Here is a 57230-nt window from a genome sequence, read left to right as displayed (position 1 = left end):
CCCCGGCCATCTCTTGCGTCCGCGCCTGAGCGAGGCACTGTTGAAGGGTGACTGCCGCTTGCGCCTGCTCTGTGCCCCGGTGGGAAGTGGCAAAAGCGCGATTCTCAGTGAGTGCGTCCAGCACCTTCCGGCCGGAACCCGGCTGGTGCATCTGAATCTGCGTGGCAAATCCTTGACCGTCGACGCGTTTGCCCAGCGACTGGCCGGGGCGCTGGGGCTGGCGGACACCGATCCGGCTGGCCTGCAGCGATACCTGGACAGCGTGTCGAGCGAGCTCTGGCTGGTCATCGACGATTACCCTAGGGTGCCCGATCAAGCCTTCGATGACGTGCTCAACGACCTTATCCAGACCTCATCGTCCCATGTGCAGTGGTGGCTGGCCGGTCGCCGTCGCCCGGGGTTGCAGTTGACGCGCTTGCTGCTCGACGGCGATCTGTTCGAGTTGGGAAGCACCGAGCTGAGCTTCAACGAGCACGAACTGGCGGAGCTGTTGCGGCAAAAAGAGTTGCATTGGCCGTGGTCGGACATCGGCAAACTGCACGGCGAGTCCCAGGGTTGGTGTGCGGGCGTTCGTCTTTATCTGCTTTCGCTGAAGGCCGACAGCGAGGCGCAGCCCTACGATTCGTCCGCTGCCCGGGTGTTCGAGTACCTGCGCCACGAAGCGCTCGACGAGTTGCCGCAGGAGTGGCGCCAGGCGCTGTACACACTGGCTCAACTGCCGTATTTCGACGCGGGCCTGTGCGAGCAGTTGCTGGGTGTCGGTGAGGGCGAGCAGTTGCTCAAGCAACTGCTGGTCTGTGGGTTGTTCATCGAAACGGTCGGTGTCGATGAGCAGGTTTACCGCGTGCAACCGTCGATGCTGGCGGCACTGGCCAGCCAGTTGCCCGCGACCTTGACCAAGGCGGTGTTTCGCAAGGCGTGTCAGTGGTATGTCAGCCAGGACGATGTGCGCCTGGCGCTGGAGTATGCGGTCAGGGCAGAGCAGACCGAAGTGGCGGCCACGCTGATGCAGCGCTTCACCGGTGATGTCATGTTGCAAGGGCGCAGACTTGGACAGTTGATGCAGTGGCGCCGAGAGGTGCCTATCGATTTGCTGACCGGTACACCACGCCTGCTGTTGCTCAATGCCTGGGCGCTGTTGCTCAGTGGTCGGCTGGTGGAGGCGCAGGCTTACACCGACCAGGTGGCCCGCTTCATGCCGCAGCCCACCGCCGAGCGGCAGTTCGAGTTGATCGCGCAGTGGAAGGCCTTGACCGGCAACCTGGCGTTTCATCGCGGGCAAAGCGAGGCGGCTCGTCTATGGCTGGCCGAAGCCATTGCCGAGTTGCCCGAGCGCGCCTGGGGGCAGCGCATGTTCTGCCTGGCCCTGCAAATCGAACAGGCACTGATCGATGGCCAGCTGGAGCAAGCACAGGAACTCAACCGGGATGCCACCAAACTGGCCCGGCAGCATGCCAGCCTGGCCATGGAAAGCGTGATGGTGTTGGGGCATGTGAAGCTGCTGGAAATACGCGGTGAACTGCTGCGTGCCGAGACCCTGCTCAAGCGCCTGTACACCGAATTGACCAACGCCTGGGGGGCCGAGCTCAGTCCGATGCGCGGCCGGGTGCAGTTGCGTCGCGCCACGTTGCTGGTGCAGCAAGGGCGATTTGAGGAAGCGGCGACGATTTATCTGTCCGGTATCAAGGAGAGCGAGGCCTGTGGCGATCCGGCGGCCTTCTGGGGATACGTGGGCCTGGCCGAAATCGATGCCCAGGAGGGCGAACTGGACAGTGCATTCCTGCGCATTGCCGATGCCGAACGTGCGATGCAGTACAACCATGTCAGCGAGTACTTGTATCAGGCGGTGGTATTGCGCGCCAGAGCACGGCTGTGGCTGGGGCAGGGACGTAGCGCACAGGCCGAAAAGGCCCTGCGCAACTTGCCCGGACACTGGCTGTCGACGTCGCCTTACGGTTTGCCGGATTTGCACCTGCGTCTGTATCTGTTGCAGTTGCAGGCCAGCCTCGCGACAGGTGAGGTGGACACTTCGCTGGCCAAACTGGCCGAGCTGCACGCCAAAACCGTGGCCGAGGGCCGGCGCGCGCTGGCCTGCGAGGTAGGCTTCAGCCTCGCCGAGGCGCTTTACGCCAGCAACAAACCGGCGCAGGCCAAGCAGGCGTTGCTCGATGCGATTGCCGAGGCCCGGCAAATGGGCATGGTCAGCGTCGAAAGGGCCTTTGCCCGGCGCAATCGGGCATTGAGTCGCTGGGTGGGTGAGTCCAGCCAGAATGACGAGGTGCCGGCCTCACTGTTGAGTCGACGTGAACTGGATGTGCTCAAGTTGATTGCCCAGGGTTTTTCCAACCAGCAAATTGCCGAAAGCCTTTACATCTCTCTGCACACGGTGAAAACCCATGCCCAGCGGATCAACTTCAAACTGGGCGTCGAGCGGCGCACCCAGGCAGTGGCCAGGGCCAAGGAGTTGGGTCTGAGCTGATCACTGCATCGCCAGCAGTTGCCGTCGGTGCTCCCGTGGTGTCCGGGCGAACCAGCGGCGGCACGCCCGGTTGAACACGCTCTGCTCGCTGTAGCCGAGCAAACCTGCCACCTGGGACATCGGCATGTTGCGTTCGGCCAGGTAATGCTCGGCGCGGTCCCGGCGAACCGCTTCGAGCACTTCATCGAAACCGCTGCCCAGTTCCGCCAGTCGTCGTTGCAGGACCCGCTCGTGCAAGCCCAATTGCTCGGCCACCAGGGTCAGACGGCAGCGCTGGGTCGGCAGCAAGCGCAGGATCAGGCGTTCGACTTCCTGCACCAGGTCGGCGGGTTGCACAGAGCCGAAGTGACTCAGGTAATGCACCAGTGTCTTGTGCATCAACGGGTCCTGGTGTTCGATCCGTTGGTTCAATTGATCGGTACTGAGGACCAATGCATTGCAAGACTGGCCGGTATAGGCCTGCGCCTTGAAAAAGCGCCGGTAGCGAGAAGCCGGCAATGACGATTGTCCACTCAACAGCACCGCCTGCGCGCTGAAGCGGGTGCCGCACAGCAGCTTCAAGGTGTTATGCCCCACGCCCAGCGCCAGTTCGACCATTTGCCGTTGCTGCAACAAGCCTGGCAGGCGGATGTCGATCACCAGCCTTGGCGCGTCGGGCTCGCGGGTGTCCAGTTCCAGATGAATACCCGGGCTGTGGTAACCGATGAAGCGCACGATGTCTGCCAGCGCCAGCCCGACAGTCGCCGAGCTGCGGGCGATCAACGCCACCGGACCCAGCACATGCAGGTCCTGATACTCGGCCATTCGCAGGCCGAAGTCCGGGCAATCGAGTGCTTGCGATGCAGACTCAAGCAGACCCACCAGAGCGCGCAATGGCATCCGCGCGTCCTCTTCCAGGCTCGAATCGGGGTCGATGCGAAAGTGCTGGAGGAATGTATCGGGATGGCCGCCCAATTGCGTGACCACCTCGCGGAAACCGGTCAGGGAGCTGCTGCGGATCAATGCGGTCATAGTCGTCGAAAGTCAAAAAATAGTCGGCAAAAATCAATTAATCTTGCGCCTCGGCAAGGAACAATGCCAGCTCGTTCCGCAACCGAGAACAAGAACAATGGAATTTGACTACATCATCATTGGCGCAGGGTCTGCCGGCTGTGTGCTAGCCAATCGTTTGAGCGCCGACCCGGCCAAACGCGTCTGCCTGCTCGAAGCCGGCCCGAAAGACACTTCACCCCTGATCCATGCGCCCATTGGCGTCGCCGCGATCCTGCCGACCAAACACGTCAACTGGGCGTTCCAGACCGTGCCACAAGCGGGCCTGGGTGGTCGCGTCGGTTATCAGCCTCGGGGCAAAGTGCTCGGCGGCAGCAGCTCGATCAACGGCATGATTTACATCCGTGGACACAAGAGCGATTTCGATGACTGGCAGGCGCTCGGCAATCCGGGCTGGTCCTACGCCGATGTGTTGCCGTATTTCCGCAAGAGCGAGAAGCACCACCGTGGCGGGTGCGAGCACCATGGTGGCATTGGCGAGTTGTATGTCGGCAAGGCCCAGGCGCACCCGGCCAGCGATGCATTCATTGCCGCCGCGCAAATGGCCGGGCACCGCTTCAATCCTGATTTCAATGGTGCTGACCAGGAAGGGGTGGGGCCGTATGAAGTGACCATCCGCGACGGTCGTCGCTGGAGCGCCGCCACGGCGTTTCTCACCCCGGTGCGTGAGCGGCGCAGCAACCTTACCGTTATCACCGATGCCCATGCCGAGCGGATTTTGCTGCAAGGCAAGCAGGCGGTGGGCGTGCTGGTGAAGGTCAAAGGCCAGCGTCTGGAGCTCAAGGCGCGCAAGGAGGTGTTGCTCAGCGCAGGGGCTTTCGGCAGCCCGCAGTTACTGATGCTGTCGGGGATCGGTGCCGAAGCCGAACTCAAGCCCCACGGGATCGCGGTACAGCATGAGTTGCCGGGTGTCGGCCAGAACCTGCGCGACCATCCCGACGTGGTGTTGTGCTATCGCAGCACCGACAAGACGCTGCCCGGATTCTCCCTGGCCGGTGGCGTGAACATGAGCAAGGCGTTCGTGGAATACACCCGGAAAAAAACCGGCCCGTTCGCCAGCAACTTCGCCGAAGCCGGTGCGTTCCTGAAAACCGATGCCGCGCTGGACCGCCCGGACATCCAGCTGCACTCGGTGATCAGCATGGTCGACAACCACAACCGTACCTTGCATTGGGGTCACGGTTTCAGCAGCCATGTGTGCGTGCTGCGTCCCAAGAGCATCGGCCATGTCGGACTGCAATCCGCCGATCCGTCCGCGCCACCGCGTATCGACCCGCGCCTGCTCAGCCATGACGATGACGTGCAGACCCTGCTCAAAGGCTATCGCATGACCCGCGACATCCTCGAACAGGAGCCCATGGCGCCGTTTGGCCTCAAGGACATGTACAGCCACGGGCTTTATCGCGATGAGCAGTTGATCGAGGTCCTGCGCCGGCGCACCGACACCATCTACCACCCGGTCGGGACCTGCAAAATGGGCATCGATGACAGTGCCGTGGTCGATTGCCAGTTGCGTGTGCACGGGATCGAGGGCTTGCGCGTGGTCGATGCCTCGATCATGCCGACGCTGGTCGGTGGCAACACCAACGCCGCGTCGATCATGATTGCCGAACGTGCGGCGCAGTGGGTAATGCGGGCCTGAAAGCCAACCTGATTTTGCAAGCATTCCCCTATCCCCTGCGGGAGCGAGCCTGCTCGCGAAGAGGCCGGCACATTCAACATTGATGTTGTTTGAAACACCGCCTTCGCGAGCAGGCTCGCTCCCACACCCTTGCTTCAATCTGACAACCGCTCGTCGCTGAACTACGCTGCGTTCTGTAACCCCAGTCCTCACCCCTGTGACCTAAGGAATAGACGCATGCGGAGCAGGTTGCCTGCCATTGTGATGGTTGTTTTCAGCGTGTTCTGGTCGATGCTCGTGTGGGCGGCGGACACGGCTAATCCGGTTGAGGATCCCGTCGAACTGAAAGTGGCCAACCGCAGCATCATGACGTTTCGCGCCACGCTGCTCGGCGAGGCACCGGCGACGCGGGTCAAGCGGGCGAAAGCGGTGATCAGCGAAACGCTGGATGAGTCCGACGATCTGGTGGTCACGGTGGATTCGATCCAGGACAGTTACCTGGTGCTGTTGGGCGCCAAGCGCGCGTTTATCGTGGCGCCCAAGGATGTCGACGACCTCGAGTACGCCTCTGTCCAGCAGGCCGCGGAGGGCGCGGCCGCGAAGTTGCGTCAGGTGGTGGCCGAAACACGGGAAGCACGCAGCCTGCACCTGATGCTTCGCGCGCTCATTGCGGTGGCCATTGCCACGACGGTTTATTTCGCGCTGCTCTGGGGCGTGGCTTACATACGACGTCGATTGCTCAAGCGCCTGCCCGAGTTGATGGACCGGCACACCCGGGCACTGACCGTGGGACGGGTGCAAGTCATCGAGGCCAACTACCTGTACCCGCTGGTCATTCGCCTGTTCTGGTTGCTGCGATGGCTGGTCTTGCTGCTACTCACCTATGAATGGCTGGGGTTTGTCCTGTCGCGGTTTCCCTACACCCGACCGTGGGGTGAGAGCCTCAACAATTATCTGTTTGAGGTGGCGAGCTATCTGTTTCAGGCCATCATCGGCGCCATCCCTGGACTGGGCGTGGCGCTGGCGATTTTCTTCATCGCCCGTGGGGCGACGGCCTTCAGCCGCCGCGTGCTGCGGCGCATGGCGACACCGGGAACCTTCAACTGGCTCAATCAGGAAACCCTTCAACCGACCCAGCGCCTGACGTCCCTGGCGATCTGGCTGTTTGCCCTGGCCATGGCCTATCCGTATCTGCCCGGGGCAGGCACCGACGCCTTCAAGGGTTTGTCGGTGTTGATCGGCCTGATGATATCGCTGGGCGCGACCAGCGTGGTCGGGCAGGCTGCCGCCGGTTTGATCCTGACCTACACCCGAACCCTGCGCCCCGGCGAGTTCGTGCGCATCGGTGAATATGAAGGCACCGTCACCGAACTGGGCATGTTCACCACCAGCATTCGCACGGGTCTTGGGGAAGTGCTGACCTTGCCCAATTCGATGATCACCGGCACGGTCACCAAGAACTATTCCCGTACAGTGCAAGGTCCGGGCTATGTGGTGGATACGGTGGTGACCATCGGCTACGACACGCCGTGGCGGCAGGTAGAAGGCATGTTGCTGGAAGCCGCCCGGCGTACCCCCGGCATTCTTGAGAACCCACCGGCACAAGTGTTCCAGACCGCGCTTTCCGATTTCTATCCTGAATACCGTTTGGTGGCGCAGGCCATCCCCAGCCAACCCCGGCCTCGCGCCGTGTTGCTGAGCATGCTGCACGCCAATATTCAGGATGTGTTCAACGAATACGGCGTACAGATCATGTCGCCACATTATTTGGGTGATCCGGAAGAGGAAAAGCGGGTGCCGAAAGACAAATGGTATGCCGCACCGGCGCAGGAACCGAAGGACCTGTAGGAGCGAGCTTGCTCGCGAAAAACGTCCGGTCAACGCGAGCATTCAGGCAGCCCGCGTTATCGTTGACGTCCATCGCGAGCAAGCTCGCTCCTACAGTTAATCGGTGCTCAGTTTCCAGTCTGTTTGTTCAACGCCGCTTCAGCCGCCGCAATCTCGGCCTGGCGCTTGGCAATCACATCCCCAACCGGCGGCCCCTGGAAGCGCCGGGCTTCGAAGCCGAACCAGACGATCGCCGTCAGAATCAGGAAGCCGATGGTGATGTACAGCGCCCAGTCGTTCGGCGGCTGGATGCCGATGACGAAGATGATCACCATCGACAGGACCGAGAGCAGGGCGAACACCGTGTACCAGAAACGCCCCATGTTCCACGGCCCCATGGTCGGCCATTTCGAGGTGCCGTAGGTAAACAGGCCCAGCACGATGGGAATGACGAAGGAGAAGAACAGGAAGATCACCGTGCAGGACACCACGATGGTGTAGACCGGGGTTTCACCGATCGAGATCACCGACGAGCCCCAGACGAACAATACCGCCAGCGTGGCGCCAGTCCAGATCGCTGCCACCGGGCTGCGGAAGGTCGGCGATACCGAGGCCAGCGCTTTCGAGCAGGGCAGGCCGCCGTCGCGGGAGAAGGCGAAGATCATCCGCGACACCGAGGTCACGGTGGCCAAGCCGCAGAGCACTTGCGAGATGAAGATCGCCACGTACAACGCGTCCTTGAGCAGCGGGTTCACCTGGGTGTTCATGGCCCAGAAAAACACGCTCCAGCCTTGCTTGGCCGCTTCGTCCATGCTCGGCAGCATCAGCACGAACGCGCTGAGCATCAACCAGCCGAACAGCAGTGACCAGACCACCGACATGACCATGCCCCGTGGCACCGACATGGCCGCGTTGCGGGTTTCCTCGGAGGTGTGTGCGGAGGCGTCATAGCCAGTGATGGTGTAGATCGGCAGCAGCAGGCCGAGCATGAAGATCCAGCCATTGGAGACCGATGGCCAGACGTTGCCGCCGGCCTCGCCGGAATAGTTGCCGAAGGTCACCAGCCGGGAGAACTCGTAGCTGGGGGCCGAGATCAGGCAGACGATGGTCAACGCGATAGCGGTAGCGAAGATCAGGTAGCCGGAAAAGTCGGTGAGTTTCGCCGTCAACCCGATACCCAAGTGATTGCACAAGGCCTGGAGGCCGGTGAGGATCGCCAGGAAAATCACCCGTGTCGTGGTGGTGTCCTCCATGCCCAGCGTCGGCCCGAAGGCGCCGAAGAAGAAGTAATAGGTGCCGACGTTGATGGCGCCCAGCACCGTGACCAGCACCAGCAGATTGAACCAGGCCGTCAGCCAACCGGTGAAGCGATTACCCAGGATCGAGCCCCAGTGATACAGGCCGCCGGCGGTGGGGTACGCCGAGGAGATCTGCGCCATGGCCAGGGCAAACACCCCGGAGATCAGGCAACCGATCGGCCAACCGATGCCGATGGAGGCACCGCCGGCGCCCGAAGTACCCTGGGCCAGTGAGTTGATGCCACCGGAGAGGATGCAGATGATCGAGAAGGAAATCGCAAAGTTGGAGAAAACGCCCATTCGACGCGAAAGCTGCTGGGCATAGCCCATGCTGTGCAGCACCTTGACGTCATCGTCATGTGCGTCGGTACCGGGCTGGCTTGCTGGGTTCATTGTGTGTGCCCCTTCAGGTTTTGATACGCATCCATCCGGAATCCCGGACAGACTGGCCTTCAACGCCCTGTCGTAATGCTCCTGTTTTCCACTGCGACTTTGCTTTTCTGTAGGAGCGAGCTCTGCTCGCGATGGAATCAAGGACGACGCGGGGTGTCAGGCTCCCCTTGTTATCGTTAACGTCCATCGCGAGCGTGCTCGCTCCTACAGGAGGCGGCCGTGGAAGGCCGACTGGAAAATCTCCGCCACGCCGGCCCGGGTCAGGGGCAGCGGGTTGCCGCCGGCCGATGGGTCTACAATCGCCATGTCCGCGATCAGGTCGGCCTGCTTGTCTTCCACCCCGAGTTCAAACAGCGTGTGCGGCACGGCGATGTCCTTGCGCAATTTGAGGACGAAGGCCAGGAAGCTGTTGAAGCCCGGGGAGGGCAGATGCAGGTAAGCGGCCAGGCGCGTGATGCGCTCTTCGATGGCCGGGCGATTGAATGTCAGGACATAGGGCATCAGGGTGGCGTTGGTCATGCCGTGGTGGGTGTCGTACAGCGCACCGATCGGATGCGCCAGGGCGTGCATGCCGCCCAGGCCTTTCTGGAACGCGGTGGCGCCCATTGCCGCGGCGGCCAGCATTTGCCCGCGTGCATCGAGGTCGGAAGGGGTATGCACCGCACGCACCAACGCATTGGCCACCAGGCGCATGCCTTCCACCGCAATACCGTCGGCCATCGGATGAAAACCGGGGGCGCAGTAGGCCTCCAGGCAATGCGACAACGCATCCATGCCGGTACCGGCGGTGACTTTTGCCGGCATGCCGACGGTCAGCGCCGGGTCGCTGATGACCACGCGGGGCATCATTTTCGGGTGGAAGATGATGCGCTTGGTGTGGGTTTTATCGTCGATGATCACCGCCGCACGGCCCACCTCGGAGCCAGTGCCGGCCGTGGTCGGCACCGCGATGACCGGGGCGATGGCGCTTGCATCGGCACGGGTCCAGTAATCGCCGATGTCCTCGAAGTCCCACACCGGACGGGTCTGCCCGCTCATGAATGCGATCAACTTGCCCATGTCCAGTCCGCTGCCACCGCCAAAAGCCACCACGCCGTCGTGGTTACCCGCCCGCCAGGCGTCGAGCCCGCCGGCAAGATTGGCTTCGACCGGATTGGGCTTGAGGTCGCAAAACAACGCCGCACCCAGACCTGCATCGCGTAAGGCATCCAGCGCGGCGGTGGTGATCGGCGCTCGCCCCAGGCCACTGTCGGTGACCAGCAACGGTCGCTGGATACCCTGGCTGCGACAGGCCTCGGCCAGCTCGCTGATACGGCCGACACCGAAGCGGATGCTCGTGGGGTAGTTCCAGTTTCCAGTCAGGCTCATGGTTCAAGTCTCGTGGCGCAAATGGAAGGATTTGGCGCGGGTCAGGTGCTCATAGCCCAAGCGAGACAGGGTGACGCCGCGCCCGCTGTTCTTGACCCCGGTCCAGGCCAGCGCCGGGTCCAGGTAATCGCAGCGATTCATGAACACGGTGCCGGTGTCGATCTCGTTGCCCAAGCGTTCGGCGGCGGCCAGGTCCCGGGTCCAGATCGATGCACTGAGGCCGAACTCACTGTCGTTCATCAAGGCGATGGCTTGTTCATCACCGGCCACCGGCATGATGCCGACCACCGGGCCGAAGCTTTCATCGCGCATGACCGACATTTCATGGTTCACGTCGACCAGTACCTGAGGTGCCAGGTAGGCACTGCCAGGCACGCTGGCGGAAAAGTCCTTTGGATCGATCAGCGCTTTCGCACCCTGGTTCACTGCGGCGGCAATTTGGTCGCGCACGAATTCGGCTGCGTCCGGACTCACCATCGGCCCGAGGGTGGTGGCTTCGTCCAGCGGATTGCCCAACACGTATTGGCGGGTGAGGGCAGTGAAGCGCTCGACGAAGACAGGGAAGATGGATTGATCGACATAGATGCGTTCCACCGCGCAGCAGCTTTGCCCGGAGTTGAAGAAGCTACCGTCCACGAGGTTTTCCACGGCGTGCTCGAGGTTGGCGTCGGCGCGAACGTAGGCCGGATCCTTGCCGCCGAGCTCCAGGCCCAGACCAAGGAATCCTTCGACGGCGGCGTGCTCCATGGTTTTGCCGCCGTCCACGGAACCGGTGAAGTTCACTTGATGAACCTTTCCAGATGAGATAGCGACTGCCGTATGGAGATGACTGAGTACAAGGTTCTGGAATAGGCCCTTGGGCAGATTCGCCCGGCGAAAGGCCTCGGCAAAACGCTCGCCGACCAACAGGGTTTGCGAGGCGTGCTTGAGGATGACGCTGTTGCCGGCCATCAGCGCCGGAATAATCGTATTCACGGCGGTCAGGTAAGGGTAATTCCACGGGGCGATCACCAGCACCGTGCCCAGCGGTTCGCGTTTGATATGCCGGCGAAAACCGTCGATAGGCGTAGGCTCAATGTCCGCCAGGGCTTCGGGTGCGATGGCAATCATATGCCGCGCACGTTCCTCGAAGCCACGCAGCTCGCCCGCGCAATAACGCACCGGCCGGCCCATTTGCCAGGCCAGTTCCGGGACGATGTCATCCTTCATGGCCAGCATGGCGTCCACTGCAGCACTGCAAATAGCCGCGCGCTCACTTAATGATCGGCGTTTCCATTGCGCCTGGGCTGCAGCGGCGGCGTCCAGTGCCTGATCGAGCTGGACAACGTCGGCGCATGGACGCTCGGCGTAGACCCGGCCATCGACCGGCGAGATAAGTTGAATCGTCGAGGTCATGATGTTTTCTACCGTGGTTTTTCAATAGCGCTCGAAGCCGCGCTGCAGTTCCCAATCGGTGATTCGCCGGTCGTACTCTTTCTGTTCCCACTCGGCGGTGTGCACGTAGTGATCGATCACTTCATTACCGAACGCTTCGCGCAACATGGTCGAGCCCTTGAGCGCGGCGCTGGCGTCACGCAGGGTCTTGGAAACTTCGGGCAAATGCTCGTCGACGTAGGCGTCGCCCTCGTAGGGTGGGTCGAGGCTGAGTTTTTCGTCGATCCCGGCCAGCCCCGCGGCGATTAGCGCAGCGAAGGCCAGATAAGGGTTGAGATCGGCCCCCCCAATGCGGCATTCGATGCGAATGCTTTTGCTGTCCTCGGCGCACAAGCGAAAACCGGCGGTGCGGTTGTCGCGGCTCCACACCGCGCGGGTCGGCGCGAAGGTGCCGGCTTGGAAGCGCTTGTAGGAGTTGATGTAGGGCGCGAGAAAACAGGTGATGTCGTTGGCGTACTTGAGCTGCCCGGCGACCCAGGCACGCATCAGTTTCGACATGCCGAACTCGGCCTTGGCGTCGAAGAACAGCGGTTTCTTCGCGTTCTTGTCCCACAGGGAATTGTGAATGTGGCTGCTGGACCCGGCGGCGTCGTAGCGCCACTTGGCCATGAAGGTGATCGCCTTGCCCTGGAGCTGCGCGATCTCCTTGCAGGCGTGCTTGATGATGACGTGGTGGTCGGCCATGGTCATGGCGTCGGCATAGCGGATGTTGATTTCTTCCTGGCCCGGCCCCCATTCACCCTTGGAATTTTCCACCGGAATCCCGCACGCCTGCAGGTGCTTGCGGATCGCTCGCAGCACCGGCTCTTCGCGGGTGGTCTGCAGGATGTTGTAATCCTCGATGTAGTGGCCGGCGGTTTTCGGCTTGTAGTAGTTGCGTTTGTGGATGGACTCGTAGCTCTCGTCGAACAGGTAGAACTCCAGTTCCGAGGCGAACATGCCGGTGTAGCCGCGCTCGCGCAGGCGCTCGACCTGTTTTTTCAGGATCGCCCGCGGGCTGTGCGGCAAATCCTGGCGATGGTGATGATCGAGCACATCGCACAGCACCAGGGCCGTGCACTCAAGCCACGGCACCCGGCGCAGGGTGCGCATGTCGGGCTTGAGTACAAAGTCGCCGTAACCCTTGCTCCAGCTGGCAGCGGCATAGCCCGGCACCGGCTCCATGTCGATGTCGTCGGCGAGCAGGTAATTGCAGCAATGGGTTTCTTCATGACCGCTGTCGATGAAAAACTCGACCTGGAAACGCTTGCCGACCAGCCGTCCCTGCATGTCGACCATGCACACCAGAACGGTGTCGATTTCGCCAGAGGCGGCGGCGCGCTTGAGTTCGTCAAAACTGAGGAAAGGCTCGGTCATCACGGCAAGTCCTGCGCAAATTGTTTGGGGCCTGTCTGAAATAGCTATTGCAGACGCTCTCCAGAACAACCCGAAACCTGCAGACGCGAGCATCGTGAGCAACTAGCTGAAGATAGCTTAGCCTACTGTCGCTTTTCGCAAGTTTTTGCTGAGAACTTCCCCGATACCCCCAATTTCCCGTGGGAGCGAGCCTGCTCGCGAAGAACGTCCGGGCCATGCGCTCATTCAGATGGAACGCGTTATCGTTGACCTCCATCGCGAGCAAGCTGGCTCCTACACTGGAATGCGTTGACACGCGTGCGGAGAACTGAACATGACGAAGAAGAAAGAGCACAAATCCTACGAACACCTCAAACGGCAATACCCGAATTATCTGGACGCCGTGGAGGCTCTGGGGAAGGCCGTGCGTCACGCCGGGCCGCTGGACGAGAAAACGGTCCAGCTGATCCAGCTCGGCGCCGCCGCGGCCATTCGCTCCGAAGGTGCCGTGCACAGCCACACCCGGCGGGCACGGGAGGCGGGCGCCACGGCGGAGCAGATCCGCCACACACTGATTTCGCTGACCAGCACCATTGGTTTCCCGACGGTCGTGGCGGCGATCAGTTGGGCTGAGGATGTGATGGGGGAATGACAGCCGACCGGATTTTTACGGATGCTACCGATTCCCTGTAGGAGCGAGCCTGCTCGCGATGGACGCCAACGATGACGCGTGCTGCCTGAATGAACGCGTAAACCAGGCGTTTTTCGCGAGCAGGCTCGCTCCTACAACAGGGCAGCAGCCTCAGAGTGATCTGTCATTGGGCAGAGTCCTACTTGAACTGCTCGATCAGCCAATCCCGCAGACGCTGACACGCCGGGTCGTCCGCCTTCTTCTCGTTGATCATCAGGTACTGAACCGCCTCCTTGAACGGCAGCTCTTGCGTCACGGGACGCACCAGGCGGCCCTGTTGTATGTGATGTCGCACCAGATGATCCCAGCCCAATGCGACCCCTTGATCATCCAGCGCCATTTGCACGAGAAGGCCGTAGTCGTTGCTGCTGAAATACTGCGGGCTCTGCGGGGGCGGGAGGTGCAGGTCGTGGGACTGGAAAGCGAACCACACGTTCCAGTCGACCTGTTCTGCCAGTTGGGAACGGCCATAAGGGTTCAAGTCCAGCAGTACGCCGTTTCGCAGCCCTTGCAGGGTACTCAGTTCAGGATGGGCCTCGAGATAACGAGGCGTGCACACGGGATAGACGATTTCATGGAACAGCGGAATTCGCAGATAACCGGGACCCAGGTCAAGGCTCTTGGTAATCAGGATATCCGGCGTTACCCCAGGCTCCATGCCCTGAAAATGCTGGGTGGTGATGACATTCAAGTCGACATCGGGATGGGCGCTGAAGAAATCCTTGAGCCGGTGGGAAAGCCAGACGGCCGATAAGGCGGGCGAGCAGCACAGTGTCAGCGCGTGCTTGTCGATTTTCTCCCGGCGAATCCTCTCGGTCGCCTGAAAGATGTTGAACAGTGACAACTGTGCCGCATCGAACAGCGCGGTTCCCGCTGCTGTCAGCCGGATCTCCCGTCCGCTGCGCATGAACAACTCCGTGCCCAAATGGGTTTCCAGTTCACGGATCTGACGACTGATCGCCGCCTGGGTCACGCACAAGGCTTCGGCGGCGCGGGTAAAATTCCGATACCTGGCCGCTGCCACAAACGACCTCATGGCCTTGAACGACGGCATTGCGATCAGGGCCTGATCAGGCCGCAAGCTTTTAGCCATAACAAAAACTACCTGTTTTCTCGTAAAAAAAGTCGGTTCTGCCGGTCGGTTTCCTCGTCCACACTGTACCGCACGATGCCTCGGACCATTGGCCAAAAAGGAGATGAAATGTCGTACCCGACCGGCAGGAAAGCGTTCATGCAAGGTGTCCGGGCGCTTATGCCATTGATTCCGGGCGTCATTCCGTTCGGGCTGTTGACGGGGGTCATGGCGATCAACCTGGGCATGTCGCCTGGCACGACCATGGGCATGACGCTGTTGTTCTATTCCGGCTCCGCGCAGATGGTCGCCCTGCAATTGCTGCATAACGGCGTGTTGCCGATGGCGATAGTGGTGACGGCCCTGGTCATCAACCTGCGCTTCATCATGTACAGCGCATCGCTGGCCCCCCATCTGCACCACTTGCCGCGGCGTTGGACGTGGCCGCTGTCGTACATGCTTTCCGACCAGTCCTACGCGCTGTGCACGCTCAAATTATCCTCCGGCGAGCTGGGGCCATTCGCCCACTACTACTATGCCGGCACCGCGTTTGCCATGTGGCTGTCCTGGCAAGTCTCGGTACTGGCGGGCGTCTACCTGGGCGCCGGCATCCCTGAGACCTGGTCATTGGCCTTTGCCATACCACTGTCGTTTCTGGCGCTCCTGGTTCCTGCCATACGTAGTTCCGCGAGCCTGGGCGCCGCAGTGGTCGGCGGACTGCTCGCCGTGTTCGCGGTCGATCTGCCTTACAACCTCGGACTGGTCACCGCTTCCCTCGGCGGCGTCATGGCGGGGCTGTTGATCGAGAGCCTGCGGCAAAGGCCGGTGACTACGACGCCGGTAAATGATGTGGAAGGAGAGGCCTCATGAGCGACCTGGCACTGTGGGGCCTGTTTTTGGTGATCGGCCTGGGGACGTTCGCCCTGCGTCTTTCCTTTGTCGAACTGTATGGCCGCTTGCGGATCCCGCCGCTGTTGAGCCGAGCCTTGATGTACGTGCCGGCCAGCGTCCTGGCGGCCCTTGTCTTGCCCGCCGTGGTGTATCCCAACGGGCACGGTGAATTCGTCATCGACAACCCGCAGATCCCTGCCGCCCTGATTGCCGCCTGGGTGGCCTGGCGCACGCGCAATACCGTCCTGACGCTGTTGGCGGGCATGGGGGTATTATGGGGGCTCAAGTTTTTGGGGTTGTGATGAGTGTGGCAGACTCTATATCGCTCATCCCGTCAGCGGGATGCTTTCATTACCGAGGCTATGCATTTGTCCATCAACACCGAAACACGCTGGATTGATACGCCACACGGACGACTGTTTTGTTGTCGCTGGTTCCCCGAGGACCGCTCGGGCAACCCGGAAAAACCACCCATCGTTCTTTTCCATGACTCGCTGGGTTGCGTTGCCCTGTGGCGCGATTTTCCCCAACAGTTGTGCCAGGCCACCGGGCATGAGGTCATTGCCTACGACCGCCTCGGCTTCGGTCTGTCAGATGCCTATCCCGGGTCAATGCCGTTGAATTTTATCCGCGATGAGGCCGAGTGCTTCTTCGCGTATCTGAAGGCAGCACTTGGGATCGATCGGTTCATTGCCTTCGGTCATAGCGTCGGCGGGGCGATGGCGGCGGCCTGCGCGTCCCTGTACGCGCAAAATTGCGCGGCGCTGGTCACGGTTTCAGCGCAAGCCTTCGTGGAGGATTTGACGCTGCAAGGCATTCGAGAGGCAGAGGTGCAATTCGAACAGCCGGGACAGATGGCGCGACTGGAGAAGTATCACGGCGACAAAGCCCCTTGGGTGTTCACCGCGTGGACCCGTACCTGGCTTTCCCCGGCGTTCAAGGACTGGACAATCGAAAGCACCGTCGACGCCATTCATTGCCCCTTGCTTGCCATTCACGGGCAATTCGATGAATACGGCTCAACGCTGCATCCGATGCGTTATGCCCGGTTGTCGACGGCGGCCAGCGACTACCTGATCGTGGAGGGTTGTCATCATGTCCCTCACCGAGAGGCGCCGGACATTGTCTTGGAGGCTGTCAACGGCTTCTGTAGGAGCGAGCTAGCTCGCGATGGTCGTTAACGAATACGCGGGTATCCTGACTGAGCGCGGCGTTCTCGAGTCCATCGCGAGCGAGCTCCTACAATGTCCGTCATCAGCCTCTGTGCTTCAACGAGTCAAGGTCAGCCCTTGATGAATGCCAGAAGGTCCCGGTTGATGACCTCGGCATTGGTGGTGCACATGCCGTGGGGCAGGCCTGGGTAGGTTTTCAGCGTGCCGTGCTTGAGCAGCTTGATTGCCAGGTGCGCCGAGTCGGCGATAGGCACGATCTGGTCGTCCTCGCCATGCAGCACCAGGGTCGGTACGTCGATGTGCTTCAGGTCATCGGTGAAGTCGGTTTCCGAGAAGGCCTTGATGCAGTCGTACTGCGCCTTGACCCCGCCGTTCATACCCTGGCGCCACCAGTTGTCGATCACCGCTTCGGAGACTTTCGCCCCCGGGCGATTGAAGCCATAGAACGGGCCAGTGGGAAAGTCACGGTAAAACTGGGCGCGATTGTCGGCCACAGCTTTGCGCAGACCATCAAACACGTCCAGGGGCAGGCCGCCCGGATTGTTTGCGGTGCGCAGCATGATCGGCGGCACGGCGCCGATCAGCACCGCCTTGGCCACGCGACCACGGCCATGTCGCGCCACATAGCGAGCCACTTCACCACCGCCGGTGGAGTGCCCGATGTGCACGGCATTTTTGATGTCGAGGTACGCCATCAGCTCGGCAACGTCGGCGGCGTAGGTGTCCATTTCGTTGCCGACATCGGTCTGGGTCGAGCGACCGTGGCCACGGCGGTCATGGGCGATGACACGGAAACCCTTGCTGAGGAAAAACAGCATTTGCGTATCCCAGTCGTCGCTGGACAGCGGCCAGCCGTGGTGGAATACGATTGGCTGTCCGGTGCCCCAATCCTTGTAGAAGATTTTCGTGCCGTCCTTGACTGTGATCATTCCCGAGCCTTTGCCTTTACCATTGGTTTTGCCAACCGCAGGCGTTGCTGCCGGTGCCTGCTGTGCTGCCAGCGCAGGGACCGTCACGGCCAGGGCAGCGGCGACCATGGCACCGCTGGTCATCAAGGCACGACGGGTGGTTCCGCTAGTCTCATCAGTCATTTTTCATTACTCATGTGCGTTCTGTGGGTAGCGCTTTGCGCGCTCCAGGGCAGTCAGTCCGGCATCGGCACCGATCCCTTGGCCAAGGTGAATTTAGGGGCAAAGCAGGGCACTGAACACCAGACATGGGTGTCTGCCATTAACGCTTTGGTATAGACATGAGACAGAGAACCGTTGTGGGAGCGAGCCTGCTCGCGAAAGCGGTGTGTCAGACAACATTGATGTCGGCTGGCACTACCTCTTCGCGAGCAGGCTCGCTCCCACAATTAGATCAAGGACATACCTGTGAGTAATTGGTTGGTTGTAAGGCCGACTTCGCTGGCAAGCCAGCTCCCACAGAAAACGGGTACGGCTGTCATTGACTGGCATCCAGCACCACGCGATACCGCGCCTTGCCGCTGCGCAGATGATCGATGGCCTCGTTGATCCGGCTCATGGGAAACATCTCGACTTGCGGCACGATTTGATGCCGCGCGCAGAATTCGAGCATAGTCGCGGTATTGGCGGGCGAGCCCACCGGTGAGGCGGACAGGGTCTTCTGTTGCGGGATCAGGTCGAACACATGCACAGGAATCGCGCTGGGGACGATGCCGACGAAATGCAGGCGACCCTTGCCGCGCAAGGTGGCGAGCATGGCGGTCCAGTCCAGGTTGGCGCTGGCGGTGACCAATAGAAAATCCAGTGAACCGCCAATGGATTTCAGTGCTTCGCTGTCGGTGGATGCGACGACTTTATGGGCACCCAGACGCTTGGCTTCGTCCTGTTTGCTCAGGGATGAGGTGAAGGCGGTGACTTCGCAACCCCAGGCGTTGAGAAAGCGCAGGGCCAGATGACCGAGGCCACCGATGCCTACCACACCGACCCGGTCAGTGGGCTTGATGCCGAATTCCAGCAGCGGGTTGAACACCGTGGAACCTGCGCAAAACAAGGGACCGGCCAACGCGGGGTCGAGCGCTTCGGGGATCGGCAGGGCCCAGGCCCAGTGCGAGCGCAGGCGGTCGGCGAAGCCGCCGTGGCTGCCGATGATGGTCGGCTGGGCTGTGCGACACAGGTTGTGTGAACCTTCGATACAGGACGAGCAGTGCATGCAACTGCCCTTGTACCAACCGATGCCCACCCGTTGTCCCACTTGAAGGCCACGTACCTGCGCACCCGCCCGCACGATGCGGCCGACCACTTCGTGGCCCGGAATGAACGGGTACTGGCTGATGCCCCAGTCGTTATCGATCAACGACTGATCGGAATGGCAAACGCCGCAATACTCCACGGTGACTTCCACGTCCTCATCATCCAAAGGACCGGGGTCGTAGCTATAGCGCTCCAGCGGAGCGCCGGCCGCCGTCGCGGCCCAACCGGTGAAAGTCTTGAGTTCGCTGCTGTCGCTCATGGTGGGCACTCCAGATCAGGAAACAAGGGGGCGCCGGCACGGGGCCGTGACGAAGAGAGGAAAGTGTAGCGGGTCCCTTTCCCGGCGCCATGTTCCGCTGGAGCGCGCATTTTTTGTGGGAGCGAGCCGGCTGCGGGCGGCGTTCCGACGAAAGCGATCTATCAGCCGACATCAATGTGACTGACATACCGCCTTCGCGAGCAGGCTCGCTCCCGCAGGTCTAGTGGAGTCCCTTGCTAGCCGCGCACCGCCCGCGAACGCCAGACCATCATTTTCTCGATCTGCATGTCCTTCATGGTGTGTGGAATCCCGCCCACGCCATGCCCGGACAGGCTCGCCCCGGCGAACGGCATCCAGTCGACGCGGAAGGTGGTGCTTTCATTGATCATCACCGCCGTGGCGTTCAGGTCCTGGTAGCACTGCATGGCGGTGTCCAGATTCTGGGTGAACACCGCCGCCTGGAAGGCATAGGGCAGGGCGTTGGCCAGTTCGATGGCCTCTGCCAGATCGTCGTAGGCATACACCGCGATCACCGGGCCGAACACTTCCTTTTGCATCACGTTGGAATTGATGGCCGGGTTCAGCAGGACGGTAGGTGCATAGCAGTTGTTGCCCAATGTGCGGCCGCCCGAGATGAGGCGGGCGCCACTGGCGACCGCTTCATTGACCCACTGGCCTACGCGGTTCGTTTCACGCTCAGTGATCAACGGGCCGACATCGGTACGTGGATCGGTCGGGTCACCCACCACCATGGCGTCGCCCAGTTGGCCCAGGCGTTCGGCGACCTGTTCGGCGATGCTGCTGTGACAGAACACCCGTTGCACGCTGACGCAGACCTGCCCGGCGTGGAAGAAGCCGCCACGGGCAATGCGCGGCAGGGCGTCATCAAGGTCGGCGTCCGCCGCCAGCACCACCGGTGCTGCGCCGCCGTGCTCCAGCGCGCAACGGGTGCCCGGTGCCAGGGTCGAGCGCAGCATCCAGCCCACTGCCGCCGAGCCGATGAAACTGAAGAAACCCACCCGTGGGTCGGACACCAGTTTGCCGGTAATCGTATTGTCGGTCGGCAGCACCATCTGCGCCCAACCCTCGGGCAGGCCGGCCTCGGTCAGGATGTCGACCAGTGTCTGGCAACTGAGCGGCGTGTTGGCCGCCGGTTTGACGATCACCGGTGCCCCGACGGCGATGGCCGGTATTACTTGGTGCACGATCAGGTTGAACGGATGGTTGAATGCCGAGACCGCCGCGACCACGCCAATTGGCTCGTGTTGAGTGAACGCCACACGGTTGGCCGAGGCCGCGTTCAGGCCCATGGGGATCACATGGCCGCCTTCGGAGCGCAACACTTCGATGCTGTTGAGGATGCCGTCGATGCCGCGCTCGACCTCGGCAATCGAGTCCTTGAGCGGCTTGCCGCCTTCGCTGGCTGCTTGAGTGGCAATCTCGACCTTGCGCTCACCGATCAGCTCGGCGGCACGGTGCAGGATTTCGATGCGACGCGGTTTCGACAACCACTGGCTGCGATCGCGGAACAGGTCGTGGGCAACACTCAGCGCCTTCTCGACATCGGCCTCGGTGGAGAGGGGCACATGACCGATGACCGCGCCGGTGTAGGGCGCGTGCACAGCCAGGGTTTGTTCAGGCATGGGACTTACCTCGAAACGTACATTGACAGGTTGCCGTTTTAGCGAGCCTTGGCGGCAGTCAAGATCGCAGCCTTCGGCAGCTCCTACAGGATCGGGTTTGCACAGGCAAAGTGTAGGAGCTGTCGAAGGCTGCGATCATTTGATCTGCCCAAGTGCTTGCCAGACATGGCGCCAAGGTAGTCGTGGATAAGCTTTTGGAAAACTGAATAATTCAGAAGCTTTTGTTCATTTTTCGAGAATATCTCCCGGCGTCACCAGTGACGACACCGGGAACCGTGAGCCTCAAAGATGATCGGCGTCGACGATGGCCTTGGCAAAGGCTTGCGGATCTTCCTGTGGCAGGTTGTGGCCGATGCCGCCGGTGATCAGCCGGTATTCATATTTGCCAGTGAAGCGTTGGCGATAGTCTTCGGCTTTCGGGTGCGGTGCGCCGTTGGCGTCGCCTTCCAGGGTGATGGTCGGCACGCTGATGGACGGTGCCTTGGCCAGTTTCTGCTCCAGGGCGTCATATTTGCTTTCACCCTGGACCAGGCCCAGGCGCCAGCGGTAGTTGAAGACGGTGATGTCGACGTGATCCGCGTTGTTCAGGGCGGCGGCGCTGCGGTCGTAGGTCGCGTCATCGAACGCCCATTGCGGCGAAGCCAGCTGCCAGATCAACTTGGCAAAATCGTGGGTGTTTTTCTGGTAACCCTCGCGACCACGATCGGTCGCGAAGTAGAACTGGTACCACCACTGCAGTTCGGCCTTGGGCGGCAGCGGGTTCTTGCCGGCAGCCTGGTTGCCGATCAAATAACCGCTGACCGAGACCAGCGCCTTGACTCGCTCAGGCCACAGCGCCGAGACGATATCCGCCGAACGCGCGCCCCAATCGTAGCCACCGAGCACCGCTTGTTTGATGTTCAGGGCGTCCATGAAGTCGATGACATCACTGGCCAACGCCGCGGGCTGGCCATTGCGCAGGGTTTTGTCGGACCGGAAGTGTGTATCGCCATAACCCCGTGCATAGGGCATCAGCACTCGATAGCCTTTCGCTGCGAGCAGGGGCGCGACTTCGTCATAACTGTGAATGTCGTAGGGCCAGCCGTGCAGCAGGATGACCACCGGGCCATCGGCCGGGCCGGTTTCGGCATAGGCCACGCTCAGCAAACCGGCATTGACATATTTCAGCGGGCCGAATGGCGTATCGGCGGTGGTTGGCGCACTGACCGGTGCAGGTGCTGCGCTGGCGGTGGTATTCGCCTGGGCGTTGACGGTGCCCAGAACAGCCAACGTCAAAGCAAGAACAGTGGAACCCACCAGATGGCGGCGATTTTTGTCGGCGTGTTTGTTCAACAAATGCACTTTCATGGTGGAGCTCCTTTTTAAGTGAAGGCCAGGCGGGGGAGGCCGTGGTTCACATTTAAGTGCAGGGAGGTATCCGGGCTATTTCAGAAAAGAAGGCGGGTGAAGCGTTTTGTATCGCGGGGAAGTGTAGATACATTTCGATACAAGGCAGGAAGGTGCCGCTGTTTGTGGGAGCGAGCCTGCTCGCGAAAGGGCCGGATCAGCCAGCATTTATGCTGAATGACACACCGCTATCGCGAGCAGGCTCGCTCCCACAGGGGGAAGTGCATTCAGCGGAACGCTGGCACTACATGCTTGATGAACAGCTCCAGGGATTTTTTCTTCTCTGCGTGGGGCAGGCTGTTGTCGCACCAGAAGCTGAATTCATCAACACCCAGTTCCTGGTAGTACTTGATGCGTGGAATGATTTCTTCCGGGGTGCCGATCATGGCGGTCTTGTGCAGGCTTTCGAGCTCGAACTCGGGGCGAGCGGCGAACTTTTCTTCCGGGCTCGGTGCCAGGAAACCGTTGACCGGTGTTTCCTTGTTGCCGAACCAGGCATCGAAGGTGCGGTAGAACTTCGAGATAGCCCTGGCCCCGACTTTCCAGCCTTCAGCGTCGTCAGCGGTGTGGACGTGGGTGTGACGCAGCACCATCAATTGCGGGCGCGGCACGTCCGGGTTGTTGTCCAGTGCGGTCTGGAATTTGTTCTTCAGATCGAGGACTTCTTCGTCGCCCTTCATCAATGGCGTAACCATGACGTTGCAGCCGTTGGCCACGGCGAAGTTGTGCGAATCGGGGTCGCGGGCCGCGATCCACATTGGCGGGTTCGGCTTCTGGATCGGTTTGGGCACGCTGGTGGATGTCGGGAATTTCCAGAGGTCGCCGTCATGGGCGTAATCGCCTTGCCACAGCGCACGCACCACTGGAACCATCTCCCGCAGCGCCTGACCGCCGCTCGAGGCTGGCATGCCGCCGGCCATGCGATCGAATTCAACTTGATAAGCGCCGCGCGCCAGGCCGACTTCCATGCGTCCGTTGCTGATCACATCCAGCAGGGCGCATTCGCCGGCCACCCGCAGCGGATGCCAGAACGGCGCGATGATGGTGCCGGCGCCCAGGTGAATGGTGGTGGTCTTGGCGGCCAGGTAGGCCAGCAAAGGCATCGGGCTTGGTGAAATGGTGTATTCCATGGCGTGGTGTTCGCCGATCCAGACGGTGCTGAAACCACCGGCCTCGGCGATCAGGGTCAGTTCGGTCAAATCTTCGAACAACTGACGGTGGCTGACGCTTTCGTCCCAACGTTCCATGTGTACGAACAGGGAAAATTTCATGACGCTTACCTCGGATCTTTTGTTATCGGCCTGTCGTGTGCGGGCTCGTTGATTGTTGGTATACCGTAATACGAAATGACTGCGAACTTTCTTGCTTTTCTGTAGGAGCAAGCCTGCTCGCGATGCACGACTGAGTAACGCGGGGTGTCAGGCAGCCAGCGTCATCGTTGACGACCATCGCGAGCAGGCTCGCTCCTACAGGGGGCCGTTGATCAAGCCAGGACCGACAAGGCACCCATCTTGCCGTGGCAATACACCAGTGGTCCGGCGTCTTGCGCCGGCACGATCAGGTTCTTCACCGCGCCGACCATGATGGCGTGGTCGCCGCCTTCATATTCGCGCCACAGCTCGCATTCAATCACCGCCGTGGCATTGGCCAGGATCGGGTTGCCCAACTCGCTCAAGGTCCATTCGATCCCCTGTGCCTTGTCCTTGCCCTTGCGGGCAAAAGCATAGGCTTCGCTCTGCTGGCCGCCGGACAGCACGTGGATGGCAAAGCGCTTGTTCTTGATTAGTACAGGATAGGAGTCGGAGCTGTAGTTGGGGCAGAACAGAACCAGTGCCGGGTCCATGGACAACGAACTGAAGGCGCTGGCGGTCAGGCCGACGATTTGCCCGTCGTCATCGAGGGTGGTGATGACCGTCACACCGGACGGGAACGAACCCATGACTTGTTTGTAGATGGCGGCATCGATCATTGGACTGTCCTCGGGTGGTGTGACGCGGGTTTTATGTGTTTGTAGGTCTGATGGTATACCGTAATACATAGTTTGCAAGGGCTTTTTCTGCGACCCGATAAACGCGCACCGGTGGTTTAGAAGCCAATGATTTCGGGGCTTTAAGCTAGCTGGCGTGCGGCGTATTACGGCAGGATAGCGGATCAGATGGGCATTCAAAGGCCGGATCAGTCTTGTGAAAATGTTGGAATACCATAATATGGTGCGCATCTGAGGGCGACCCGCGAGTCCCCCCGGTTTGGCTTCATACAAAGATAAGAACAGACAAACTCGAGTTCATGCATATGTCCCAGATGTCCCGGCAAGACCCGTTGATCGAGAATCACACGGTCGACTACGTTCCACTCGCTGAGCGCCACGGGAAGGCCCGCGATCTTTTCACCCTATGGTTCAGCACCAACATTGCGCCACTGCCAATCGTGACGGGTGCGATGGTGGTCCAGGTGTTCCACCTCAACCTGCTCTGGGGGCTGCTGGCGATTGCCCTGGGGCATATGGTCGGTGGCCTGGTGATTGCCCTGGCATCGGCGCAAGGTCCGCGCATGGGCATTCCGCAGATGGTCCAGAGTCGCGGCCAGTTCGGCCGTTATGGCGCGCTGCTGATCGTGTTCTTCGCGGCGCTGATCTATATAGGTTTCTTCATTTCCAACATCGTGCTGGCCGGCAAATCCATCGTCGGCATTGCGCCTTCGGTGCCGGTGCCTTTGAGCATTCTGATTGGCGCCCTCAGCGCCACGGCCATCGGCGTGATCGGCTACAACTTCATTCACACGCTCAACCGCATCGGCACCTGGGTGATGGGCAGCGCGTTGCTTGCCGGTTTCCTCTATATCTTCGCCCATGATCTGCCGGCGGATTTCTTCACCCGTGGCGGCTTCAACCTGTCCGGCTGGCTGGCCACGGTGTCCCTGGGGATCATCTGGCAGATCAGCTTTTCGCCCTATGTATCGGATTACTCGCGCTACCTGCCGGCGGACATTGGCTTCACCCGCCCGTTCTTTGCCACTTACCTCGGCGCGACCCTGGGCACCATCCTGTCGTTCGCGTTCGGCGCGGTAGCCGTACTGGCCACCCCGGAGGGTACGGAAGCGATGTCGGCGGTCAAGCAATCCACCGGTTGGCTGGGGCCGATCCTGATGGTGTTGTTCCTGCTCAACATCATCAGCCACAACGCCTTGAATCTGTATGGTGCGGTGCTGTCGATCATCACCTCGATCCAGACCTTTGCCAGTCAGTGGACGCCGAGCATCAAGGTGCGCGTGGTGCTCTCGAGCATCGTGCTGGCAGGTTGTTGCGTGGTGGCGCTGGGTGCATCGGCGGACTTCATCTCGCAGTTTATCGGGCTGATTCTGGCGCTGCTGCTGGTGCTGGTGCCGTGGGCTTCGATCAACCTGATCGATTTTTATGTGATCAAGCGTGGTTGCTATGACATTGCTTCGATTTTCCGGGCGGATGGCGGGATTTACGGGCGATTCAATTTGCATGCGATCGTGGCGTATTTCATAGGGATTATCGTGCAATTGCCGTTTGCCAATACGTCGCTGTATGTGGGGCCGTATGCCAATCTGGTCGAGGGCGCTGATTTGTCGTGGCTGGTGGGGTTGGTGGTGACTTGTCCGCTTTACTATTGCCTGGCGACGCGGGGTAAGGCGCAGGAGCGCAGGGTGACACGGTTGGGTTATACCGATTGATTTGAGCGTGTTTGTCTGGAATGCCCGGCCTTTTGGTCGGGCATTTTTTTTTGTTGATTGTGTACATATCCGTTTTTTCGGTAACGGCTGCTGGCGGTTTCGCCCTTACGGCGACTCCCTTTGGAAAAGCCCCAAAGGAAGCAAAGGGCTCTTGCCCCACCACTCGGTGCCTCGCTTAGGCTCGGCATGCCCGAACGCAGGCATTGCTCCGTGGGCCCGCCGCCATCGGCCATCCATGGCCGGGGGCGGCTAAACCGGCATCCATGCCGGTTTGCCCACTGCGCAATGCCTGCGTTCGGCCAGCGTGGTTTTACGGGGCGCCCAGATCAAAAGCCAAAGCGAGGCGGCCTGACAGCCGACCTGGCTCTCACGGATGTACCCATTCCCCTGTGGGAGCAAAGCTTGCTCGCGATGGCGGTGTATCAGTCGCTGCATTGTCGTCTGGACTGCCGCTATCGCGAGCAAGCTTTGCTCCCACAGGTTTTTTATGTGATTCGTTGTAGAAGCCCCCAATAAAAATCCAAAAAAAAAGCCACCACAACCCGACGTTGTGGTGACCCGAGGGTGACACTTGTCTGGCAGTCCACTGGCATGGACCGCCAATTGATCAATGTGCGCCAGCAGCCTTGTTCAAATCACTTTCCGCCCACTCGGTATAAACACAGGCATCGGCAGTAGCCCAGCGCACCTGCACCGGATCGCCCGCCTTGAGCGGCATCCCGGCAGCAGACAATGCCTTGACCGTCATCGAAGTGCCGCCCGATGTCACCACGCTGCAGGTCTGACTTTCACCCAGGAACAGCACCTCTACAACCTTGGCCGAGACTTCGTTCCAGCCTGCGGCCAGCGGCTCGCGGATGGCTTGATCGACACTCAGGGCCAATGCCTTTTCCGGGCGCACCATCAGCAACACATCCTGATCCGTGTGCAACCCGGCAGTCAGGCGAATCGACAGCGCCTGGCCTTCGAACGTGGCCACCGCATTGCCTTGGGCCTTGAGCTTGAGGAAATTCGAGTTACCCAGGAACGAGGCGACGAAGGCGTTTGGTGGGTTCTGGTACAGGTCGTAGCCGCTGCCCAGGCCGACGATCTTGCCGTGGCTGAAGATCGCAATGCGCTGGGACAGGCGCATGGCTTCTTCCTGATCGTGGGTCACGTAAACGATGGTGATGCCCAGGCGCCGATGCAGTTGGCGCAGTTCATCCTGCAGGTCTTCGCGCAGTTTTTTGTCCAGTGCACCGAGAGGTTCGTCCATCAGCAGAATGCGAGGTTCATACACCAGCGCCCGGGCGATGGCGACGCGCTGTTGCTGGCCGCCGGAGAGTTGCGAAGGACGGCGATGGGCGAATTGTTCCAGCTGCACAAGCTTGAGCATCGCATCCACCCGGCGTTCACGTTCGGCGGCATCCAGTTTGCGGATCGTCAGGGGAAATGCAATGTTGTCGCGCACCGACAGGTGCGGGAACAGCGAGTAACGCTGGAACACCATGCCGATATCGCGTTTGTGCGGCGGCACGTTGACCAGCGATTGGCCGTTGACCAGGATCTCGCCGCTGCTCGGAGTCTCGAAACCGGCGAGCATCGACAGGGTGGTGCTTTTGCCCGAGCCGCTGGAGCCGAGGAAGGTCAGGAACTCGCCGTCCTTGATGTCCAGCGAAATGTTGTCCACGGCGGCAAAGTCACCGTAGTGCTTGTTCAGGTTGCGCAGGCTCACCAGGGGCTTGTCGTTTTGCTGCGCGGTATCTTTGATCACTGCACTCATGTCGTTCTCCTGGCGCTCAGGCGCGAATTTCGTTGCGCCGGCGCAATGCGGCGGCGATGACCATGACCAATACCGAAAGGCCGATCAGCAGCGTCGAGGCGACGGCGATCACGGGCGTCAGGTCCTGGCGCAAAGTGGTCCACATTTTCACGGGAAGGGTTTGCAGGGTCGGGCTGGCCATCATCACGCTCAGCACCACTTCATCCCACGAGACGAGGAAGGCGAAGAGCGCGCCGGCCACCATGCCCGGACGAATGGCGGGAAAGGTCACCTTGAACACCGCTTGCAAACGCGAGGCGCCGCAGATCACCGCCGCATCTTCGATCGACTGGTCGAACAACTTCAGCGAGTTGATGATCGAGATGATGGTGAACGGCAGCGCCACGATCACATGGCTGACCACGAAGGCAAACATCGTCCCGGTATAGCCCAGCTTCAGGAACAGCGCGTACACCGCTACCGCGATGATCACCAAGGGCACAATCATCGGCAGGGTGAACAGCCCGTAGAGCATTTCCCGGCCGGGGAAGCGGCCGCGTACCAGGGCGAACGCAGTAGGCAAGCCCAGGGCTACGGCGAAGAACGTAGTCAGCACCGCAACCTTGAGGCTGGCCATCGCCGCGTTCATCCAGTCGGCATTGGAGAAAAACTGACCGTACCATTTCAACGTCCAGCCCGGTGGCGGGAACACCAGCCATTGCGACGATCCGAACGACAGCAGCACGATGAACACAATCGGCAGCAAAAGGAACAGACCGATCAGCCCGGTGGTGGCGTAAAGACCAAGGCGCATCCGGCGGCTCATGGCATTGGGAGTCAGGAGCATGACGGCTTACCTCGCGTTGCTGGCGCCAACCGGGGATTCCGGCTGGAGCTTCAGGTAGAAGTAGAACAACACCAGCGTGATGACGATCAGCAACGCGGCGCCGGCGCTGGCCAGGCCCCAGTTGAGGAACGACTGCACCTGCTGAATGATGAACTCGGGCAGCATCATGTTCTGCGCACCGCCAAGCAGTGCCGGGGTGACGTAGTAACCGAGGGACATCACGAACACCATCAACCCGCCGGAAAACAGCCCCGGCCGGCACAGTGGCAGGAATACCCGGAAGAAATTGGTCCATGGGCTGGCGCCGCAGATCGAACCGGCCTGCAGGATCATCGGGTCGATGGCCTGCATGGTCGCCTGCAACGGCAGCACGATGAACGGGATCATGATGTAGCTCATGCCGATCACCACGCCGGTGAGGTTATGCACCATCTCCAGCGGCTGATCGATGATGCCCATCGCCATTAGGGCCTTGTTGATCACGCCCGAGGCTTGTAGCAGCACCAGCCAGGAGTAGGTTCGAGCGAGGAGGCTGGTCCACATCGACAACAGCACGATGTTGAGGATCCAGCGACCCCAGCCGCGGGGTACCAGGGTGATCGCCCAAGCCAGAGGGAAGCCCAGCAGCAGGCTGAACAGCGTGACCAGACCAGCCACCGAGAAGGTGTTGAGCAAGACCCGTGCATAGGCCGAGTTGGCGAATAGCTGCTCGTAGTTGCCAAGGCCAGGCGAAGGTTCGAGCACGCCGCGCAGCAGCAGACCGATCAGCGGCGCCAGGAAAAACAGGCCGAGAAACAGCAGGGCCGGGATCAGGTTGCTCGAACCACGCCAGCGTTGTGCCAAAGTCGGGTTTTGCGTCATTGCGGCAGCCTTGACGGAAGCTGAACCGGCAGCGCCCGTGGCGCTCCCGGTGGCCGAGGATTGACGGGACGCGGATGCCGTCATTTTCATTTGACCAGCCATTCGTTCCACCGTGTCGCGATCGCCGGACCGTTCTTGGCCCAGTACGCGAAGTCGAGAGTGATTTGGTCCTTGGCGTAGGCCGTCGGCAGGTTAGGGGCCAGCGCCGAATCCAGGCGCGCCACGCTGTCGACGTTGACCGGGGCGTAGGCGGTCAGGTTGGAGAAGTCGGCCTGTCCTTTGGCGCTGCTGGCATTGGCCAGGAACTTCATCGCCGCGTCCTTGTTTTTCGAGCCTTTTGGAATGACCAGAATGTCGGCCATGACCAGGTTCTGTTTCCAGCTCACACCGACCGGAGCGCCGTCTTCTTGCAGGGCGTGAATGCGGCCGTTCCAGAACTGACCCAGGCTTGCTTCACCGGAGGCCAGCAGCTGTTGCGACTGGGCGCCGCCGCCCCACCAGACGATATCTTTCTTGATGGTGTCGAGTTTCTTGAAGGCGCGGTCCAGGTCCAGTGGATAGAGCTTGTCGGCAGGTACGCCGTCGGCCAACAGCGCCAGTTCCAGCACGCCAGGGCTTGGCCATTTGTACAGGGCGCGTTTGCCGGGATAGGTCTTGGTGTCGAACAGCGCGGTCCAGTCCTGAGGCTTGCCGGAGCCGAGCTTGCCCTCGTTGTAGCCAAGGACGAAGGAGAAGAAGAACGAACCGACGCCATGATCGGTGACAAACCGCGGGTCGATCTTGTCGCGCTCAATGACTTTGAAGTCGAGGGGTTCGAGCAGCCCTTCGGAGGCGGCGCGCAAGGCGAAGTCGGCTTCGACGTCGACCACGTCCCACTGCACGTTGCCGCTTTCGACCATGGCCTTGAGCTTGCCGTAGTCGGTGGGGCCGTCCTGAACCACGGTGATGCCGCTGGACTTGCTGAACGGGTCGGCCCAGGCCTGTTTCTGCGCATCCTGGGTCGTACCGCCCCAGCTGACGAAGTTGACGCTTTCAGCCGCCATCAACGCCTGGCTGGTCACGCTCAGCAGTCCCGCGAAAAGCACTGCGGTGACACCTTTGTTCAACACCATTTTCACGCCCTCATTGTTGTGTTTATGAGCGGGGCTTTCAGTGCCCGCCTATCGGGAGCAGTAGGTCCATCGAGTCGCTGTGACTGTCCGGTCTATGGAATATCATATTATGGTATTCCAAGCTTTGTGCAAGCATTTTGCCGTACCGGTTATCTGGCAAATCTGGTTATTTCTGTCTTCAACATCCCTCTGTAGGAGCGAGCATGCTCGCGATGGAGGTACAGGCACCGCTGTGTGTCAGGCTGCCAGCGTTATCGTTGATGTCCATCGCGAGCATGCTCGCTCCTACAAGGGGGCAATCTCCATTTATCCGGTAAACGGAATGCTCTCCACCACCTCCAGGTCATACCCGGTCAGGCCTGCGTATTTCAGCGGCGGGCCCAGGTGCCGCAGCTTGCCGACACCGAGGTTCTGCAGGATCTGCGCCCCGGTGCCGACTTCCGAATAGATACGCGACTGCGAACGACTGAATTGTCGCGGCGGCTGGGTCAATTGCGGGACACGTTCCAGCAGCGCCTGCGAAGATTCATGGTTGGCCAGAACCACCACCACGCCACGACCTTCCTCGGCCACACGTTGCAATGCGGCCCACAACGTCCAGTTGGAGGGGCCGCTGTATTCGGCGCCGACCAGATCGCGCAACGGATCGATCACGTGCACGCGCACCAGCGTCGCTTCCTCGCGGCGCAATTCACCCATGACCATGGCCATGTGGACACCACCTTCGATGCGATCCTCAAAGGTGATCAGACGAAAGGTGCCGTGTACGGTGGGCAGTTCACGCTCGCCGATCCGCGCGACCGTGTGCTCGGTGCTCAGTCGATAGTGAATAAGGTCGGCAATGGTGCCGATCTTGATCCCGTGCTTGCGGGCGAACAGCTCAAGGTCCGGACGGCGGGCCATGGTGCCGTCGTCGTTCATCACTTCGACGATCACCGAAGCTGGAGTGAAGCCGGCCAGGCGCGCCAGGTCGCAACCGGCTTCGGTATGGCCGGCGCGGGTCAGTACGCCGCCTTCCCGGGCGCGCAATGGAAAGATATGGCCAGGTTGCACGATATCGGCAGGGCTCGCGCCATGGGCGACGGCAGCGGCCACCGTGCACGCCCGGTCAGCGGCGGAGATGCCGGTGGTCACACCGATGGCTGCTTCAATGGATACCGTAAATGCGGTGCTGAACACGCTACCGTTGCTTGGCACCATCTGCTCCAGGCCCAGGCGCTGGCAGTGTTCATCGGTCAGCGTCAGGCAGATCAGGCCACGGGCCTCCCGGGCCATGAAGCTGATGGCCTCGGCGGTGCAGCAGTCGGCAGCCAGTAGCAGGTCGCCTTCATTTTCCCGGTCTTCGTCATCGACCAGCAGCACCATTTTGCCGAGGCGATAATCTTCGATGATTTCTTCGATGCTGTTGAAGGCCATGCTGGACTCTCGATGTTTGATGGAAATATAGTGTGGTATACCATAATACCAAATAAGCGAGAGGTCACTATGAAGGCGTACTGGATTGCTCACGTGGATGTCACCGATCCCGATCAATACAGCCAATACACCCAGCGGGCACCAGCAGCCTTTGCCTTGTATGGCGGGCGGATGCTGGCCCGTGGCGGGCGCAGCGAAGCGCTGGAAGGCGGGCCCGGGGCGCAGCGTAATGTGGTCATCGAGTTCGATTCGTATGAACAGGCGCTGGCCTGCTATCGGTCGCCGGAGTATCAGGAGGCGAAACGGCACCGGGAAGGGGCGGGGCGGGCCGAGATCGTGATTGTCGAGGGTGTGGCGCCAGCGTAACTGCTGGGACCGGCAACTGTAGGAGCGAGCTTGCTCGCGATGGAGGCAGGAGCACCGCGGGGTGCCAGGCAGCCCGCGTTATCGTTGACGTCCATCGCGAGCAAGCTCGCTCCTACAGGCGATGTGCGATCAGCGGATAAAGTGAATCTTCCCGCTGTCGTCGTTGCCGATGTAAATGCCGTAGACCCCGGCCTGACGTTCCTCGATATAACGTTCGAGGATCTGCCGGATCGCCGGGTAGTAGATGCTGTCCCAGGGAATGTCCTCGGGTGCGAAGAATTTATAGTCCATGGTTTCCGGCCCGAACTGACCGGTGACTTCCAGGGCGATGGCGCGGAAGATGATGTACACCTCGCTGATCTTCGGCACGCTGAAAATCGAGTAGGGCGAGAGGATTTCCCCACGCACGCCGCTTTCTTCCCAGACTTCGCGCAACGCCGCCTGCTCGGTGGTCTCGCCGGCTTCCATGAAGCCCGCCGGCAAGGTCCAGGTGCCGGGACGCGGCGGGATCGCCCGTTGGCACAACAGGTATTTGCCGTCCTGCTCGATGATGCAGCCGGCGATGATTTTTGGATTGACGTAGTGGATGTAGCCGCAGCCGCGGCACATCAGGCGCTCGTGCGTATCGCCCGGTGGCAGCTGTGACTTGAGGTCATTGCCGCCGCACTTTGGGCAAAAGCTCGGGCTGAACATGATCAACGTCCTATGCGGGGTTCTTTGAGCGCGATAGGCAGGGTGATCTCGGGGACTGGCCCGGATTCTTCCTGTTTGCGCTTGAGGTATTCGAGGGCGACCGTAGCGGCGGCGCGGACATGATCGACGCACGCCTGGTGGGCGGCCAGGGGATCGCCGCTCTTGATCGCCTCGACCATGCGTTCCATTTCCTGATTGCTGGCGCCGCGGCGGTTTTCCTGGGACACCGAGGTCGCGCGCAGATAGCTGATCCGCGCCTGCAACTGACGCAGCTGAGTGGCCGCGACATGGTTGCCGGAACCTTCGAGCAGTACGTCATAGAAACCCTGCACGGAGTCGATGACCTGTTGCAGTTCACCTTCCTTCAGTGCCTGACGGTTTTCCTCAAGTGCTTTTTCCAGGGCCTTGATGTCTTTGGCCTTGGCCCGCAGGGTGAACAGCTGGACGATCAGGCCTTCGAGTACGCAACGCAGTTCATAGATATCGACGGCATCGGCCAGGGTAATGATCGCCACGCGTGGGCCCTTGGCGTCGGCGAATTCAACCAGACCTTCGGATTCCAGGTGACGCAAGGCTTCGCGTACCGATGTGCGGCTCACGCCCAGGCGATCGCACAGATCGCGTTCAACCAGACGGTCACCCGGCAAAAGCTGGAAGTTCATGATGGCGCTTCGCAGTTTATCCAGCACGATTTCGCGCAGGGTAACGGGGTTGCGATTGACCTTGAAGCTGTCGTCGAGTGGCAGGCGTTTCATGGGGTACGCTCTAAAGGTGGCTGTCCATGCCAGACGGGCATCAAAACAGCCGGGGTTAACTGGAGGCCTCGGCATCGGCTTCGGCGAAGGCTTCACGGGCCAGCCGGAAACTGTCCACGGCTGCGGGCACACCGCAATAAATGCCGACCTGAAGCAGAATTTCGCGTATTTGCTCACGACTCAAGCCGTTACGCAAGGCGCCGCGCACATGCAGCTTGAGTTCGTGAGGGCGGTTGAGGGCCGAGATCATGGCCAGGTTGATCATGCTGCGTTCCTTGAGCGACAAACCTTCACGACCCCAGACATGCCCCCAGCAGTATTCGGTGACCATTTCCTGCAAGGGGCGGGTGAAGTCGTCGGCGTTCTGGATCGAACGATTGACGTAGTCCTGGCCGAGCACCTGGGTGCGGATTTTCAGGCCTTTTTCGTATTTTTCGTTGTTCATCATTTCTCCTCACACCTCATTTGCCCTTGTGGGAGCTAGCCTGCTGGCGATAGCGCCGGTTCAGTCACCACTGATGTTGAATGAACAACCGCAATCGCCAGCAGGCTGGCTCCCACAGGGCAATGTGTGAATCCGTCAGGCCAGGGCCGGCAACGGCCCTAGCTTGCCCTTGTGGTAGATCATCGGCGTCACGGGCTCCTCGGGCAGGATCAGGTTCTTCACGGCGCCAACGATGATCGCGTGATCACCACCATCGTATTCGCGCCACAGTTCGCACTCGATGATGGCCGTGGCCCTGGCCAGAATCGGATTGCCCAATGCGCTCAAATGCCAGTCGATGCCCTTGGCTTTTTCCTTGCCCTTGCCGGCGAAAGCGTAAGCCTCGGCCGTCTGGTCGGCGGACAGCAGGTGGATCGCAAACTGCTTGCTGTCGCGCAGCACCGGGTAGGTGTCGGAGCCATAGTTGGGGCAGAACAGCACCAGCGCCGGATCAATCGACAGCGCACTGAAGGCGCTGGCGGTGATGCCGACGATGCCGCCTTCGGAGTCCAGGGTGGTGACCACCGTGACGCCGGACGGGAATGAGCCCATGACGTCTTTATAAATGCCGGGTTCGATCATTTCGCAGGACTCCTAACGCATCACGAATGGATCAGGCATGGGTGCCTGGGAGAGGTTGATCCACACCGTTTTCAGCTCGGTGTAGGCCAGCACCGAATCGATGCCGCTTTCGCGTCCATAGCCACTGTTCTTGAAGCCGCCGATCGGCGCCATGGCCGACACGGCGCGGTAGGTGTTGACCCAGATGATCCCTGAACGCACGTCCCGGGCCAGGCGATGGGCGCGGCCCAGGTCGCGGGTCCAGATACCGGCCGCGAGGCCGAATTGCGAGTCGTTGGCGATGGCCAGGGCTTCGGCTTCGTCCTTGAAACGGATGACCGAAGCCACCGGGCCGAACACTTCTTCCTGCATGATCTTCATCGAGTTGCGATCGCACTCGAACAGGGTCGGCTCATAGAACCAGCCGTCGCCCACGCCCACCGGACGCTTGCCGCCCAGACGCAGGCGAGCGCCTTCGGCAATGGCATCCGCGACCAGTCCTTCGACCACCGCCAGTTGCTGCGCAGTGGCCATCGGGCCCATTTCGCTGCTGTCATCCGAAGGGTTGCCGATGCGAATGCGCTGGGCGCGCTCCACCAGGCGGCCGACGAATTCATCGTAGATCTCGTCCTGCACCAACAGGCGCGATCCCGACACGCAACTCTGCCCGGAGGCAGCGTAGATTCCGGCGATGGCGCCGTTGATCGCGCTGTCGAGGTCGGCGTCGGCGAAGATGATATTTGGCGATTTGCCGCCCAGTTCCAGCGACAGCTTGGCGAAGTTCTCGGCGCTGCTGCGAACCACATGGCGAGCCGTGGCCGCCCCGCCAGTGAAGGCGATCTTGCGCACCAGTGGGTGACGGGTCAGGGCGGCGCCGGTGCTTGGGCCGTAACCGGTGACGACGTTGACCACGCCCGGCGGAATCCCGGCTTCCAGTGCCAGACGCGCCAGTTCGAGAATGGTCGCCGAGGCGTGCTCGGACGGCTTGATCACGATGGTGTTGCCCGCCGCCAAAGCCGGGGCCAGTTTGATTGCGGTCAGGTACAGTGGGCTGTTCCACGGAATGATTGCCGCGACCACGCCCATGGCTTCGTGCACGGTGTAGGCAAACAGGTCTGGCTTGTCCAGGGGCAGGGTGCCGCCTTCGAGCTTGTCCGCAAGACCGGCGGTGTAGTGGAAAAACTCCGGCAGATAGCCGACCTGGCCGCGGGTCTCACGGATCAGCTTGCCGTTGTCGCGGCTTTCCAGCTGGGCCAGTTGCTCCTTGTTTTCGGCGATCAGGTCACCCAGGCGACGCAGCAACTTGCCGCGCGCCGTAGCAGTCAGGCCGCGCCAGGCCGGACTGTCGAAAGCGCTCTGCGCAGCCTGTACGGCGCGCTCGACATCGGCTTCGTCGGCATCGGGCAGCTCGGCCCAGGCTTCGGCCAGGGCAGGGTTCAGGCTTTCGAAAGTCTTGCCGGAGAGGGCATCGACCCATTCGCCGCCGATGCACATCTGGAAACGTGCGAGTGTCATGCAACGATCCCCTTCAAATGGTTGGGTCGGGAGTGCGCCTTATCGAGAAATTCCAGCAACAGCTGGTTGACCAGGCGCGGCGATTCTACGGGCATCATATGCCGCTGTTCGGGAAGTACGGCAGCCGTTGCGCCGGGAATGCGCGCGGCCAGTTGCTCGGCCATCTCCGGGGTCGAACCGGGGTCCAGCTCGCCGGTGGCGACCAGGGTCGGCACCTGGATACTGGCCAGGTCGTCGGCGCGGTACATGTCCTGGGTGGCGAACAGTTCATAGGTGGTCAGGTAGCCCTGCGGATCATTCTGCGCGAGCGTCTGGCGCAAAGCGGCGATCTGCGCTGGGTTGGCCGCCTGATATTCGCGGCTGAACCAGCGCGACAGTGCGGCTTCGGCGTTGGCATCCGGGCCGTGTTCGGCGGCCTGGGCCGTGCGGGCGATGACGCCGGCGCGTTGTTCCTCGGTGCGGTTGAACACGCTGTTGAGCACCACCAGGCTTTGCAGGCGTTGCGGGTAGTGCAGGGCAAAGGCCCGCGCCACCAGTCCGCCCATGGAAAAGCCGATCACCGCGGCCTTGGGCAATTGCAAGTGATCGAGCAGCTCCAGCAACTGATCGGCATAACCGAGCAGGGGAGTGCCGCTTTCCGGGCGAGGGCTGGCGCCATGACCGAGCATGTCATAGGCGATGACGCGATAATTTGTGGCCAGGCCAACGATCTGGCCGCCCCACATTTCTTTGTTCAGGCCCACGCCGTGGATCAAAACCACGGGCTGGCCTTGGCCGGTCGCCAGGTAACTGGTGCCAGCCGGGGTGCGTTCAGCGGTGAGCCGAATCATGGAGCGCTCCTGCATACCTTTTTGTTGTAGTGACCGATCTGCTTACCGGGCCTTTTCAGCGGCCAGTTCTTCCAGATCGATGTATCGGTTGCCGATGCGTGGGTGAATGCGGCCGCCATCGGCGCAACCCAGGACGACGACGATTTCGTCGGCGCGGGGTGCGTCTTCGATTTGCATTTCCAGGGTGATGTAGTGCGAACGCAGGCCTTCGTCGTCCTTGTGCATCATCGGAATCTGGATCGAAGTGCCCGGACCGCCGCGCTTGTTGGTGAAGCTCAGGTAGCTCTTGGCCTTGACCGCTTCACGGTAGTGGTTGCCGAAGCGCAGGGTGTGGATGACGGCGGAGGCGTGTTCGATTTCGCCATCAGCGCCAACCACAGCCGCCTTGCCATAAGCCTCGATCTTCTCGGCACCGCCGATGATGCCCACCAGACGCTCGACCATCATTGCGCCCAGATCGGAGCAGTTGGCGCGGATCTGCGGTTTCAGGTCTTCGACAAAGCCGTTACCCACCCAAGGGTTTTTCATCACCACCGCCAGCCCGACCATGGTCACGGGTTTATCGGTGGCCTTGCCGCCTTCGATAAAGGTTTCTTCGACATAGCTGACGATCTTGCGGATTTCGAAACTCATGAGCTGCTCCGTATCGGGGTAAGAAGTGTCTGTGCGTATGATGGTATACCATAATATCGGTTGTGCAAGAGGCTTGAACGGGTTTCTGGTCGGATGGCGATGAAAAGGGGGATGAAGCGGAAATGGAACTCAGTCGATTGACCCCTGTGGCGAGGGGATTCATCCCCGTTGGGCTGCGAAGCGGCCCCCCGCATTTTTTCAGGCAAGCCGTGCATGCAGTGCTTGCGACGGCTGCGCCGCCGAACGGGGATGAATCCCCTCGCCACAGGGGACCCGGCACAAGATGGCTGACGTTTGTCCGTTAGGCGATATGTACTGGCTTACTAGCGTTAGCCGGTCTTCTCGCGTCGGAGTAGAGTCGAGTCCACGTTCCTGGCAAACCCGGATGATCCCGATGACTCGCCCCCGTTTTCTCCCTGATAACTTCACCCTGACCCTGATCGGCGTGGTGCTTCTCGCCAGTTTGCTGCCCGCCAGCGGGCAAGTGGCAGTGGGCTTCGGCTGGTTGACCAACGTCGCCATCGCGCTGCTGTTTTTCCTGCATGGCGCCAAGCTCTCGCGTGAGTCGATCATCGCCGGCGCCGGCCACTGGCGCCTGCATCTGCTGGTATTCAGCCTGACCTTCGTGCTGTTCCCGTTGCTCGGTTTGGCCCTCAAACCGGTGCTGTCGCCGCTGATCGGCGCCGACCTGTACATGGGCATGCTCTACCTCTGCGCGTTGCCCGCCACGGTGCAGTCGGCCATTGCCTTCACGTCTCTGGCTCGCGGCAACATTCCGGCGGCGATTTGCAGCGCGGCGGCGTCCAGCCTGTTCGGGATTTTCCTTACGCCGCTGCTGGTGACGATTCTGCTGAATGTGCACGGTGACGGCGGCTCGACCCTCGATGCCATCGTGAAGATCAGCGTGCAGTTGCTGCTGCCGTTCATTGCCGGGCAGATCGCGCGGCGCTGGATCGGTGCCTGGGTGGGACGCAATAAGAGTTGGCTGAAGTTCGTTGATCAGGGTTCGATTCTGCTGGTGGTCTACGGCGCGTTCAGCGAGGCGGTGAACGAAGGCATCTGGCACCAGATTCCGCTGCGGGATCTGGCCGGTCTGGTGGTGGCCTGTTGCGTGGTGCTGGGGCTGGTGTTGGTGGCCTCAACGGTGCTGGGCAAAGCCTTCGGTTTCAACCAGGAAGACCGCATCACCATCCTGTTCTGCGGTTCGAAGAAAAGCCTGGCCACCGGCGTGCCGATGGCCCAGGTGCTGTTCGCCGGCAGCACCATCGGCGTGTTGATCCTGCCGTTGATGCTGTTCCATCAGATTCAACTGATGGTCTGCGCGGTACTGGCGCAGCGCTATGCAAATCGCCAGGAAACGGTGGCTGAATTGATGGGGCAGGTGGATCCTTGATCGGTAGGGCTGTAAATCTTATTTATGCAAATTTGATATTAGTGCTATCCAATTAGTGCCGTTTATCAATCAATGCTCGAAGGGTAAGTTGCATCTCAACCATTGCAGGCCGAGAGCAACTTATGACGCGAACCACGATAAAGGCCACCTTACTGGCCGCCATGATTGGAATGTCCGGAGCCGAGGTTGAGGCCGAGGATTACAAGCAGAACCCATTCACCTTGACCTACGCCGGCGCGATCTCGAAGAACGAGCCGGGTAAGGTCAACATTCATCCGGTCACCTACAAGCTGAATGGCCTGGACATCGCCGCCAACGTCTACACCCCCGCGAACTATGACTCGGCGAAGAAATACCCGGTCGTGGTCGTGGCGCATCCCAATGGCGGAGTGAAGGAGCAGGTCGCCGGCCTGTATGCCCAGCGCCTCGCCGATCAGGGCTACATCACGATCACGGCGGATGCGGCGTATCAAGGTGCCAGTGGCGGTCAGCCGCGCAACGTCGACAAACCAGCCAATCGCATCGAAGACATCCATGGCATGGCGGACTTCATCGCCGGCTATCCCGGGGCTGATAGTGCGCGCCTGGGCTTGCTCGGTATCTGTGGTGGTGGCGGCTATTCATTGAAGGCGGCGCAGACCGACAAGCGCTTCCAGTCCATTGCGACCTTGAGCATGTTCAATTCCGGCCTGGTACGGCGCAATGGCTACCGGGATTCGCAGCTGTCCACCGTCCAGCAGCGTTTGCTACAGGCTTCGGCTGCCCGTGCCCAGGAAGCGGCCGGTGGCGAAATTCTCTATACCGGGGATGCCAAACTCACCGACGAACAGATCGCCAAATTGCCCTTTGATCTGTATCGGCAGGGATTCGAGTACTACGGCAAGACCCACGCGCACCCCAACTCGACCTTCCGATACACCCTGAGCAGCCTACTGGACTTGATGAGCTTCGATGCCACGGACCAGATCGAATTGATCGACAAGCCGTTGCTGATGATCGCAGGCAGCAAGGCCGACAGCCTGTATATGTCGGAACAAGCCTTTGCCAAGGCTACCGGCACCCCGGACAAGAAACTGTCCACCATCGATGGCGCGACCCATATCGAAACCTATTGGGTGCCCGAGTATGTGGACGTCGCCATTGGCCAGCTGAGCGCGTTTTACGCCCGCACGCTTTGACTTGAAGGAATTGGCACCATGAAAAATACGCTACTAGGCATTGCGGTGTGTGCCGCGGCTCCCTTCGCCAGCGCCGCCGGTGCTGAAAGTACCGGCGAATCCCGGTCCGTCCAACAAATCAGCCGTGCCGGCTCCCAGGCTTCCATGGTGGGGCCTGCTGATTACTTCACCGGGCAGGTGCGTGTCGATCCATTGTTTCCCGCCACCCGTGAAATCAATGCGTCGAGCGCCTACGTGACCTTCGAGCCAGGCGCGCGCTCGGCCTGGCACACTCATCCCGCCGGGCAGCGATTGGTGGTGGTTGCCGGTGTGGGCCTGACGCAGGAGTGGGGCAAGCCCGTGCAGGAAATCCTGCCGGGCGATGTGATCGTCTGCCCGCCGGGCGTCAAGCACTGGCACGGCGCTGCTCCGAGTAGCGCCATGACCCATCTGGCCGTGACCGGTACGGTGGAGGGCAAGAATGTCGATTGGCTGGAAAAGGTCACCGACGATCAATACAACGCCCTGAAGACGCCATCAGCGGTGTCCAACGAATGGCCCGTCTCCGAGGTGCTCTCCGCCCGGCAGCAGGCCATCCCGTTGATTGCCACCAGTATGGCTACCAGCGATATGCCAAGGCTCAGCGCTGCTTTGAACCGAGGACTGGATGCGGGGCTGAGCGTCAGCGAGGCCAAGGAAGTATTGGTGCAGCTCTACGCCTACAGTGGTTTCCCGCGCAGCCTGAATGCACTCGGCGAGCTGAAGAAAGTGGTGGATGAACGTAAGAAAAACGGCATCCAGGACGATCCGGGCCGTGCGCCGGGGCGTGTCATTCCTGCCGGCGGCGAACTGCTGGCGGTGGGCAGGGCCAACCAGACCCGCATTGCCGGGGCGCCTGTTCAGGGCCCGCTGTTCGACTTCGTCCCGGTGATCAACCAGTACCTGCAAACGCATTTGTTCGGCGACATTTTCGAGCGCGATAACCTGGACTGGCAAAGTCGCGAGCTGGCCACGGTCGCAGCGCTGGCGGCTACCCCCGGTGTGGAGTCACAGTTGCGCTCGCACATGGCCGCCAGCCTGCGGGTCGGCCTGACCGCTTCGCAATTGCGTCAACTCATCCAACTGCTGGCCGATCAGGGTAATGCCGATGCGGCCCGGCGTGCCGGGGAAGCACTGGATGCGACTCAGCCCAAATAGCGCAAGGCTTCGCGCAGCAAGGTGAAGGCCGGTGAACTCTGGCGCCGGCTCGGATAGTAGAGGTGGTAGCCAGAGAACGGCTCGCACCAGTCTTCGAGCACGCGAATCAAACGCCCTTGCGCGACATGTTCCTGCACCAGATCTTCGGGCATGTAGGCCAGGCCCAATCCCTGGAGGGCAGCCTCCAGGCGCATGGCAATGTTGTTGAACACCAACTGGCCTTCGACTCGCACGTTCAATTCTTGCCCGTCTTTCTCGAATTCCCACAGATAGAGACCGCCGTAGGTGGGCATGCGCAAAGTGATGCAGTTGTGCTGCATCAGGTCACCCGGAATATCCGGTCGCGGATACCGAGCGAAATAGGCCGGGGAACCGACCACCGCCATGCGCATGTCAGGCCCGATGCGCATGGCGATCATGTCCTTGGCCACTTGTTCGCCCAACCGGACCCCGGCGTCGAAGCCTTCGGCGACGATGTCGGTCAGGCCGTAGTCGACGATGATTTCGATGCTCAGATCAGGATTGTCGGGCAGCAGTTTCCCGAGCACCGGGTGCAGGATCGTGATTGCAGAATGCTCGCCGGCGGTGATGCGCAATTTGCCTGCCGGCTTGTCACGGAACTCGCTGAGCAAGGCCAACTCGCTGTCGATCTCTTCGAACCGGGGAGCGATCACCCGCAACAGGTGTTCGCCCGCTTCGGTGGCAGAAACGCTGCGCGTGGTGCGCGAAAGCAATCGGACACCCAGCCGTTCTTCCAACTGGCGCATGGCCCGGCTCAAGGCGGGTTGCGACATGCCCAGTTTGGCGGCGGCGCGAGTGAAGCTGCGCTCCTGTGCCACGGCGGCGAAGATCGCCAATTGATCGTAGCTTTCGGCGGTCATTTATTCGTTCCTGGTATGAACCAGTGGTGATTATGCCGATAAAGCGGTGGGAAAAACCGCAGCTAAAACCACCAGGCAAAAAAAAGCTGCCGGAGAGGGCAGCAGGAAAAGCACGCGGTGTATGGGCTGGATATTGCTGCAACCAGGTTACAGGGTGATGACAGCTGAACGGGACTCCCAATGAAGTAGGAAGTGTCCATGCCGGGCCCGTGATAGTGACAACGCGGTGACGAACAGGTGATGGCGAAATTCATTGGGCTGTCATCGGGGCGTCATCGAGCCCATGGCAGGATCGTCGGCAAACGCCCTGAGCGACCGGTGCAATGCCGTTCGCAGGCTGAAAAAAACTGCCAGGAATTCCTGCCATGAAAGCTGACGCCTCCCTGTTTGCGGCCATTGATCTGGGCTCCAATGCGTTTCGCTTGATGATTGGCCAGCCGGTCAAGCGCAACCGACAGCTCATGATCCGGGAAGTGAAAACCCTGCGTGAGCCCGTGCGATTGGCGGAGGGATTTCAAGGCGGGGCACTGGACGAACTGGCGTTGGATCGGGGGTGGCAGGCACTGGCGCGATTTGGCAAGAAACTGCGCGGCTTCGAAGCCGGGCGCGTGCGGGCAGTAGCCACCAGCGCCGTGCGTGAAGCGGAGAATGCCCAACTGTTCCTGGCCAGCGCGGAACGTCATCTGGGCTTTCGTATCGACGTCATTTCCGGACAGGAAGAAGCCCATCTGGTCTACGCCGGTGTTGCCCATACGATTCCCTGTCAGGAGAACATGCGACTGGTGGTGGATATCGGTGGTGGATCTACCGAGTTGATTCTGGGGCGCGGCGCGCAGCCTCTTGTCACCGAGAGTATTGCCATTGGCAGTGGTACCTTTGGTGCGCGTTACTTTCCAGGTGGACGCATCACCGCGCAGGCGTTGCTTGAAGCCGAGCTGGTCGCCACGCTGGAGTTCGACAAGGTGGCCCGTCGTTATCGCGCCAAGGGCTGGCAGCAGACTATTGGCTCTTCAGGCACGGCGCGCATGCTGGCCAAGATACTCGATGCCAACGGGTTGAATGACCCAGGCCAAAGGGGCATCACCTACAGTGGCTTGCTGCGTTTGTCGCTGCGCTTGATTGAAGTCGGACAGGTCAAAAAACTCCGCTTGGCAGGGCTGCAAGCCCATCGCCTGAGCATCTTGCCGGGCGGCGTGGTGTTGATGTTGGCGGCCTTCAAGGTCTTTGGCATCTCGCACATGACGCCTTCGGAGCCCGGCTTGCGGTTTGGTGTCCTGCACGGCTTGATGTCCCGACACTGACGGACACGACACCCCACTGTAGGAGCGAGCATGCTCGCGATGGAGGCACAGGCAACTCGGGGTGTCAGGCTGCCAGCGTTATCGTTAGCGACCATCGCGAGCATGCTCGCTCCTACAGGTTTTCGATCAACCATTCACTGAACGCCTGCGCACTGTTTTCACTGTCCCGATGGGTCAACAGGGCCCAATTCGGGCCGCGTATGGTTTGTTCCACCAGGGGTTGCAGCAAGCCGTTGGCGCGAGCCTGACGACTCAGTAACTCACTGACCAACGCAATACCGAGCCCGGCGCTTGCAGCATCCAGCAGCAGGCCGGGATCGGAGAAGTTCAGCCCCTGATCCTGCTGGCCGACATCAATGCCGGACTCCACCGCCCAATGACTCCAGTCCATTTCCCGTTCGCCGTGCAGGGTGGTGCGCTGTGACTGCGGCTGCGTGAGCAGGTTCGGGTGACAGGCCGGATAGAGGCGGTCTGCATACAGCACCTTGAAGCTGCATTCGGCCTGAGAGCTGATGTCATCGCGCACGGCGATGTCGATGGTCTGGGTGGCCATGTCCGGGACTTCATCGGTGCTGTAGATCCACAAATCGACCTGCGGATGCTGGCGGCGAAAATCCCCCAGGCGCGGCAGCAGCCAGTGACGGGCGAACGCCGGTGTGGTGTTGAGCACCAGTTGATTGGGTTTCTGGTACTGCCCCAGGCGGCGAATGCCCACGGACAGTTGTTGCAGCATGGCCTGGGTGGTGCTGAGCAGGTCATGGCCGGCATCGGTCAGGCTGACGCTGCGTCCGCTGCGAAAAAACAGCGGCTGTTCCAGGTACGCCTCAAGGCTGCGGATCTGCTGGCTGATGGCCGATTGGGTGAGGTGCAGTTCGGCGGCAGCCTTGTGGAAACTGCCTAAACGCGCGGCGGCTTCAAAGCCACGAAGGGTGCTCAGCGGCGGCCAGTGTTTAAGCATATTGATAAGTTCCTCTAATCACTTTTCTGCAAAATCCATCGTTTGTTTGCCCGTTTTTACGGCCGTAGCATGCATGCCAAGACCGCCAAGGCAGTTTTCCTTGAACACTATGGCTTAACTAAAAGGGCTTTTATCATGCTGCAGAATGAAATTCCAAACACCGGTTGGATGATGCCCGCGGAATGGGTTCGTCATGCCGCGACCTGGATGGTCTGGCCACACAACCAGGCCCTGTGGGAGTCGGGCTGGCGTGTGACCCTGGCACAGGTACAGGAAGATTTTGCTGGCGTGGCCAATGCCATTGCCCGATTCGAACCGGTGAAAATGGTCGTTGATCCGTCTGCTGTCGCCAGTGCCAAGGCCTTGTGCGGCGCCAACATCGAACTGATCGAGTTACCGGTGAACGACAGCTGGTGCCGCGATTCCGGCCCGAGTTTCGTCTGTCACCTGCAGCAAGGCCTGGCCGGGGTGAGCTGGCGCTTCAATGCCTGGGGCGGCAAGTCGGCCCATGACCTGGACGAAGGCCTGGCGCGCCGCGTACTCAATCACATGGGCTTGCCGTGCTTCGGCACGCCGCTGAGCAACGAAGGCGGGGCGATTCATGTCGACGGCGAAGGCACGTTGATTACCACCGAATCGGTGCTGCTCAACCCCAATCGCAACCCGGGCATGACCAAGGCCGAGATGGAAGAGATCTTTGCCCGTCTGTTGGGCGTGAAGAAAACCATTTGGCTGCCGGGGGATCCTGACTATGTCACCGGCGATATGACCGACGGCCATGTCGATGGCGTGTGCGCATTCGCCCGCCCTGGCGTGTTGCTGGTGGATGCCACCCATGACCAGCAATCGGTGTACGCCGAAGTGGCCCGGGAAAACCGCCGCGCCCTGGAGTTGGCGACCGATGCCAAAGGGCGCAAGTTCGAGCTGATCGAATTGTTCGAGGCCAGCGAAGCCGTGGACACCGAAGCCGAAGTGTTCTGCGCGTCCTACACCAACTTCTACATCGCCAACGGCGCGATCATCATGCCGGCCTATGGCATTGCCGCCGATGACGTGGCGGCACACACCCTCGCGCAAGCATTCCCCGGGCGTCGGGTGGTGCCGGTGCGGATCAACCATCTGGCCCATGGTGGTGGCGGGGTGCATTGCATCACCCAGCAACAACCCGCCTGGCCGGTGGAGGGTTGATGCCATGACTTTGTTGACCCTTGCTGTCACCCAGATGCCGTGCACCTGGGACCTGCAACGCAACCTCGATCAGGCCGAGCAGCTGGTGCGCGAGGCGGCGGCCAAAGGCGCGCAGGTGATCCTGTTGCAGGAGCTGTTCGCCACGCCGTATTTCTGCATCGAGCAAAGTCACCAGCACCTGGCGCTGGCCCAGGAATTTCGCGACAGCCCGGTGCTGCAACGTTTTGCCGCACTGGCCCGGGAGCTGGGTGTGGTGTTGCCGCTGAGCTGGTTCGAGAAGGCCGGTAACGCGTACTTCAATTCCCTGTGCGTGGCCGATGCCGATGGGCGTTTGCTGGGGGTGTATCGCAAGACCCATATTCCCAACGCCATCGGGTATCAGGAAAAGGAATACTTCAGCCCCGGCGACACCGGTTTCCGGGTCTGGGACACCGCGTTCGGGCGTATTGGCGTGGGCATCTGCTGGGACCAATGGTTCCCCGAAACCGCGCGTTGCCTGGCCTTGATGGGCGCCGAAGTGCTGCTGTTTCCTACGGCCATCGGCTCCGAGCCCGGTTGCGCCAGCCTGGATTCCCGTGACCATTGGCAAATGACCATGCGCGGTCACGCGGCCGCCAACATCCTGCCGGTGGTGGCGTCCAATCGCGTGGGTCGGGAAGCGGCGACCCTTGATCCGACCTTGCAGATGAGCTTCTACGGCTCGTCCTTCATCAGTAACCACAAAGGCAAATTGCTCGCCGAGGCCGACCGCGACAGCACGGGCGTGCTGGTGCACAGCCTGGACCTGGCCGCCATGCGCGAAGAACGCCTGAGCTGGGGTATTTATCGCGACCGTCGTCCGGAAATGTATGGCGCCATGCTGAGCCAGGACGGTCGGCACATCCATGCACGCTGGAATGGCCAAGGAGTCTGACATGCGTATGCCCAACAAACTCTTGCCCTGCCTGCTGGGGCTGGGCGTCAGCTGTGCAGTAACGTCGCTGCACGCCGAGGACAAAACCCTGCGGTTGTACAACTGGGCCGATTATTTCGCCGAGGACACCCTGAGCCGGTTCACCGCCGAAACCGGGATCAAGGTGATCTACGACGTCATGGATGGCAGCGAAACGCTGGAAGCCAAGATGCTGGCCGGCGGTAGCGGTTATGACCTGATCTTTCCCGGCGACACCGTGGCCGAACGCCTGGTGCGCGCCGGCAGCCTGCAACCGCTGGACCGCTCGAAACTCACGGAGCTTGCCGACGTCGAACCCGGCCTGCAAAAGCTGCGCAAACAGTACGAGCATTCGAGCCAGGCCACTGTGCCTTATACGTGGGGCACCATCGGCATCACCTATAACGAAGAGCAGATCCACAAGCGCATGCCCGATGCCCCGGTCAACAGCCTGGACATGTTGTTCAATCCGGAACTGGCGTCGAAGTTCGCCGATTGCGGCATTTCGATGATCGACTCGCCGGACGAAGTGCTGGCGGTGGTGCTCAATTACCTGGGGCGCGAGCCGCGCAGCGCCAAACCCGAGGACCTGAAGGCAGCCAGTGAGCTGTTGCTCAAGCTGCGACCCTACATCCGCAAGTTCCAGTCGCAACCGGTGACCGACCTGGTCAACGGCAACCTGTGCCTGTCCCTGGGCTACAGCGGTGACATGACTCAGGCCCAGCGCACTTCGGACCTGGCCGGCAAGAAGACAGACTTCCAGTATCGCATTCCCCGCGAAGGCACCACGGTGTGGATGGACACCATGGCCATACCGGTCGATGCCAAGCATCCGGAGTACGCCTATGCGTTCATCAACTTCGTCATGCGACCGCAGAACATGGCTGCCATCAGTAACTTCACCGGCTACCCGACGTCGAATGCCAAGGCGCGGCCGAGTGTCGATGCATCGATGCGCGATAACCCGGACATCTACATCGACGAAGCCACCTATGCTCGGTTGATCCCGGGCAAGGACATTCCCCAGGCCGACATGCGCGCACGCATGCGCACCTGGACCAAGTTCAAGACGGCCACAAGCCAGTGATGCAGTGCTGACCCTGTGGGAGCGAGCCTGCTCGCGAAGACATTATCAAATTCACCACAGCAACAACTGATTCAATACACCCAAACCTCAACCCGCCGATTCTTGATCCGTCCTTCATCCGCACTGTTGGCCGCCACCGGCATTTCGGCGCCGAAGCCGCGAATCTCGCGCAACACCACGCCGCTTTTCACCAGCTCCCGCCGCACCGCCATGGCCCGCAGTTTCGACAACAGATCGGCACGTGCCGGGTCGCTCTTGGCATCGCCGAAACCCACCAGCGTGACCTGCCGATCGGTCTTGTCATGCTGCTTTATATAGTCGAGCACCCGCGACAGGTCCTGTCGGGCCTTGTTGTCGAGGCTGGCGCTACCTTCTTCGAAACGAAAGTTCACCGACAGGCGCTGGGCGTGGCGGCTGAGTCCCTGGTAACCCTCGGGCATCAGCGCATTCGGCGTGACGGCCATGGCCTGCACGGTCTGGGCGATGAAACCGTTGGCGGCGACAATTGCCTGGCCCTGGCTGCTCTGGGCGAAAGCGACCAGTGCCTCGGCCCAGGGATTTTTCCGGCCAGGCGGTAAATAAAGGAACAGTCGGCGGGACAGTGGATAGTCTTCGGTGGCAATCAGGCTGTTGAGTGGCAGCATCGCCTGGGATTGACCATCGACAATCGCCACGGCTTTGGCCTGACGCACGTAGGGCAGGCCAATGAAGCCAATGCCTTGCGGGTCGAGGCTGACCGCATCGGATAATTGTTCGCTGGATTCGAAGCGTTTCGCGGTGCTGCTCAGGGTTTTTCCGCGGCCACTGAGCACCAGTTCCTTGAACGTATCGTAAGTGCCGGACTGATCATCCCGGGCATACAGATGAATCGTCCCGCCGCGGCCGCCGAGTTCTTCCCAGGTTTTGATTTCGCCGCTGAAAATGCGCGCCAGTTGCACGGTGTCGAGCTGGCCCAGCGGGTTTTGCGGGTGAAGGATAATCGCCAGCCCATCGATGGCAATCACCTGTTCGGCGCCAGGACTTTTCAGGTCACCCAGGGATTCGAGATTGACCAGTTCGCTGTCCTTGATCGGTCGCGAAGACGCCGCGAGATCGGCGCTGCCGGTTTTCAATGCACTGAAACCGGTGCTGGAACCGTGAGCCGCCAGTTCCACCTCGACCCGGCGGCCCTGAACGGTTTCACCGACGATCCGCAGCTCATTGGCCTTGTCCGGGGTCTCACGGTGAACTTTGACAAGCCCCTGTTGGCGTAGCAAACCCTCGACCAGCGCCGGCCCCAGCGCCGCGCCGATGGTGTTGGAGCCCTGGATGCGCAGCACCGTGCCCTGTCCCGGCGTCGGCAAATCATTGGCCGAGGCCGCCAGCGGCAGGCAGGCGCAGATCATCAACAGGAATAAACCGCGCAGCGTCATGCCGGCACCTTGCATCGTGAAAGAGGTGCGGGGAGATTAAGTCAGTAAGGTTTCTGAAAGATGACAGTTTTCGGTGTGGGCGAGTTAGCTTGTCGCAGTGTTGAGCGCGTTATCGTTCTTCGCGAGCAGGCTCGCTCTCACACTTGATCTCCATGGCACAAAAATTTTGCACACGGCGTAGACCCCCTGTGGGAGCGAGCCTGCTCGCGAAGGCGATCCGAGAGGCAACCGAAGCCTCAAGTAATGAAAAAAAACCGTGACCCTCCCCCAAGGGTCACGGTTTTTAAGCCCCGCGATTACCGCTGCAACACAGTCGCCTCGTTGGCGTTGCCGTACTGTTGGATGTTGGCGGTCTGGGTCATGCCGCTCTGGTCGACGCTGGCAATGTTGCCGGTGCCGCCCTGGGTGACGTAGGCCACGTTCATGGTGTCAGCCTGTTTGACGGTGATCAGGTTGTCGTCGCCATACAGCTGAGTGGTGTAGGCCTGGTTGCGGGTGCCTTCCTGGTTGAACTCGGTGCTGTTGCCGGTGCCGTTGGTGGTGCCCTGGGCCAGGTTGGTGGTGCCGCGCTGGTCGGCGATCAGGATGTTGTCGGTGCCGTTCTGGTCGAAGTACAGCTCGTTGTAAGAGTCGGCCTGGCTGATCGTGGTTTTGTTGCCGTAGCCGGTCTGGTTGGTGGTCATGATGTGGCCGACGCCGTCTTGTTTGAAGCTGGCGATGTTGCCGTCGCCGTTCTGGTTGACGGTGGCGAGCTGGCTGCTGCCGAATTGACCGCCCAGTTGCGGGCCTTTCCAGTTGCTGGCGTAAACCTTGTTGTCGTTACCCACCGAGTTGGTGTTGAGCACGTGGCTGTCGCCGCTCTGGTAGGTGAAGTGCGTGTTGCCGGAGCCTTCTTGATAGATCCCGAGCGTGGAGCCGACAGACTCGTACTGGTCGGCGTAAACAGCGTTCAGGTCGCCGACTTGCAGCACGTTGGCGACGTTGCCTTCACCGAAGCTCTGGTCAACGATGGTTTCGTTGCTTTGCCCGTATTGGTTGATGGTGGCCTGGCTGCTGACCTGGGTGTCTTGCCAGACCTCGGTGCCGTTGCCGTCACCGTACTGGTTGATGGTCAGGTTGCTGCCCGAGCCGTAGCGCTGGTCGCCGTAGGCGTAGTTGGTGCTGCCGGCCTGGTTGATATCGATCTGGCCGCCCATCTGGTTGATCTGTTCGGCAGTGGCGTAGTTGGTGTCACCGTACTGGATGATTACAGCGTTGTTGCCCCCGCCCAGCTGGATCTGTTCGATGTTGGCTTCGTTGCTGTCACCGTACTGAAAGGTCTTGCCGGAAGTGCCTTCCTGACTGTCCTGATAGACGAATGAGAAGTTGCCGTTGCCTTCCTGCTGTTGCAGTGCTTCACCGCTACCGACACCAATGGACTGGCTGGCGTGGGCAGTGTTGAACGTGCCGATCTGGTTCTGGGTGATGGTGCTGTTGTCTTCGAACAGCTGTTCGGCGTAGCCGGCGTTGTAGTCACCGGTCTGGTTCTGGGTAATGGTGCTGGTGGCCGTGTCCTGCACGGCGGCCGCATTGTTGCCCACGCCCGATTGTTCCTGGGTGGCGGTGCTGAAGGGTGCCGCGGTCTGCTTCACGTCGGCGATGTTGGCGTCACCGAACTGGTTCTGGGTCGACACGCTGTCATCGGCCAACGCCTGGGCACTGACAATGACGAGGATGGCGGCGGTAAGGGGCGTCAGTTTGAACATGATGAAACCTCCAAGTGGTGCAGTGCTTTAACGAAATTGAGTGACCGATACGCTCATTCCATTTCCTGCCTGGGTCACAGCACTCTGCTGCCCCGTGCCGGCCTGGACGATGCTGGCGTCGTTGTTGTTGCCGTTCTGGGATATCTCTGCGCGGTTGTGGCTGCCGCTTTGAACGATCGAAGCGGCGTTGCCGTAACCTTGCTGGTTGATCAATGCCATCAGGTCGCTGCCTTGTTGCAGGATGTAGGCTTCCTGATTGCTGCCCGACTGAACGATCTGGCCAAGCAGTGACTGGCCGTTCTGTTGCAACAGCGCGATGTTGGCCTGGCCGTTCTGATCGATCAGGGCGTGCTGGCCCACCGGTGGTGGCAGCTCGCCGAGATCGGCGCCGGGCGCCAGGTCATCGTTTTCCATCAAGTCGTCGGCTCGCGCGCCTGCGCCGATGCACAGCAGGAGCAGGCAGAGCAGGGCGGCGGTCGACGTTTTCATAGCGTTCTCCTTACGCGGGAGGCCTGCCCCATCCACTCACCGAGTGAATGGGGCGTGGACTCAGTTCGAGATCACCTGCACGGTGCGCACGGTGCCTTGGGACGAACTGATGGTTGCGGTCGGGTTGGCCGACGGAACCACGTTGGTGATGTTGTTCGCCGTGAACCGCCAGCGTCCGGTCACCGGCACCGTGGTGGTGCCCAGGGTTTGCAGTCCGGTCGGGGTGGTGACCTTGATGGTGATGGTGTTGCCGGTGGTCACCGACGAGGTCCCTGCAAAGTCCCAGGTGAAGCGGTTGTTGGAGCGGGCCGACACCGTGGCCGTGGTCACCGCGAAGGTTTCCGCGGCTGGCCGTGGCGAGACTTGCACCGTGACCGTGGCCGGCGTCGCCGACACAGCACCGAAGCTGTCCCGGACGAAGTAGGTGAAGGTCGTGGTGAAGGCCGTGGTGACCGTGGCCGGTGGGTTATAGGTCAGGACCGTGCCATCGCTGGTGACGGTGCCGCGACCGGTTGGTGGTTGCGAGAAGCTGGCGATAGCCAGCGGCAGGTTGCCTTCCGGATCGGTATCGTTCACCAGAACGTTGATTGGTACCGATACACCCAAGGTCGCAATGCTGTCAGCGACCGCCGTTGGAGCCTGGTTAGGCGCCACGGTAATGGTCACTGTCCCTGCCGTGGTCGAGGCCAGGCCTTTGGCGTCTTGCGCCTTGTAGGTGAAGGTCGTGGTCAGCAGTGCGTTCACCACGGCCGGTGGGGTGTAGACCACGGCGGTGGTTCCGCTCATCGCCACGGTGCCCTGGCCGGGGGCCGGCTGGGTCAGCTCGGTGATGGTCAGCGGTGTGTTGCCGTCCGGATCGGTGTCGTTGGTCAGCGGGCTGAGGGTGATCGGCACCCCGAAGCTGGTGCTGCCGGTATCAGCGTTGGAAATCGGCGCCTGGTTCTCGCCGGTGTCCGGTGCTGTGCCGACGACGACCACGGGCTCTGTGTCGCTACCGCCGGCGGCCGATTTGATCGTCACGGTGGCCGGTGGTTGCGGCAGGTCGGCGACGGTCAGGGTTTGCAGGGTGCCGGATTTGGTCAGCCGTCCGAAGCCCTGGGCGACCATGTCCGGCACCACCACTTCATCGGTGGAGCTGGCTTCAATCAACAGGCTGTGGTTGCTCCAGTTGTAGCGGGCGGTCTGGACTTTCACCACGTCGGTGAGTTTGCTCGATACGGCGGTAGGACGGGTGACGCCACTTGGGTCGGTCGCGGTGACCACCACCACCGAAGGAACGGTGGTACCGGTCAAACGGCTGCCGAAATACTGGCCAGTGTTGTCGCCCGTCATGGGGGTCAGGCAAGGCGTCTGTGGCGGTCCGGGAACCAGGGCCACGGTTTCGCGGAAGCACAGGTTTGAACTGTTGGCGGATTTGCCAAAGACCTCCACCCGGGTACTGCTGGTGCCCGGACCGGTAGAGGTGCGGCGATACGTGGCGCGTCCGATTTCCACAGGGGTTTGCGCCCGGCTGTCGAGGACCTTGCCCGATACGGTAAAGAGGTTGGTCTCGATGGTCCCGGCCGGGCCCTGGATACGTACGAAGTTGGTGTTGTTGGGGCTGCCGGTGACAGGCTCGGTGAGGTTCGGGTCGCCGACGAAGGTCTCGATCCCGCCGGTGTCCGGGTTCACCTCGGTGTAAGGTCCATTGACACTGCGCAGGAATGGCCCGACAGCGCCATTCAATGCACCGCTGAAAACCCCGGGTGCGCCGACGCCGATATCTCGGGTGATATTGATTGCCCGACGACCGGGTGTGGTGACATTGACCGTTTCAACACCGTAAGGGTGAGTAATGGTGTAGGTCCCGGCAACGGGCACGTTGATCCGCATACGTATCCGGGCGAAGCTGATTTGATCGCCATCAAGCGGGTTTCCACCGGCGAACGCGGCTTCTATCCCTGCTACGTAGGCATCCATACCGTAGCCGGCGGCATTATTGGGGATGGTGGTCTCGGCGAGGAACCAGAAGGCTTCGTCTGGCCAGTTATCCGGGAACACCATCGGCAATGTGTCATCGAAGACGCCGGGAGTCGGCAACAGGGTGCACATGTAGGCCGGTGGCACGGTGACCGGTACTCGCGAGCTGGCGGCCCGTGACTGGCACAGTTCCATCGACAGTAGATTATTGTCCTGATACCACATGGGGAATTTCCCCGTGGCGAAGGTATAGGGGCCGGGGTCGACGGCAGCGAGTTGCGCGAATGCACTGCCGGACAGCGAGAGAGTCAGCCCGAGCGCGTTGAGCGCGAAGCGTGGCCACTTGTTCATGATGCCTCCTGATGCGGATCTGGGCATGAGAGCGTTCATTGCACGATGACCACTTCTTCGGTATCGCTGCCGCCGTTGGATGACGTCACCGTGACCTTGGCTGGCGGAATCGGCGAGATGCCGGTCGAGAGGGTCTTCTCTGCGCCATCGCCGCTCAGGGAGCCGATGGCGACCCCGGTGCCGGAAGTGGCGACGAGGACCGGTGGCGATGTTTCATCGCTGGTCGAGGCCACGATGGTCAGTTGCCCGGTGTTCAGGTTGTACTGGGCCTGGGAGATCACCACCAGGTCGCTCAGTGGCGTGGTCACCGTGGTCGGCGTGCTGGTGGGGATGGCCAGGTGGTTGTCGGCCGTCACCTGCAAGTTGCTCGGCAGCGTCGGGTTGGTGGGTGACTGGGCGTACCAGTGACCGGTGGTGTCGGCCTCGGTCAGATTCAGTGCCGGGTTGTTGCTGTCCAGGGTCACGGTGGCCGGTGGCGGTGGGGCCACTACGAAGACATCCTGTTGGGCCACTGGGGCGCTTGGCCCGGCCTTGCGCGAGTAGGTGCTGCGCTCGGCAATGATCGGAGTGGGGCGGACCACCGTCGACAATTTGCCGGAAATGGCCATCACCGTCGTGCGCAAGTCCAGCCCGTTGGGCCCTTCGATGCGAATGTAATTGGTGTTGAACGGGCTGCCGGTGAAGGCCTCCTCCAGATTCGGATCGCCAACAAACTGCTCGGCGGCACCGGTGATCGGGTTGGTCTCGGTGTAGGGTCCGTTGAGGCTGCGCAGGAACGGCCCAATGTCACTCTTGAGCGCGCCATCGTAGGTTTTTGCCTCGCCGATACCGATGTCCCGGGTCATGTTGATCGCACGACGGCCGGGGGTATCGACGTTGAACACATCGACGCCGTAAGGGTGGGTGATGACATAGGTGCCGGCGGTAGGCACATCGACCCGGATTCGGATACGGCCGAAACTGATCTGGTCGCCTTCGAGCGGGTCGCCGCCGCTGAAGGCTGCTTCAACGGCGCTGACGTAGGTCAGGTCGATGCCGCGGGCGGCATCGACGATGCTGCCGTCACCCGTGAACCAGAACGCTTCATCGGGGAAGTTGGTTGGGAAGACCAAGTCCTTGGTATCGTCGAAAATACCGGGCGCAGGCAGCAGGCTGCACATGTAAGTCGGCGCACCGGGTGCACTGGCAACCCTGGAACTGACAGCTTTTGACAAGCACAAGTCGAGGGTTCGTCCGTGGGTGTCCTGGTACCAGGAAGCGAATCCGCCATTGGCGGGCACATAAGGACCGGGGTCTACAGCAAACAGCGCAGCCTGGGCAACGCCTTGGGCCAGAGCGGTCACAGCGAGTGCGATCGCGGTTTTGGACAGTAAAGGGTGCATGAGTATTCCCTCTATCAGAGTACCTGCCCCTTGGGATTGGGCCAGTTGGCAGGTCTTCGGCAACTCCCATGCCAATCGGCGAAAATAACCGTGAGAAGCCCGGTACACAGGCGTTTACCTGACAATGGGGAAGCGTTTCCCCAATTGTGGGAACGGGCCACTTTCCCCAGCATTGGGGACAGATGGGGGCAACGAAACGGGGCGGGGGAAATGGGGGAGAGCACCACCCGAAATCGGGCAAACGGCCAGCAGTGGGCTATAAACCTATAGGGACAGTTCGGGCAGTTCGGGACAAGACATCCATGACCACGCTGGCAAAGACACTGGAATCCGATAAAGGCGATGTTCGCCTCAGTACACGCACACAACCGTTCAACCTGCTGCGCTGGTTTTCGCTGATCAGCATGGCGGTGATCGGCACGGTGGCGGTGGCGTTAGGCTCGGTGTCGACCAAGTTCGTGATTACCGAGAGCGTGCAGCGCGATGCGTTGTTGACCTCGCAATTCATCCAGGCAATCGCTTCGGCCGAAGTGCGCCATGTGTCGATGCCCAACGTGCGGACCATGGGCGAGCTGCTCGATCCGCGCAAGGACCGGGACTTTCCCGATGTCGATCCGCTGGCCCGTGCCAACGCCCGCGGCGAATTCCTCGACCACATCGAGCACTTGCCCGACGTGATCCTGGCCAACATTTACGCCCCCGACCGCATGGTGATCTGGTCAACCAACCCGGCGCTGATGGGCACTACGATTCATGCCGACGATGACCTTGATCAGGCCTTTGCTCAAAGAACGCCGGTGTCGGCCAGTTACCACGATGTAGACAAGTCGCGGATGGAACAGAAGTTCATCACGCCGCCGGAATACATCTTCATCGAGAACTACATCCCGCTATTCGATGCCGACGGCAAGAACGTCACGGCGATGGTCGAGATCTACAAGGAACCCCAGGACCTGATCAATCGCATGGAGCGCGGCCTGGTGCTGATCTGGCTGGCCACTGCCCTGGGCGGCGGCCTGATTTACCTGGGGTTGTACTGGATCGTGCGGCGCGCGGCCATTCTGTTGGCGACCCAGCAAAAACAACTGATCACCAACGAAACCTTCGTCGCCCTGGGCGAAATGTCATCGGCGGTAGCCCACAGCCTGCGCAATCCACTGGCGACCATCCGCTCAAGCGCCGAACTGGCGCTGGAGTTTGACGACGGCGCCGCACACAAGAACATCAAGGACATCATCGGTCAGGTCGATCGCATGTCGAAGTGGGTACGCGAGTTGCTGCAGTCCTTGCGACCGCTCAATGACGAGGCCGAGCCGGTCAACCTGGTGGCGGCTTTGCATGACAGCCTCATGTCCTTCGAACAACAGATCGCCAATGGCCGGATCGATGTCGTGTTCGAGCCCAAGGAGACGCCCATGGTGCTGAGCCAGCAGGTGCAGTTGACGCAAATTCTCAACAGCCTGGTTTCCAATGCGCTGGAAGCCATGGACGAAGGTGGGACGCTGGCCATCACCCTGGAGCCCGCCGACGTTCGTGGTGTGCGCGTGGTCATCAGCGACACCGGCAAAGGCATGAGCGAAGAACAACGAAAAATGGCCTTTCGTCCATTCTTCACCACCAAGCAGGGCGGGCTCGGTGTCGGGCTGGTCCTGGTCAAGCGGATCATGGAGCGCTTTGGTGGCACCGTTGCGCTGGACAGTCGTGAAGGCGAGGGCACGTCCGTGCGTTTGTCGTTTAAGTTGGTTCCCTGAAATGGGTGGTGCGGTTCGCTTTTAAGATTTGGGATGGTGTACATATCCGTTTTTTCGGTAACGGCTGCTTATGGTTCCGCTCTTACAGCGGGTTACTTGGAAGAGCGCCAAGTAACCAAACGCTCTATCCCCTGACGTACGGCCCTTCGCTTAGGCTCAGGGTTCCCCAATTTCCTGTGGGAGCTGGCTTGCCAGCGAAAGCAATCTGACAGCTGACCAATCCCTCACGGAAATGTCGTTGATCTCATTGTGGGAGCGGGGGGGGGGGGGGGGGGGGGGGGGGGGGGGGGGGGTGTGGTGGGGGGGGGGGGGGGGGGGGGGGGGGGGGGGGGAGGGGGGGGGGGGGGGGGGGGGGGGGGGGGGGGGGGGGGGGGGGGGGGGGGGGGGGGGGGAGGGG

At 61.0% G+C, this 57230-nt stretch carries 47 protein-coding genes and 2 pseudogenes (1 of these 49 running past the window's edge); 18 read left to right on the top strand and 31 right to left on the bottom strand.

Features of this window, described 5'->3' with window-relative positions; translation table 11 throughout:
- Window positions 1–2191 (top strand): annotated as a pseudogene (locus ACSFE6_RS08660) (AAA family ATPase) (its annotated part extends 53 nt beyond the left edge of the window); the annotation flags it as partial.
- 93 nt (window positions 2192–2284) lie between these two features.
- Window positions 2285–2479, top strand: a pseudogene (locus ACSFE6_RS08655) (response regulator transcription factor); the annotation flags it as partial.
- Here ACSFE6_RS08655 and ACSFE6_RS08650 read toward each other — a convergent pair.
- On the bottom strand, window positions 2480–3490 hold the full coding sequence (locus ACSFE6_RS08650; protein ID WP_435427208.1) for an AraC family transcriptional regulator: 1011 nt from the start codon (window positions 3488–3490) through the stop codon (window positions 2480–2482). It abuts the pseudogene before it with no gap.
- Between the two features lie 97 nt (window positions 3491–3587).
- Here ACSFE6_RS08650 and ACSFE6_RS08645 point away from each other — a divergent pair, with 97 nt between their 5' ends.
- On the top strand, window positions 3588–5171 hold the full coding sequence (locus ACSFE6_RS08645) for a GMC family oxidoreductase (RefSeq protein ID WP_435427207.1): 1584 nt from the start codon (window positions 3588–3590) through the stop codon (window positions 5169–5171).
- A 216-nt stretch (window positions 5172–5387) separates the two neighbouring features.
- Window positions 5388–6998, top strand: a complete 1611-nt coding sequence (locus ACSFE6_RS08640) for a mechanosensitive ion channel family protein (protein WP_435427206.1) — start codon at window positions 5388–5390, stop codon at window positions 6996–6998.
- A 107-nt stretch (window positions 6999–7105) separates the two neighbouring features.
- Here the strand turns inward: ACSFE6_RS08640 and ACSFE6_RS08635 are convergent, their stop codons facing one another.
- The 4 genes from ACSFE6_RS08635 to ACSFE6_RS08620 all read right to left on the bottom strand — a co-directional run bounded on the left by ACSFE6_RS08635 (window position 7106) and on the right by ACSFE6_RS08620 (window position 12826).
- Entirely contained in the window at window positions 7106–8668 is a 1563-nt protein-coding gene (locus ACSFE6_RS08635; RefSeq protein WP_435427205.1) for an amino acid permease, read from the bottom strand.
- A gap of 204 nt (window positions 8669–8872) precedes the next feature.
- A complete protein-coding gene (locus ACSFE6_RS08630) occupies window positions 8873–10036 on the bottom strand; it encodes an iron-containing alcohol dehydrogenase (RefSeq protein ID WP_435427204.1) in 1164 nt (387 codons plus the stop codon).
- A gap of 3 nt (window positions 10037–10039) precedes the next feature.
- On the bottom strand, window positions 10040–11431 hold the full coding sequence (locus tag ACSFE6_RS08625; RefSeq protein WP_435427203.1) for an aldehyde dehydrogenase family protein: 1392 nt from the start codon (window positions 11429–11431) through the stop codon (window positions 10040–10042).
- Window positions 11432–11452: 21 nt separating this feature from the next.
- Complete coding sequence (locus ACSFE6_RS08620; protein WP_435427202.1) at window positions 11453–12826, bottom strand: glutamine synthetase family protein; 1374 nt, start codon at window positions 12824–12826, stop codon at window positions 11453–11455.
- A 313-nt stretch (window positions 12827–13139) separates the two neighbouring features.
- On the opposite strand from ACSFE6_RS08620, the gene ACSFE6_RS08615 reads away from it, so the two are divergent.
- Window positions 13140–13457 carry a carboxymuconolactone decarboxylase family protein gene (locus ACSFE6_RS08615; protein WP_435427201.1) on the top strand — a complete coding sequence of 106 codons (318 nt, stop codon included), beginning with the start codon at window positions 13140–13142 and terminating at the stop codon, window positions 13455–13457.
- 178 nt (window positions 13458–13635) lie between these two features.
- On the opposite strand, the gene ACSFE6_RS08610 is transcribed toward ACSFE6_RS08615, so the two are convergent.
- Window positions 13636–14589 (bottom strand): LysR family transcriptional regulator, encoded by a 954-nt coding sequence (locus tag ACSFE6_RS08610; protein WP_435427200.1) that lies wholly within the window; start codon window positions 14587–14589, stop codon window positions 13636–13638.
- Between the two features lie 108 nt (window positions 14590–14697).
- On the opposite strand from ACSFE6_RS08610, the gene ACSFE6_RS08605 reads away from it, so the two are divergent.
- The 3 genes from ACSFE6_RS08605 to ACSFE6_RS08595 are packed head-to-tail and all read left to right on the top strand — an operon-like array spanning window position 14698 to window position 16640.
- A complete protein-coding gene (locus ACSFE6_RS08605) occupies window positions 14698–15438 on the top strand; it encodes an AzlC family ABC transporter permease (protein WP_435427199.1) in 741 nt (246 codons plus the stop codon).
- Window positions 15435–15761 carry an AzlD domain-containing protein gene (locus ACSFE6_RS08600; protein WP_435427198.1) on the top strand — a complete coding sequence of 109 codons (327 nt, stop codon included), beginning with the start codon at window positions 15435–15437 and terminating at the stop codon, window positions 15759–15761. The genes ACSFE6_RS08605 and ACSFE6_RS08600 overlap by 4 nt, the downstream gene beginning before the upstream one ends.
- Window positions 15762–15821: 60 nt before the next feature.
- Window positions 15822–16640 (top strand): alpha/beta fold hydrolase, encoded by an 819-nt coding sequence (locus ACSFE6_RS08595; protein WP_435427230.1) that lies wholly within the window; start codon window positions 15822–15824, stop codon window positions 16638–16640.
- 101 nt (window positions 16641–16741) lie between these two features.
- On the opposite strand, the gene ACSFE6_RS08590 is transcribed toward ACSFE6_RS08595, so the two are convergent.
- The 6 genes from ACSFE6_RS08590 to ACSFE6_RS08565 form a co-directional block, all read right to left on the bottom strand.
- Entirely contained in the window at window positions 16742–17560 is an 819-nt protein-coding gene (locus ACSFE6_RS08590) for an alpha/beta fold hydrolase (RefSeq protein ID WP_435427229.1), read from the bottom strand.
- Between the two features lie 517 nt (window positions 17561–18077).
- On the bottom strand, window positions 18078–19109 hold the full coding sequence (gene ahr, locus ACSFE6_RS08585) for an NADPH-dependent aldehyde reductase Ahr (RefSeq protein WP_435427197.1): 1032 nt from the start codon (window positions 19107–19109) through the stop codon (window positions 18078–18080).
- Window positions 19110–19345: 236 nt separating this feature from the next.
- A complete protein-coding gene (locus tag ACSFE6_RS08580; RefSeq protein WP_435427196.1) occupies window positions 19346–20752 on the bottom strand; it encodes an aldehyde dehydrogenase family protein in 1407 nt (468 codons plus the stop codon).
- A 282-nt stretch (window positions 20753–21034) separates the two neighbouring features.
- Entirely contained in the window at window positions 21035–22099 is a 1065-nt protein-coding gene (locus ACSFE6_RS08575; RefSeq protein ID WP_435427195.1) for an alpha/beta fold hydrolase, read from the bottom strand.
- A gap of 266 nt (window positions 22100–22365) precedes the next feature.
- Window positions 22366–23409, bottom strand: coding sequence for an LLM class flavin-dependent oxidoreductase (locus ACSFE6_RS08570; protein WP_435427194.1), 1044 nt, complete (start codon window positions 23407–23409; stop codon window positions 22366–22368).
- A gap of 212 nt (window positions 23410–23621) precedes the next feature.
- Window positions 23622–24107: a flavin reductase family protein gene (locus ACSFE6_RS08565; protein ID WP_435427193.1), complete on the bottom strand. Its 486-nt coding sequence runs from the start codon at window positions 24105–24107 to the stop codon at window positions 23622–23624.
- A gap of 323 nt (window positions 24108–24430) precedes the next feature.
- Here ACSFE6_RS08565 and ACSFE6_RS08560 point away from each other — a divergent pair, with 323 nt between their 5' ends.
- Entirely contained in the window at window positions 24431–25837 is a 1407-nt protein-coding gene (locus tag ACSFE6_RS08560) for a purine-cytosine permease family protein (RefSeq protein WP_435427192.1), read from the top strand.
- Between the two features lie 607 nt (window positions 25838–26444).
- Here ACSFE6_RS08560 and ACSFE6_RS08555 read toward each other — a convergent pair.
- The 5 genes from ACSFE6_RS08555 to ribBA all read right to left on the bottom strand — a co-directional run bounded on the left by ACSFE6_RS08555 (window position 26445) and on the right by ribBA (window position 31814).
- Window positions 26445–27599 carry an ABC transporter ATP-binding protein gene (locus ACSFE6_RS08555; protein WP_435427191.1) on the bottom strand — a complete coding sequence of 385 codons (1155 nt, stop codon included), beginning with the start codon at window positions 27597–27599 and terminating at the stop codon, window positions 26445–26447.
- A 16-nt stretch (window positions 27600–27615) separates the two neighbouring features.
- Complete coding sequence (locus ACSFE6_RS08550; RefSeq protein WP_435427190.1) at window positions 27616–28425, bottom strand: ABC transporter permease; 810 nt, start codon at window positions 28423–28425, stop codon at window positions 27616–27618.
- Between the two features lie 6 nt (window positions 28426–28431).
- Window positions 28432–29376 (bottom strand): ABC transporter permease, encoded by a 945-nt coding sequence (locus tag ACSFE6_RS08545; RefSeq protein WP_435427189.1) that lies wholly within the window; start codon window positions 29374–29376, stop codon window positions 28432–28434.
- A complete protein-coding gene (locus tag ACSFE6_RS08540; RefSeq protein ID WP_435427188.1) occupies window positions 29373–30398 on the bottom strand; it encodes an ABC transporter substrate-binding protein in 1026 nt (341 codons plus the stop codon). The genes ACSFE6_RS08545 and ACSFE6_RS08540 overlap by 4 nt, the downstream gene beginning before the upstream one ends.
- A gap of 306 nt (window positions 30399–30704) precedes the next feature.
- Window positions 30705–31814 carry a bifunctional 3,4-dihydroxy-2-butanone-4-phosphate synthase/GTP cyclohydrolase II gene (gene ribBA / locus ACSFE6_RS08535; protein ID WP_435427187.1) on the bottom strand — a complete coding sequence of 370 codons (1110 nt, stop codon included), beginning with the start codon at window positions 31812–31814 and terminating at the stop codon, window positions 30705–30707.
- A gap of 69 nt (window positions 31815–31883) precedes the next feature.
- Here ribBA and ACSFE6_RS08530 point away from each other — a divergent pair, with 69 nt between their 5' ends.
- A complete protein-coding gene (locus ACSFE6_RS08530; RefSeq protein WP_435427186.1) occupies window positions 31884–32180 on the top strand; it encodes a DUF1330 domain-containing protein in 297 nt (98 codons plus the stop codon).
- A 129-nt stretch (window positions 32181–32309) separates the two neighbouring features.
- On the opposite strand, the gene ACSFE6_RS08525 is transcribed toward ACSFE6_RS08530, so the two are convergent.
- The 7 genes from ACSFE6_RS08525 to ACSFE6_RS08495 all read right to left on the bottom strand — a co-directional run bounded on the left by ACSFE6_RS08525 (window position 32310) and on the right by ACSFE6_RS08495 (window position 37651).
- Window positions 32310–32873: an NUDIX hydrolase gene (locus ACSFE6_RS08525; RefSeq protein WP_435427185.1), complete on the bottom strand. Its 564-nt coding sequence runs from the start codon at window positions 32871–32873 to the stop codon at window positions 32310–32312.
- 2 nt (window positions 32874–32875) lie between these two features.
- Entirely contained in the window at window positions 32876–33628 is a 753-nt protein-coding gene (locus tag ACSFE6_RS08520) for a GntR family transcriptional regulator (protein WP_435427184.1), read from the bottom strand.
- 55 nt (window positions 33629–33683) lie between these two features.
- A complete protein-coding gene (locus ACSFE6_RS08515) occupies window positions 33684–34073 on the bottom strand; it encodes a carboxymuconolactone decarboxylase family protein (RefSeq protein ID WP_435427183.1) in 390 nt (129 codons plus the stop codon).
- Between the two features lie 135 nt (window positions 34074–34208).
- Window positions 34209–34694 carry a flavin reductase family protein gene (locus tag ACSFE6_RS08510; RefSeq protein WP_435427182.1) on the bottom strand — a complete coding sequence of 162 codons (486 nt, stop codon included), beginning with the start codon at window positions 34692–34694 and terminating at the stop codon, window positions 34209–34211.
- Between the two features lie 12 nt (window positions 34695–34706).
- The gene (locus tag ACSFE6_RS08505; protein ID WP_435427181.1) at window positions 34707–36188 is read right to left on the bottom strand and encodes an aldehyde dehydrogenase; all 1482 of its coding nucleotides are present in this window, start codon (window positions 36186–36188) and stop codon (window positions 34707–34709) included.
- Window positions 36185–37018, bottom strand: a complete 834-nt coding sequence (locus tag ACSFE6_RS08500) for an alpha/beta fold hydrolase (protein ID WP_435427180.1) — start codon at window positions 37016–37018, stop codon at window positions 36185–36187. Before ACSFE6_RS08500 ends, ACSFE6_RS08505 begins: the two co-directional genes overlap by 4 nt.
- Before the next feature lie 42 nt (window positions 37019–37060).
- Window positions 37061–37651, bottom strand: a complete 591-nt coding sequence (locus ACSFE6_RS08495; protein ID WP_433770406.1) for an amino acid synthesis family protein — start codon at window positions 37649–37651, stop codon at window positions 37061–37063.
- Between the two features lie 394 nt (window positions 37652–38045).
- On the opposite strand from ACSFE6_RS08495, the gene ACSFE6_RS08490 reads away from it, so the two are divergent.
- The 3 genes from ACSFE6_RS08490 to ACSFE6_RS08480 all read left to right on the top strand — a co-directional run bounded on the left by ACSFE6_RS08490 (window position 38046) and on the right by ACSFE6_RS08480 (window position 41398).
- A complete protein-coding gene (locus ACSFE6_RS08490; RefSeq protein ID WP_435427179.1) occupies window positions 38046–39044 on the top strand; it encodes a bile acid:sodium symporter family protein in 999 nt (332 codons plus the stop codon).
- A 122-nt stretch (window positions 39045–39166) separates the two neighbouring features.
- Window positions 39167–40222 carry an alpha/beta hydrolase gene (locus ACSFE6_RS08485; RefSeq protein WP_435427178.1) on the top strand — a complete coding sequence of 352 codons (1056 nt, stop codon included), beginning with the start codon at window positions 39167–39169 and terminating at the stop codon, window positions 40220–40222.
- 18 nt (window positions 40223–40240) lie between these two features.
- A complete protein-coding gene (locus ACSFE6_RS08480) occupies window positions 40241–41398 on the top strand; it encodes a (R)-mandelonitrile lyase (protein ID WP_435427177.1) in 1158 nt (385 codons plus the stop codon).
- Here ACSFE6_RS08480 and ACSFE6_RS08475 read toward each other — a convergent pair.
- On the bottom strand, window positions 41386–42279 hold the full coding sequence (locus tag ACSFE6_RS08475) for a LysR family transcriptional regulator (protein WP_435427176.1): 894 nt from the start codon (window positions 42277–42279) through the stop codon (window positions 41386–41388). The genes ACSFE6_RS08480 and ACSFE6_RS08475 overlap by 13 nt on opposite strands.
- A gap of 365 nt (window positions 42280–42644) precedes the next feature.
- On the opposite strand from ACSFE6_RS08475, the gene ACSFE6_RS08470 reads away from it, so the two are divergent.
- Complete coding sequence (locus tag ACSFE6_RS08470; RefSeq protein WP_435427175.1) at window positions 42645–43580, top strand: Ppx/GppA phosphatase family protein; 936 nt, start codon at window positions 42645–42647, stop codon at window positions 43578–43580.
- Window positions 43581–43692: 112 nt separating this feature from the next.
- Here the strand turns inward: ACSFE6_RS08470 and ACSFE6_RS08465 are convergent, their stop codons facing one another.
- Window positions 43693–44538 carry a LysR substrate-binding domain-containing protein gene (locus ACSFE6_RS08465; RefSeq protein WP_435427174.1) on the bottom strand — a complete coding sequence of 282 codons (846 nt, stop codon included), beginning with the start codon at window positions 44536–44538 and terminating at the stop codon, window positions 43693–43695.
- 135 nt (window positions 44539–44673) lie between these two features.
- On the opposite strand from ACSFE6_RS08465, the gene ACSFE6_RS08460 reads away from it, so the two are divergent.
- From ACSFE6_RS08460 to ACSFE6_RS08450, 3 genes are read left to right on the top strand one after another with little or no spacing between them, the layout of a single operon-like run.
- Complete coding sequence (locus ACSFE6_RS08460; protein ID WP_435427173.1) at window positions 44674–45726, top strand: agmatine deiminase family protein; 1053 nt, start codon at window positions 44674–44676, stop codon at window positions 45724–45726.
- A gap of 4 nt (window positions 45727–45730) precedes the next feature.
- Window positions 45731–46639: an N-carbamoylputrescine amidase gene (gene aguB / locus ACSFE6_RS08455; RefSeq protein WP_435427172.1), complete on the top strand. Its 909-nt coding sequence runs from the start codon at window positions 45731–45733 to the stop codon at window positions 46637–46639.
- A gap of 1 nt (window position 46640) precedes the next feature.
- Window positions 46641–47744, top strand: coding sequence for an extracellular solute-binding protein (locus tag ACSFE6_RS08450; protein WP_435427171.1), 1104 nt, complete (start codon window positions 46641–46643; stop codon window positions 47742–47744).
- 71 nt (window positions 47745–47815) lie between these two features.
- On the opposite strand, the gene ACSFE6_RS08445 is transcribed toward ACSFE6_RS08450, so the two are convergent.
- The 5 genes from ACSFE6_RS08445 to ACSFE6_RS08425 all read right to left on the bottom strand — a co-directional run bounded on the left by ACSFE6_RS08445 (window position 47816) and on the right by ACSFE6_RS08425 (window position 55082).
- Complete coding sequence (locus ACSFE6_RS08445) at window positions 47816–49156, bottom strand: substrate-binding domain-containing protein (protein ID WP_435427170.1); 1341 nt, start codon at window positions 49154–49156, stop codon at window positions 47816–47818.
- Between the two features lie 296 nt (window positions 49157–49452).
- Window positions 49453–50901: a curlin gene (locus ACSFE6_RS08440; protein ID WP_435427169.1), complete on the bottom strand. Its 1449-nt coding sequence runs from the start codon at window positions 50899–50901 to the stop codon at window positions 49453–49455.
- Between the two features lie 27 nt (window positions 50902–50928).
- On the bottom strand, window positions 50929–51390 hold the full coding sequence (locus ACSFE6_RS08435; RefSeq protein WP_435427168.1) for a curlin: 462 nt from the start codon (window positions 51388–51390) through the stop codon (window positions 50929–50931).
- 60 nt (window positions 51391–51450) lie between these two features.
- Window positions 51451–53700 (bottom strand): Ig-like domain-containing protein, encoded by a 2250-nt coding sequence (locus ACSFE6_RS08430; RefSeq protein WP_435427167.1) that lies wholly within the window; start codon window positions 53698–53700, stop codon window positions 51451–51453.
- Between the two features lie 35 nt (window positions 53701–53735).
- Complete coding sequence (locus ACSFE6_RS08425; protein ID WP_435427166.1) at window positions 53736–55082, bottom strand: hypothetical protein; 1347 nt, start codon at window positions 55080–55082, stop codon at window positions 53736–53738.
- A gap of 302 nt (window positions 55083–55384) precedes the next feature.
- Here ACSFE6_RS08425 and ACSFE6_RS08420 point away from each other — a divergent pair, with 302 nt between their 5' ends.
- Entirely contained in the window at window positions 55385–56833 is a 1449-nt protein-coding gene (locus tag ACSFE6_RS08420; protein WP_435427165.1) for a sensor histidine kinase, read from the top strand.
- Window positions 56834–57230 lie beyond the last annotated feature (397 nt).

It is taken from the genome of Pseudomonas baetica (genome assembly GCF_051216495.1).
Taxonomy (GTDB): Bacteria; Pseudomonadota; Gammaproteobacteria; order Pseudomonadales; family Pseudomonadaceae; genus Aquipseudomonas; species Aquipseudomonas baetica_B.
This window is presented reverse-complemented; position numbering and strand designations above follow the sequence as displayed.

Bases quoted from the DNA above. Each gene is read 5' to 3' on its own strand.
- aguB (WP_435427172.1), top strand. From the start codon at position 45,731: ATGACTTTGTTGACCCTTGCTGTCACCCAGATGCCGTGCACCTGGGAC.
- ACSFE6_RS08465 (WP_435427174.1), bottom strand. From the start codon at position 44,538: ATGCTTAAACACTGGCCGCCGCTGAGCACCCTTCGTGGCTTTGAAGCC.
- ACSFE6_RS08630 (WP_435427204.1), bottom strand. From the start codon at position 10,036: ATGAGCCTGACTGGAAACTGGAACTACCCCACGAGCATCCGCTTCGGT.
- ACSFE6_RS08445 (WP_435427170.1), bottom strand. From the start codon at position 49,156: ATGACGCTGCGCGGTTTATTCCTGTTGATGATCTGCGCCTGCCTGCCG.
- ACSFE6_RS08605 (WP_435427199.1), top strand. From the start codon at position 14,698: ATGTCGTACCCGACCGGCAGGAAAGCGTTCATGCAAGGTGTCCGGGCG.
- ACSFE6_RS08470 (WP_435427175.1), top strand. From the start codon at position 42,645: ATGAAAGCTGACGCCTCCCTGTTTGCGGCCATTGATCTGGGCTCCAAT.
- ACSFE6_RS08650 (WP_435427208.1), bottom strand. From the start codon at position 3,490: ATGACCGCATTGATCCGCAGCAGCTCCCTGACCGGTTTCCGCGAGGTG.
- ACSFE6_RS08515 (WP_435427183.1), bottom strand. From the start codon at position 34,073: ATGAACAACGAAAAATACGAAAAAGGCCTGAAAATCCGCACCCAGGTG.
- ACSFE6_RS08625 (WP_435427203.1), bottom strand. From the start codon at position 11,431: ATGACCTCGACGATTCAACTTATCTCGCCGGTCGATGGCCGGGTCTAC.
- ACSFE6_RS08500 (WP_435427180.1), bottom strand. From the start codon at position 37,018: ATGATTCGGCTCACCGCTGAACGCACCCCGGCTGGCACCAGTTACCTG.
- ACSFE6_RS08600 (WP_435427198.1), top strand. From the start codon at position 15,435: ATGAGCGACCTGGCACTGTGGGGCCTGTTTTTGGTGATCGGCCTGGGG.
- ACSFE6_RS08560 (WP_435427192.1), top strand. From the start codon at position 24,431: ATGTCCCAGATGTCCCGGCAAGACCCGTTGATCGAGAATCACACGGTC.
- ACSFE6_RS08540 (WP_435427188.1), bottom strand. From the start codon at position 30,398: ATGGTGTTGAACAAAGGTGTCACCGCAGTGCTTTTCGCGGGACTGCTG.
- ACSFE6_RS08420 (WP_435427165.1), top strand. From the start codon at position 55,385: ATGACCACGCTGGCAAAGACACTGGAATCCGATAAAGGCGATGTTCGC.
- ACSFE6_RS08640 (WP_435427206.1), top strand. From the start codon at position 5,388: ATGCGGAGCAGGTTGCCTGCCATTGTGATGGTTGTTTTCAGCGTGTTC.
- ACSFE6_RS08530 (WP_435427186.1), top strand. From the start codon at position 31,884: ATGAAGGCGTACTGGATTGCTCACGTGGATGTCACCGATCCCGATCAA.
- ACSFE6_RS08580 (WP_435427196.1), bottom strand. From the start codon at position 20,752: ATGCCTGAACAAACCCTGGCTGTGCACGCGCCCTACACCGGCGCGGTC.
- ACSFE6_RS08475 (WP_435427176.1), bottom strand. From the start codon at position 42,279: ATGACCGCCGAAAGCTACGATCAATTGGCGATCTTCGCCGCCGTGGCA.
- ACSFE6_RS08570 (WP_435427194.1), bottom strand. From the start codon at position 23,409: ATGAAATTTTCCCTGTTCGTACACATGGAACGTTGGGACGAAAGCGTC.
- ACSFE6_RS08565 (WP_435427193.1), bottom strand. From the start codon at position 24,107: ATGATCGATGCCGCCATCTACAAACAAGTCATGGGTTCGTTCCCGTCC.
- ahr (WP_435427197.1), bottom strand. From the start codon at position 19,109: ATGAGCGACAGCAGCGAACTCAAGACTTTCACCGGTTGGGCCGCGACG.
- ACSFE6_RS08510 (WP_435427182.1), bottom strand. From the start codon at position 34,694: ATGATCGAACCCGGCATTTATAAAGACGTCATGGGCTCATTCCCGTCC.
- ACSFE6_RS08645 (WP_435427207.1), top strand. From the start codon at position 3,588: ATGGAATTTGACTACATCATCATTGGCGCAGGGTCTGCCGGCTGTGTG.
- ACSFE6_RS08635 (WP_435427205.1), bottom strand. From the start codon at position 8,668: ATGAACCCAGCAAGCCAGCCCGGTACCGACGCACATGACGATGACGTC.
- ACSFE6_RS08595 (WP_435427230.1), top strand. From the start codon at position 15,822: ATGCATTTGTCCATCAACACCGAAACACGCTGGATTGATACGCCACAC.
- ACSFE6_RS08520 (WP_435427184.1), bottom strand. From the start codon at position 33,628: ATGAAACGCCTGCCACTCGACGACAGCTTCAAGGTCAATCGCAACCCC.
- ACSFE6_RS08590 (WP_435427229.1), bottom strand. From the start codon at position 17,560: ATGATCACAGTCAAGGACGGCACGAAAATCTTCTACAAGGATTGGGGC.
- ACSFE6_RS08575 (WP_435427195.1), bottom strand. From the start codon at position 22,099: ATGAAAGTGCATTTGTTGAACAAACACGCCGACAAAAATCGCCGCCAT.
- ACSFE6_RS08495 (WP_433770406.1), bottom strand. From the start codon at position 37,651: ATGAGTTTCGAAATCCGCAAGATCGTCAGCTATGTCGAAGAAACCTTT.
- ACSFE6_RS08555 (WP_435427191.1), bottom strand. From the start codon at position 27,599: ATGAGTGCAGTGATCAAAGATACCGCGCAGCAAAACGACAAGCCCCTG.
- ACSFE6_RS08460 (WP_435427173.1), top strand. From the start codon at position 44,674: ATGCTGCAGAATGAAATTCCAAACACCGGTTGGATGATGCCCGCGGAA.
- ACSFE6_RS08550 (WP_435427190.1), bottom strand. From the start codon at position 28,425: ATGCTCCTGACTCCCAATGCCATGAGCCGCCGGATGCGCCTTGGTCTT.
- ACSFE6_RS08480 (WP_435427177.1), top strand. From the start codon at position 40,241: ATGAAAAATACGCTACTAGGCATTGCGGTGTGTGCCGCGGCTCCCTTC.
- ribBA (WP_435427187.1), bottom strand. From the start codon at position 31,814: ATGGCCTTCAACAGCATCGAAGAAATCATCGAAGATTATCGCCTCGGC.
- ACSFE6_RS08505 (WP_435427181.1), bottom strand. From the start codon at position 36,188: ATGACACTCGCACGTTTCCAGATGTGCATCGGCGGCGAATGGGTCGAT.
- ACSFE6_RS08425 (WP_435427166.1), bottom strand. From the start codon at position 55,082: ATGCACCCTTTACTGTCCAAAACCGCGATCGCACTCGCTGTGACCGCT.
- ACSFE6_RS08440 (WP_435427169.1), bottom strand. From the start codon at position 50,901: ATGTTCAAACTGACGCCCCTTACCGCCGCCATCCTCGTCATTGTCAGT.
- ACSFE6_RS08435 (WP_435427168.1), bottom strand. From the start codon at position 51,390: ATGAAAACGTCGACCGCCGCCCTGCTCTGCCTGCTCCTGCTGTGCATC.
- ACSFE6_RS08430 (WP_435427167.1), bottom strand. From the start codon at position 53,700: ATGAACAAGTGGCCACGCTTCGCGCTCAACGCGCTCGGGCTGACTCTC.
- ACSFE6_RS08610 (WP_435427200.1), bottom strand. From the start codon at position 14,589: ATGGCTAAAAGCTTGCGGCCTGATCAGGCCCTGATCGCAATGCCGTCG.
- ACSFE6_RS08545 (WP_435427189.1), bottom strand. From the start codon at position 29,376: ATGAAAATGACGGCATCCGCGTCCCGTCAATCCTCGGCCACCGGGAGC.
- ACSFE6_RS08450 (WP_435427171.1), top strand. From the start codon at position 46,641: ATGCGTATGCCCAACAAACTCTTGCCCTGCCTGCTGGGGCTGGGCGTC.
- ACSFE6_RS08490 (WP_435427179.1), top strand. From the start codon at position 38,046: ATGACTCGCCCCCGTTTTCTCCCTGATAACTTCACCCTGACCCTGATC.
- ACSFE6_RS08620 (WP_435427202.1), bottom strand. From the start codon at position 12,826: ATGACCGAGCCTTTCCTCAGTTTTGACGAACTCAAGCGCGCCGCCGCC.
- ACSFE6_RS08615 (WP_435427201.1), top strand. From the start codon at position 13,140: ATGACGAAGAAGAAAGAGCACAAATCCTACGAACACCTCAAACGGCAA.
- ACSFE6_RS08485 (WP_435427178.1), top strand. From the start codon at position 39,167: ATGACGCGAACCACGATAAAGGCCACCTTACTGGCCGCCATGATTGGA.
- ACSFE6_RS08525 (WP_435427185.1), bottom strand. From the start codon at position 32,873: ATGTTCAGCCCGAGCTTTTGCCCAAAGTGCGGCGGCAATGACCTCAAG.